Annotated in this window: 56 protein-coding genes and 1 tRNA gene (2 of these 57 cut by a window edge); 36 read left to right on the forward strand and 21 right to left on the reverse strand. The window is 68.1% G+C overall.

Going from position 1 to position 57,043, the window contains the following annotated elements:
* The 3 genes from ABTV10_RS01525 to ABTV10_RS01535 all read right to left on the reverse strand — a co-directional run.
* A protein-coding gene (locus ABTV10_RS01525) for a DNA cytosine methyltransferase (RefSeq protein ID WP_499032073.1) crosses the window boundary here: on the reverse strand, positions 1-503 show its 5' end (the start). It extends 661 nt beyond the left edge of the window; the window shows 503 of its 1,164 coding nt (coding positions 1-503); its start codon is at positions 501-503; its stop codon lies beyond the left edge, outside the window.
* Positions 504-588: 85 nt separating this feature from the next.
* Positions 589-990, reverse strand: a complete 402-nt coding sequence (locus ABTV10_RS01530; RefSeq protein ID WP_499032074.1) for a hypothetical protein — start codon at positions 988-990, stop codon at positions 589-591.
* Positions 991-1,008: 18 nt separating this feature from the next.
* Positions 1,009-3,504 carry an ATP-dependent Clp protease ATP-binding subunit gene (locus ABTV10_RS01535; protein ID WP_499032075.1) on the reverse strand — a complete coding sequence of 832 codons (2,496 nt, stop codon included), beginning with the start codon at positions 3,502-3,504 and terminating at the stop codon, positions 1,009-1,011.
* 164 nt (positions 3,505-3,668) lie between these two features.
* On the opposite strand from ABTV10_RS01535, the gene ABTV10_RS01540 reads away from it, so the two are divergent.
* Both ABTV10_RS01540 and ABTV10_RS01545 read left to right on the forward strand, forming a co-directional pair.
* Entirely contained in the window at positions 3,669-4,769 is a 1,101-nt protein-coding gene (locus ABTV10_RS01540; RefSeq protein WP_499032077.1) for a hypothetical protein, read from the forward strand.
* Positions 4,770-4,797: 28 nt separating this feature from the next.
* A complete protein-coding gene (locus ABTV10_RS01545) occupies positions 4,798-5,382 on the forward strand; it encodes a putative glycolipid-binding domain-containing protein (RefSeq protein ID WP_499032078.1) in 585 nt (194 codons plus the stop codon).
* A gap of 6 nt (positions 5,383-5,388) precedes the next feature.
* On the opposite strand, the gene ABTV10_RS01550 is transcribed toward ABTV10_RS01545, so the two are convergent.
* Positions 5,389-6,726: an amidase gene (locus ABTV10_RS01550; RefSeq protein ID WP_499032080.1), complete on the reverse strand. Its 1,338-nt coding sequence runs from the start codon at positions 6,724-6,726 to the stop codon at positions 5,389-5,391.
* Positions 6,723-7,670, reverse strand: coding sequence for a prephenate dehydrogenase (locus ABTV10_RS01555; RefSeq protein ID WP_499032081.1), 948 nt, complete (start codon positions 7,668-7,670; stop codon positions 6,723-6,725). The genes ABTV10_RS01550 and ABTV10_RS01555 overlap by 4 nt, the downstream gene beginning before the upstream one ends.
* Positions 7,671-7,737: 67 nt before the next feature.
* Between ABTV10_RS01555 and ABTV10_RS01560 the strand changes: the two genes are divergently transcribed.
* From ABTV10_RS01560 to ABTV10_RS01630, 15 genes are all read left to right on the forward strand, one after another.
* Entirely contained in the window at positions 7,738-8,277 is a 540-nt protein-coding gene (locus ABTV10_RS01560; protein WP_499032082.1) for a tRNA adenosine deaminase-associated protein, read from the forward strand.
* 16 nt (positions 8,278-8,293) lie between these two features.
* Positions 8,294-8,752 carry a nucleoside deaminase gene (locus ABTV10_RS01565; protein WP_499032084.1) on the forward strand — a complete coding sequence of 153 codons (459 nt, stop codon included), beginning with the start codon at positions 8,294-8,296 and terminating at the stop codon, positions 8,750-8,752.
* A gap of 149 nt (positions 8,753-8,901) precedes the next feature.
* Positions 8,902-9,099, forward strand: coding sequence for a CsbD family protein (locus ABTV10_RS01570; RefSeq protein WP_433609226.1), 198 nt, complete (start codon positions 8,902-8,904; stop codon positions 9,097-9,099).
* A 51-nt stretch (positions 9,100-9,150) separates the two neighbouring features.
* A tRNA-Ser gene (locus ABTV10_RS01575) sits at positions 9,151-9,241 on the forward strand.
* Between the two features lie 424 nt (positions 9,242-9,665).
* Positions 9,666-9,803, forward strand: coding sequence for a hypothetical protein (locus tag ABTV10_RS01580; RefSeq protein ID WP_280761834.1), 138 nt, complete (start codon positions 9,666-9,668; stop codon positions 9,801-9,803).
* Between the two features lie 335 nt (positions 9,804-10,138).
* The gene (locus ABTV10_RS01585; RefSeq protein WP_499032086.1) at positions 10,139-10,546 is read left to right on the forward strand and encodes a YciI family protein; all 408 of its coding nucleotides are present in this window, start codon (positions 10,139-10,141) and stop codon (positions 10,544-10,546) included.
* A gap of 4 nt (positions 10,547-10,550) precedes the next feature.
* Complete coding sequence (locus tag ABTV10_RS01590) at positions 10,551-11,696, forward strand: RNA polymerase sigma factor (protein WP_499032087.1); 1,146 nt, start codon at positions 10,551-10,553, stop codon at positions 11,694-11,696.
* A gap of 51 nt (positions 11,697-11,747) precedes the next feature.
* Positions 11,748-12,293 (forward strand): hypothetical protein, encoded by a 546-nt coding sequence (locus ABTV10_RS01595; RefSeq protein ID WP_499032088.1) that lies wholly within the window; start codon positions 11,748-11,750, stop codon positions 12,291-12,293.
* Positions 12,294-12,379: 86 nt separating this feature from the next.
* A complete protein-coding gene (locus ABTV10_RS01600) occupies positions 12,380-13,114 on the forward strand; it encodes an MBL fold metallo-hydrolase (RefSeq protein WP_499032090.1) in 735 nt (244 codons plus the stop codon).
* 77 nt (positions 13,115-13,191) lie between these two features.
* Positions 13,192-13,608, forward strand: coding sequence for a heme-binding protein (locus ABTV10_RS01605; protein ID WP_499032091.1), 417 nt, complete (start codon positions 13,192-13,194; stop codon positions 13,606-13,608).
* A gap of 146 nt (positions 13,609-13,754) precedes the next feature.
* Positions 13,755-14,087 (forward strand): histone-like nucleoid-structuring protein Lsr2, encoded by a 333-nt coding sequence (locus ABTV10_RS01610; protein WP_499032092.1) that lies wholly within the window; start codon positions 13,755-13,757, stop codon positions 14,085-14,087.
* Positions 14,088-14,089: 2 nt separating this feature from the next.
* Positions 14,090-14,947 (forward strand): hypothetical protein, encoded by an 858-nt coding sequence (locus ABTV10_RS01615; protein WP_499032094.1) that lies wholly within the window; start codon positions 14,090-14,092, stop codon positions 14,945-14,947.
* A 144-nt stretch (positions 14,948-15,091) separates the two neighbouring features.
* On the forward strand, positions 15,092-15,550 hold the full coding sequence (locus ABTV10_RS01620; protein WP_499032096.1) for a MarR family winged helix-turn-helix transcriptional regulator: 459 nt from the start codon (positions 15,092-15,094) through the stop codon (positions 15,548-15,550).
* Positions 15,547-16,878, forward strand: a complete 1,332-nt coding sequence (locus ABTV10_RS01625; protein ID WP_499032097.1) for an MFS transporter — start codon at positions 15,547-15,549, stop codon at positions 16,876-16,878. Before ABTV10_RS01620 ends, ABTV10_RS01625 begins: the two co-directional genes overlap by 4 nt.
* A gap of 33 nt (positions 16,879-16,911) precedes the next feature.
* A complete protein-coding gene (locus ABTV10_RS01630; RefSeq protein ID WP_499032098.1) occupies positions 16,912-17,964 on the forward strand; it encodes a DNA polymerase III subunit beta family protein in 1,053 nt (350 codons plus the stop codon).
* 217 nt (positions 17,965-18,181) lie between these two features.
* On the opposite strand, the gene fumC is transcribed toward ABTV10_RS01630, so the two are convergent.
* The 4 genes from fumC to mdlC form a co-directional block, all read right to left on the reverse strand.
* Positions 18,182-19,630, reverse strand: coding sequence for a class II fumarate hydratase (gene fumC, locus ABTV10_RS01635; protein ID WP_433609250.1), 1,449 nt, complete (start codon positions 19,628-19,630; stop codon positions 18,182-18,184).
* Positions 19,630-21,051: an NAD-dependent malic enzyme gene (locus ABTV10_RS01640; protein WP_499035112.1), complete on the reverse strand. Its 1,422-nt coding sequence runs from the start codon at positions 21,049-21,051 to the stop codon at positions 19,630-19,632. The genes fumC and ABTV10_RS01640 overlap by 1 nt, the downstream gene beginning before the upstream one ends.
* Positions 21,052-21,054: 3 nt before the next feature.
* Positions 21,055-21,282 carry a hypothetical protein gene (locus ABTV10_RS01645; protein ID WP_499032099.1) on the reverse strand — a complete coding sequence of 76 codons (228 nt, stop codon included), beginning with the start codon at positions 21,280-21,282 and terminating at the stop codon, positions 21,055-21,057.
* Positions 21,283-21,440: 158 nt separating this feature from the next.
* Positions 21,441-23,060 (reverse strand): benzoylformate decarboxylase, encoded by a 1,620-nt coding sequence (gene mdlC / locus ABTV10_RS01650; protein WP_499032100.1) that lies wholly within the window; start codon positions 23,058-23,060, stop codon positions 21,441-21,443.
* 253 nt (positions 23,061-23,313) lie between these two features.
* Here mdlC and ABTV10_RS01655 point away from each other — a divergent pair, with 253 nt between their 5' ends.
* Positions 23,314-24,000, forward strand: coding sequence for a YceI family protein (locus ABTV10_RS01655; RefSeq protein WP_499032101.1), 687 nt, complete (start codon positions 23,314-23,316; stop codon positions 23,998-24,000).
* Here ABTV10_RS01655 and ABTV10_RS01660 read toward each other — a convergent pair.
* Positions 23,932-24,894 (reverse strand): sterol desaturase family protein, encoded by a 963-nt coding sequence (locus ABTV10_RS01660; RefSeq protein WP_499032103.1) that lies wholly within the window; start codon positions 24,892-24,894, stop codon positions 23,932-23,934. The genes ABTV10_RS01655 and ABTV10_RS01660 overlap by 69 nt on opposite strands.
* Before the next feature lie 147 nt (positions 24,895-25,041).
* Here ABTV10_RS01660 and ABTV10_RS01665 point away from each other — a divergent pair, with 147 nt between their 5' ends.
* The 8 genes from ABTV10_RS01665 (at position 25,042) to ABTV10_RS01700 (ending at position 32,509) form a co-directional block, all read left to right on the forward strand.
* Positions 25,042-25,497 carry an RrF2 family transcriptional regulator gene (locus ABTV10_RS01665; protein WP_499032104.1) on the forward strand — a complete coding sequence of 152 codons (456 nt, stop codon included), beginning with the start codon at positions 25,042-25,044 and terminating at the stop codon, positions 25,495-25,497.
* A gap of 182 nt (positions 25,498-25,679) precedes the next feature.
* The gene (locus tag ABTV10_RS01670; RefSeq protein WP_433609262.1) at positions 25,680-26,471 is read left to right on the forward strand and encodes an alkaline phosphatase family protein; all 792 of its coding nucleotides are present in this window, start codon (positions 25,680-25,682) and stop codon (positions 26,469-26,471) included.
* A 151-nt stretch (positions 26,472-26,622) separates the two neighbouring features.
* A complete protein-coding gene (locus ABTV10_RS01675; protein ID WP_499032106.1) occupies positions 26,623-27,306 on the forward strand; it encodes a phosphonatase-like hydrolase in 684 nt (227 codons plus the stop codon).
* Positions 27,307-27,335: 29 nt separating this feature from the next.
* Positions 27,336-28,469 carry a TIGR03364 family FAD-dependent oxidoreductase gene (locus ABTV10_RS01680; RefSeq protein WP_433609266.1) on the forward strand — a complete coding sequence of 378 codons (1,134 nt, stop codon included), beginning with the start codon at positions 27,336-27,338 and terminating at the stop codon, positions 28,467-28,469.
* A gap of 41 nt (positions 28,470-28,510) precedes the next feature.
* Entirely contained in the window at positions 28,511-29,641 is a 1,131-nt protein-coding gene (locus tag ABTV10_RS01685; RefSeq protein ID WP_433609268.1) for an ABC transporter substrate-binding protein, read from the forward strand.
* A complete protein-coding gene (locus ABTV10_RS01690; RefSeq protein WP_433609270.1) occupies positions 29,638-30,516 on the forward strand; it encodes an ABC transporter permease in 879 nt (292 codons plus the stop codon). The genes ABTV10_RS01685 and ABTV10_RS01690 overlap by 4 nt, the downstream gene beginning before the upstream one ends.
* Positions 30,504-31,430 (forward strand): ABC transporter permease, encoded by a 927-nt coding sequence (locus ABTV10_RS01695; protein ID WP_499032109.1) that lies wholly within the window; start codon positions 30,504-30,506, stop codon positions 31,428-31,430. Before ABTV10_RS01690 ends, ABTV10_RS01695 begins: the two co-directional genes overlap by 13 nt.
* On the forward strand, positions 31,427-32,509 hold the full coding sequence (locus ABTV10_RS01700) for an ABC transporter ATP-binding protein (RefSeq protein ID WP_499032110.1): 1,083 nt from the start codon (positions 31,427-31,429) through the stop codon (positions 32,507-32,509). The genes ABTV10_RS01695 and ABTV10_RS01700 overlap by 4 nt, the downstream gene beginning before the upstream one ends.
* 153 nt (positions 32,510-32,662) lie before the next feature.
* On the opposite strand, the gene ABTV10_RS01705 is transcribed toward ABTV10_RS01700, so the two are convergent.
* From ABTV10_RS01705 to ABTV10_RS01740, 8 genes are read right to left on the reverse strand one after another with little or no spacing between them, the layout of a single operon-like run.
* Positions 32,663-33,862 (reverse strand): cytochrome P450, encoded by a 1,200-nt coding sequence (locus tag ABTV10_RS01705; RefSeq protein WP_499032111.1) that lies wholly within the window; start codon positions 33,860-33,862, stop codon positions 32,663-32,665.
* A gap of 22 nt (positions 33,863-33,884) precedes the next feature.
* Entirely contained in the window at positions 33,885-34,862 is a 978-nt protein-coding gene (locus tag ABTV10_RS01710; RefSeq protein WP_499032113.1) for a PDR/VanB family oxidoreductase, read from the reverse strand.
* Positions 34,863-34,873: 11 nt separating this feature from the next.
* Positions 34,874-36,868 carry a flavin-containing monooxygenase gene (locus ABTV10_RS01715; RefSeq protein WP_499032114.1) on the reverse strand — a complete coding sequence of 665 codons (1,995 nt, stop codon included), beginning with the start codon at positions 36,866-36,868 and terminating at the stop codon, positions 34,874-34,876.
* On the reverse strand, positions 36,865-37,695 hold the full coding sequence (locus ABTV10_RS01720; RefSeq protein WP_127917084.1) for an alpha/beta fold hydrolase: 831 nt from the start codon (positions 37,693-37,695) through the stop codon (positions 36,865-36,867). The genes ABTV10_RS01715 and ABTV10_RS01720 overlap by 4 nt, the downstream gene beginning before the upstream one ends.
* A gap of 47 nt (positions 37,696-37,742) precedes the next feature.
* Complete coding sequence (locus ABTV10_RS01725; protein ID WP_499032115.1) at positions 37,743-38,432, reverse strand: SDR family NAD(P)-dependent oxidoreductase; 690 nt, start codon at positions 38,430-38,432, stop codon at positions 37,743-37,745.
* 11 nt (positions 38,433-38,443) lie between these two features.
* Positions 38,444-39,208 carry an alpha/beta fold hydrolase gene (locus tag ABTV10_RS01730; protein WP_499032117.1) on the reverse strand — a complete coding sequence of 255 codons (765 nt, stop codon included), beginning with the start codon at positions 39,206-39,208 and terminating at the stop codon, positions 38,444-38,446.
* Positions 39,209-39,251: 43 nt separating this feature from the next.
* The gene (locus ABTV10_RS01735; RefSeq protein ID WP_499032118.1) at positions 39,252-39,449 is read right to left on the reverse strand and encodes a tautomerase family protein; all 198 of its coding nucleotides are present in this window, start codon (positions 39,447-39,449) and stop codon (positions 39,252-39,254) included.
* A 50-nt stretch (positions 39,450-39,499) separates the two neighbouring features.
* Positions 39,500-40,861, reverse strand: coding sequence for an MFS transporter (locus tag ABTV10_RS01740; RefSeq protein WP_499032120.1), 1,362 nt, complete (start codon positions 40,859-40,861; stop codon positions 39,500-39,502).
* 133 nt (positions 40,862-40,994) lie between these two features.
* Between ABTV10_RS01740 and ABTV10_RS01745 the strand changes: the two genes are divergently transcribed.
* Complete coding sequence (locus ABTV10_RS01745) at positions 40,995-41,768, forward strand: IclR family transcriptional regulator (RefSeq protein WP_499032121.1); 774 nt, start codon at positions 40,995-40,997, stop codon at positions 41,766-41,768.
* Positions 41,769-41,863: 95 nt separating this feature from the next.
* On the forward strand, positions 41,864-42,736 hold the full coding sequence (locus ABTV10_RS01750; protein WP_499032123.1) for an SDR family NAD(P)-dependent oxidoreductase: 873 nt from the start codon (positions 41,864-41,866) through the stop codon (positions 42,734-42,736).
* Positions 42,737-42,935: 199 nt separating this feature from the next.
* Here the strand turns inward: ABTV10_RS01750 and ABTV10_RS01755 are convergent, their stop codons facing one another.
* Positions 42,936-43,721 (reverse strand): class I SAM-dependent methyltransferase, encoded by a 786-nt coding sequence (locus ABTV10_RS01755; protein ID WP_499032125.1) that lies wholly within the window; start codon positions 43,719-43,721, stop codon positions 42,936-42,938.
* Positions 43,722-43,852: 131 nt separating this feature from the next.
* Here ABTV10_RS01755 and ABTV10_RS01760 point away from each other — a divergent pair, with 131 nt between their 5' ends.
* From ABTV10_RS01760 to ABTV10_RS01780, 5 genes are all read left to right on the forward strand, one after another.
* The gene (locus tag ABTV10_RS01760; protein ID WP_433609278.1) at positions 43,853-44,452 is read left to right on the forward strand and encodes a TetR/AcrR family transcriptional regulator; all 600 of its coding nucleotides are present in this window, start codon (positions 43,853-43,855) and stop codon (positions 44,450-44,452) included.
* A 29-nt stretch (positions 44,453-44,481) separates the two neighbouring features.
* Positions 44,482-46,815 (forward strand): MMPL family transporter, encoded by a 2,334-nt coding sequence (locus ABTV10_RS01765; RefSeq protein WP_499032126.1) that lies wholly within the window; start codon positions 44,482-44,484, stop codon positions 46,813-46,815.
* Positions 46,816-46,915: 100 nt separating this feature from the next.
* Positions 46,916-48,649 (forward strand): ABC transporter ATP-binding protein, encoded by a 1,734-nt coding sequence (locus ABTV10_RS01770; RefSeq protein ID WP_499032127.1) that lies wholly within the window; start codon positions 46,916-46,918, stop codon positions 48,647-48,649.
* Entirely contained in the window at positions 48,646-50,574 is a 1,929-nt protein-coding gene (locus ABTV10_RS01775; RefSeq protein WP_499032129.1) for an ABC transporter ATP-binding protein, read from the forward strand. Before ABTV10_RS01770 ends, ABTV10_RS01775 begins: the two co-directional genes overlap by 4 nt.
* A 1-nt stretch (position 50,575) precedes the next feature.
* A complete protein-coding gene (locus tag ABTV10_RS01780; RefSeq protein WP_499032131.1) occupies positions 50,576-51,739 on the forward strand; it encodes an acyl-CoA dehydrogenase family protein in 1,164 nt (387 codons plus the stop codon).
* 17 nt (positions 51,740-51,756) lie between these two features.
* Here ABTV10_RS01780 and ABTV10_RS01785 read toward each other — a convergent pair whose 3' ends face one another.
* Positions 51,757-52,923, reverse strand: a complete 1,167-nt coding sequence (locus ABTV10_RS01785; protein ID WP_433609286.1) for a low temperature requirement protein A — start codon at positions 52,921-52,923, stop codon at positions 51,757-51,759.
* An 89-nt stretch (positions 52,924-53,012) separates the two neighbouring features.
* On the opposite strand from ABTV10_RS01785, the gene ABTV10_RS01790 reads away from it, so the two are divergent.
* Entirely contained in the window at positions 53,013-53,474 is a 462-nt protein-coding gene (locus tag ABTV10_RS01790) for a PPOX class F420-dependent oxidoreductase (RefSeq protein ID WP_499032132.1), read from the forward strand.
* Between the two features lie 49 nt (positions 53,475-53,523).
* On the opposite strand, the gene ABTV10_RS01795 is transcribed toward ABTV10_RS01790, so the two are convergent.
* Positions 53,524-54,702, reverse strand: coding sequence for an acyl-CoA dehydrogenase family protein (locus ABTV10_RS01795; protein WP_499032134.1), 1,179 nt, complete (start codon positions 54,700-54,702; stop codon positions 53,524-53,526).
* 364 nt (positions 54,703-55,066) lie between these two features.
* Here ABTV10_RS01795 and ABTV10_RS01800 point away from each other — a divergent pair, with 364 nt between their 5' ends.
* A complete protein-coding gene (locus ABTV10_RS01800; RefSeq protein WP_499032135.1) occupies positions 55,067-55,915 on the forward strand; it encodes a class I SAM-dependent methyltransferase in 849 nt (282 codons plus the stop codon).
* A gap of 43 nt (positions 55,916-55,958) precedes the next feature.
* Positions 55,959-57,043, forward strand: partial view of a tRNA guanosine(34) transglycosylase Tgt gene (gene tgt, locus ABTV10_RS01805; RefSeq protein ID WP_433609294.1) — the 5' portion only. It continues 181 nt past the right edge of the window; 1,085 of the gene's 1,266 nt are visible here — the first part of the coding sequence; its start codon is at positions 55,959-55,961; its stop codon lies beyond the right edge, outside the window.

The following is a 57,043-nucleotide window of genomic DNA, read 5'->3' on the forward strand; positions in this document are numbered from 1 at the left end:
TCGGTGCGTGACGCGAGCATCAGCACCCGCTGGCGGCGCTGCGGCAGGCCGAACGCCCGGGCGTCCACCACCCGGTACGCCCACGTGTAGCCGAGATCCTCGAGCGCGTCGGTGATGTGCCGCATCGCGGCGCCGCGGCCCAGCTGCAGCATGAACGGGACGTTCTCGATCAGCAGCCAGCGCGGCCCCTTCTTGCGCTTGACCAGACGGAACACCTCGTCGACCAGGCCCGAACGGGCGCCGGTGATGCCCGCGGTGCGCCCGGCCTGGGACAGGTCCTGACACGGGAAGCCCGCCGCGACCAGCTCGGTGCGCTGCGGCAGCGAGCGCAGCCGGGTGACGTCGCCGTGCAGCTCGACGCCCGCGAACCGGGTCCGGAGCACCTGCTGCGCGCCCGGGTCGATCTCACACAGCAGCTCGGTCTCCCAGCCGTGGCCGCGCAGGCCCAACTCCACCCCGCCGATGCCGGCGAACAGCCCCACCATGTTCCCGGTCGACGTCACGGCACCCTTCCTCACGCACAAATACCAGGAGCACGTTACTCGAGATCTCCGACGGGTCCGAGTCACACCGCCGGCTGCCGACTCGTCAGCCCTGTGACCCGGTTCGCCCGGGGCGGAACAGCAAGGTCTCGACCACGGCGTGGCGCGGCCCGGTCGGGCGTGCGATCTGTTCGAGGAGGCCGACGAGGCTGTCGGCGACGGTGGTCGTCGCCTCGAACTCCGGTTCCACGCCGTGGACGATCGCGCCGTCGAGTCCGATCGCCAGGTAGGCGTAGCCGTCGCCGACGGACTGCAGGATCGGGCAGTGGCGCCGCCAGAACTCGGAGACCGCCGCCGCATCGTCGTCGCTCATCGCCGCGTCGCGACCGATGGTCTCGAACTCGTTCCATGCGAATGCGGTGTCCGCCGCATCCGTGTAGTCGTCGAGAGCCAGGAACCAGACGGTGTCGTCCGGGCACGACAACCGCGAGAACGACGACGCCCACACGTGCTGGGATACTCCGCGTCAGGTGTCGGACCCGCCGCCCGATGCCGACGTGGCCCCCGCGTCCGTCGGCAGCGATCCCTCCGCGCCGTTGCGGTGCACGACGCCGAGTTCGAGGCCGCCGTTCGCCGACACCCGGACGATGTCGTCGGGTTCGAGCTCGCCCGACAGCAGCAGTCCGGCGAGCCGGTTGTCGAGTTCCTTCTGCACGGTGCGGCGCAGCGGTCGTGCGCCGAACTCCGGCTGGTAGCCCTTCTCGGCGAGCCAGTCGACGGCCTCCTCGGTGATGTCCAGCTCGACGTGCTGGGCGTGCAGTTGCCGGCGGGTGCCGTCGAGGATGAGTTCGATGATCTGCCGCAGCTCCGTCTGGTCGAGCCGGTGGAAGACGATCGTCTCGTCGATGCGGTTGAGGAACTCGGGCCGGAAGTGCGCCCGCAGCCGCTCCATCAGCGTCGGCACCAGCTCGTCGATGTCCTCGGCCCCGGTGCCGAGGATCAGGTCGGAGCCGATGTTGCTGGTGAGGATCACGATGGTGTTCTTGAAGTCGACGGTGCGACCCTGCGCGTCGGTGACGCGGCCGTCGTCGAGCAGCTGCAGCAGCACGTTGAACACGTCCGGATGCGCCTTCTCGACCTCATCGAACAGCACCACCGAGTACGGCTGGCGCCGCACCTTGTCGGTGAGCTGCCCGGCCTCCTCGTAGCCGACGTAACCGGGTGGGGCGCCGACGAGCCGGGAGACGGTGTGCTTCTCCTGGAACTCGCTCATGTCGAAGCGGATCATCCGGTTCTCGTCGCCGAACACGGCCTCCGCCAACGCCTTCGCGGTCTCCGTCTTCCCGACACCGGTGGGTCCGAGGAACAGGAAGGAGCCGATGGGGCGGTTCGGGTCGGACAGTCCGGCCCGCGACCGGCGCACCGCCTCCGCGACCGCGCTGACGGCCTCGGTCTGCCCGATCACGCGGGCGTGCAGGACGTCCTCGAGCTTCATGAGCCGCTCACGTTCCTCGGACGTCAAGTCCGCCACCGGGATTCCGGTCTGCCGCGACACCACGTGCGCGATGTCCTCGACGGTCACCTCCGGGGTGGATTCATCGGCAGCAGCACCCAGACGCTCTTGGGCCTCGGCGATCCGACGCTTGAGGTCGTTGGCGCGCTCGTAGTCCTCCTGCCCGACGGCGGAATCCTTCTCCCGCTTGAGCCGGGCGATCTCCTCCTCCGCGGAGCGGGTGTCGACGTCGGGGGTGCGCGTGCGCAACCGCACGCGGGCACCGGCCTGGTCGACGAGGTCGATCGCCTTGTCGGGCATGAAACGGTCGGTGATGTACCGATCGGACAGCTCGGCGGCGGCGACGAGCGCTTCGTCGGTGTAGTGCACCTGATGGTGGGCCTCGTAGCTGTCGACCAGGCCGCGCAGGATCTCGATGGTGTCGTCGACCGACGGCTCCGCAACCAGCACCGGTTGGAAGCGGCGCTCGAGGGCTGCGTCCTTCTCGATGTGCTTGCGGTACTCGTCGATCGTGGTGGCCCCGATCGCGTGCAGTTCGCCTCGGGCCAGCGCCGGCTTGAGCAGATTGCCGGCGTCCATCGCGCCCTCCCCGCCGGCGCCGGCACCCACGATGGTGTGCAGTTCGTCGATGAACAGGACGAGTTCGTCGGAGTGCGCCTTCACCTCGTCGAGGATCTTCGTCAGCCGCTCCTCGAACTCGCCGCGGTACTTGGTGCCGGCGACCAGCGAGCCGACGTCCAGCGCGACGACGCGGCGGTCGGCGAGCGTCGACGGGACGTCACCATTGACGATCCGCTGCGCGAGGCCCTCGACGATCGCGGTCTTGCCGACGCCCGGATCGCCGATCAGGACGGGGTTGTTCTTGCGGCGGCGGGAGAGGATCTCGATGGTCTGCTCGACCTCCTTGGCGCGGCCGACGACCGGGTCGATGTTGCCGGACCGGGCCTCGGCCGTGAGGTCGCGTCCGTACTCGTCGAGCGTCGGGGTGGAACTCGGTGGCGCCGACGTCTTCTCGCCCTCGATCGTGGCCCCCAGCAGGGCCTTGCCGGCCGGGCTCTCGGAGTTCGCGGCGATGCCGATCAGGATGTGCTCGGGACCGATGTAACTGCTGCCGGCTTCGCTGGCCTGCTGCTGCGCGGTCCGCAGCGCGAGCTTCGCGGCCGGGCTCAGGCTGGGGGAGCCGACCCCGGTCTTCGGGGTGCCGTGCCGGTCGAGGTGCGCGGCCATCTTCGAGGCCAGCTCGTCCGGATCCAGGTTGATGCTGCTGAGTACCCCTCGCGTGGGATCGTGCTGCGCCGCAGCGTAGAGCAGGTGCTCGGGGGTGATCTCGCTGTTGCCCCACTCGGTCGCCGCGTCGCGCGCCGTGGCGATCAGTCGGCGGGCGTCGTCGTTGAGGAGCCGTCCGAGGTCGACCCGCTGGACCGGGGGCTGGGACGACAACCCCGATCCGAAGAACCTGGCGAAAATGTCATCGAAGGGACTGTCCATGCGACCCCAACCTTCGGTCATGCCCTATCCTCCAAATCTCTGAATTCAGCAATCTGGTTCGGACTCGTCCGCACTGCTCGGTCGGACCTCACTCAACCTTGCGACCGTCGCGGGGGAAAGTAAAGAGTCTTCGGACCCGCGTCGCCGCGCGTGTCGTCGACGACCATCGAAAGGGTTTGTGCCGCATGATGACCGCGTCTGCGCCCGCCGAACACACGGTCGGATCCGGAAAGTCGAGGCTGCTGCGTGACGCCCACGCCGGCGCCTTCGTCGAGGCCTTCGTCGTCATCGGGATTCTCACGATCCTGGTCACCCGCGCCTACCTGGCCGCCACCGGGTATCCGCAGATCGGTGGCTCGACCCTGCACATCGCGCACGCGCTGTGGGGCGGGCTGGGGATGGTCGCCGCGCTGGTGGTCGTCTTTTCGTTCCTCGGCGACCTGCCACGGATCGTGGCCGTGGTCGCCGGCGGTATCGGATTCGGCCTCTTCCTCGACGAGGTCGGCAAATTCGTGACCCAGACGAACGACTACTTTTTTCAGCCGGCCGTGGCGATCATGTACGTCGTCATCGTCGCGCTGCTGCTGCTCAACCGCTGGTTGAACGACGTCCGGCAGCAGACCACCGCCGAGGCCCTCGTGAACGCCGCGAGCACCGCCGCCGACGGACTGATCCACGGTCTCGCCGAACCCCGGCGGGCGGAGGCGCAGCGCCAACTACGCCGGGCCGCGGCCGACGGGGTCGACCCCGCCGCCATCGCGTGCGTCGAGGACCTGCTGGCCCGGTGCGCGCCCCGATCCGTCGGGCGATCCGACGCCCTGCTGGCACGGCTGCGCGGACCGCTGCCGCGGGCGCTCGACGGCACCCGTGCCCTGTGGATCGCCGCGATCGCGCTCGCGCTCTTCTCCACCGCCGGGGTGGTGAACGCGGTGGTCACGTTGTCGGAGGACCTCTCCGGCGGCACCGGCACCGACATCACCACGATCGGTCAGATGTGCGGATCGGTCGTCGCGTTCTCGCTGTGCTGGATCGCGATCTCCCAACTGCGTACCGGCCGGATCTGGCCGGTACGCCTGCTCCGCGCCGCCGCGCTGGTGACGATCCTGCTCACCGAGATCTTCAACTTCGTCGCCGAGGAGTTCGGGGCGCTCATCAACGTCGCCGTCGGCCTGACCGCGCTGGTGGTGTTCTCGCGGCGCATCACGGTGCTCGAGCGCGGCGAGCACTCGACGAATCACCGGAACGGCGACCCGCGCGAAGCGGTCCCGTCCGCACAGCCCACCTGATGGCCGTTCGTCGCATAACGTAGACACCGTGAGCATTTCGAGCACCGCGTCGTCCTGGCCTGCTGTTCTGACGTGGCGAGCCCACTCGGCGCCGCGCATGGAGTCCGTACGCGTTCAGGTGAGCGGAAACCGGATCAAGGCGACCGGGCGCATCATCGGCGGCGAGTGCCCGGAGCACCCCGCCTTCAGCGCGTCCTACGACCTCGTCACCGACGAGAACGGCGTCACCCGGCGGCTGTCGCTGCGCACCGCGCTGGCGTCGGGGGAGCGGCAGATGTCGATCAGCCGCGACGAGGAGGGTGCGTGGATGGTCGAGACCGGCACCACCCACCTGCGGTCCGGGTTCGCCGGCGCGAAGGACGTCGACGTCGTGCTCAGCCCGTTCTTCAACGCGCTGCCGATCCGGCGGTTCGGCATGCAGCACGAGTCCGAGGACATCCAGGTGCCCGTCGTGTACGTCAACCTGCCCGACCTCGCCGTGCAGGAGGCATCGCTGACGTACAGCAGCGGCGCCGACGGCATCCACGTGCTCTCGCCGGTGTCATCGTCGTCCGTCACCGTCGACGAGGACGGATTCGTGCTCGACTACCCGGGGCTGGCCGAGCGGATCTGAGGCAACTCAGCTGACGGCCAGCGCGCAGGCGAGCGCGACCGATTCGGCCGGATGCGACCCGTGCCCGCCCGCGGTGGTCGGCAGCCCGATCACCTGGACCCCGACGGGACCGCCGTCGTCGACCGTCACGGGCACCGAGATCGCCGGGATGCCGAGCGCGTTGAACGGAATGCACATCCGCAGCAACGGCGTTCGGGCCACCGCCGGATCCGGCGACAGCGCATCCGCCCTCGTGACCGAACGCAGGGGAGTGGTCGCGGTGACGAGCGCGTCCAGGCCCAGCTCGCCGCGCAGCCGCGAGAGCGCCTGGCGGCGAAGACGTTCGACGGTGCGGACGGCGTGGACGTACTCGACGGCCGGCCGGTCCCGCTGCGCCGTCAGCAGCGCGGCGGTCGCCGGCTGGTAGCGCTCGGGCGTCGACTCGAACCACTGCCGGTGCGTCTCGTAGGCCTCCGAGCCGGTGACGACCGGGTAGGCGGCCAGCAGTTGCTCCGTCTCGGGAAGTTCGACGTCGACCACCTCGGCGCCCGCGTCGCCGAGAGCGCGGACGGCGGTGTCGACGGCCGCCGCGATCGCAGGGTCGGCGACGTCCCAGTTGATGCCGCGCAACCGCCCCACCCGCAGGCCCGCGACCGGGGTGCGGACGTGCGCGATGCCGGGGATCGCGCCCCACGCCAGCGACACGTCGACCACGTCGGAGGCCAGCAGGCCCACGTGGTCGAACGTCGTCGACAGCGGGAACACCCCCGCCGTCGACAGCGCGTCGAAGCTCGGCTTCATCCCGACGATGCCGCACAGCGACGCCGGAGTGCGCGTGCTGCAGCCGGTGTCGGTGCCCACCGCGAGCGGCACCACGCCCTTGGCGACCAGCGCGGCCGATCCCGACGACGAGCCGCCGGTGACCCGCGTCGGATCGTGCGGATGCAGGGCCGGGCCGGACGCGTTGACCGCGCCCGTCGGACCGTAGGCGAACTCGTGCAGGTGCGCCTTGGCGACGACGATCGCCCCGGCCTCGCGCAGCCGCGCGACGATGCGGGCGTCGGCGGTGGCGGGCGGGGCGTCCGCGAGCACCGCGCTGCCGCAGCGGGTCGGCATCCCGGCGACGTCGATGTTGTCCTTCACCGCCACCGCGACCCCGTGCAGCGGGCCGATCCAGTCGCCGGCCGCGATCGCCGCGTCGGCGCGGGCCGCGGCCTCGAGTGCGGCGGCGTCGTCGCGGGCGGCCACCAGGTTCTCCCACGGTGTCCCCGACAGGCGGTCCAGGGCGTCGAGCGTCGCGCGCACGTGCTCGGTCGACGTCGTCTCGCGCTTGGCCAGCTGCTGGGCGATATCGCGCAGGGTCACGGGCGCAGCACCCCGCCGCGGCGTCCGGCGTCACGCATCCGTTCGAGCCAGTTCGCGGAGCCGGGTTCGATGCCGGTGATGCTCCAGCGTTCACGGTTCTCGTAGCGGAGGCGGGCGTCGTGGCCGGGTTCGACGAGCCCGGCGAGCGTGCCCCCGTCGGACAGCTCGGCGCGGGCCCGGTTCAGGACATCCAGGGTCTCGTCCAGCGCCGTCAGCAGTGCGTCGCGGTTGCCCTCGCACATCGCCCGGACCAGGCCGGGCGCGCTGCCCGCGACGCGGGTGCCGTCGCGGAACGAGCCGGCCGCCAGCCCCAGCGCCAGGTCGCCGCCCGCGGCCCCGGACAGCGCCAGCGCCTCGGCGAGCACGTGCGGCAGGTGCGAGACGCGGGCCACGGCGGCGTCGTGTTCGACGGACTCGGCGGGCACCACCACCGAACCGCAGTCCAGCGCCAGCCGCGCCACCTGCGACCAGATCTGCGGGTCGATGCCGTCGTCGGCGCTCACCACCCACACCGCGTCCCGGAACAGGTCGGCGTCGCCGGCCTCCCACCCCGACTGCGACGTCCCGGCCATCGGATGGCCGCCCACGAACCGGTCCTGCAGCCCGTGCCGGGCGACGGCCGCGACCACCTCGGCCTTGACGCTGACCACGTCGGTGATCGGGCAGCCGGGGGCGTGCTCGGCGATCGCCGCGAGCGTCGCGTCCACGGCCGGCATCGGCACCGCGACCACGAGCAGGGCGCGGGCGTCGGCGGCGCGGCGCAGCACCGCCACCAGGTCGGTGTCGGCGTCGAAACCGTCGGCGCGGGCGGCGTCCACCGCCCCGGCGGAGCGGTTCCACCCCCACCCGTCCCGGCCCGCAACAACCGCAGCGCGAAGCAGGGATCCGCCGATCAGGCCCAGGCCGAGAACACAGACGGGAGGTGCGGAAACGGAGACAGACACTCGAACAGGTTGGCACATTTGCCTGTGGACTTCGTATGGAGGCGCCGCGGGGGCTACCGTTGCGCGCATGGGTGCACAGCGCGCGGACAACAACAGCGCCTCCGCGGGATCGATGGAGGATCTGGTCGGTTTCGGCATCGCCGTCGTCCGGGAGGAAGGACGCTGGCAATGCACCCCGCTGACCGGTGGCGTCCTGACGAGCCTGCGGACCGCCGAGAAGGAACTGCTCGAGCTCCGCAGCTCCGGTGCGGTGTTCGGCCTGCTCGACGTCGACGAGGAGTTCTTCGTCATCGTCCGGCCCGCGCCGACCGGCACCCGCCTGCTGATCTCCGACGCGACCGCGGCCATCGACTACGACATCGCGGCCGACGTCCTCGAGTCGCTCAACATCGAGATCCCCGACATCGATCCCGACGAGCTCGACGACATCGAGCCGTGGGAGGAGGGCGATCTGGGTGTCCTGTCGGATCTGGGCCTGCCGGACGCCGTGCTGGGTGTGATCCTCGCCGAGACCGATCTGTACCCGGACGAGCAGCTCACGATGATCGCGCAGCGGTGCGGCTTCGAGTCGGAGCTGTCGACCGCGCTCGACAAGCTCCCGCGCTGACCCCAGGCGGCGGAGCGTGACCCTGCACGACGACGAGCGGATGATCCGTGCCGCCCTGGACGCGGCCGCGGCGGCGTCGGACCTCGACGTGCCCGTCGGTGCGGTGGTGTTCGACGCGGACGGCGTGGAGTTGGCGCGCGCCGCGAACGCCCGCGAGGCCGCCGGCGATCCCACCGCGCACGCCGAGATCCTGGCGCTGCGCGAGGCTGCCCGGATCCACGGCGACGGCTGGCGGCTCGAGGGCGCGACGCTGGCGGTGACGCTGGAGCCGTGCACGATGTGTGCCGGCGCGCTGGTGCTCGCCCGCGTCAGGCGCGTCGTGTTCGGGGCGTGGGAACCCAAGACCGGTGCGGTCGGTTCACTGTGGGACGTGGTCCGCGACCGACGCCTCACCCACCGGCCCGAGGTGCGTGCCGGCGTCCTCGAACCCGAGTGCGCGGGGCTGCTCGAGAAGTTTTTCGAGGATCAGCGTTGACGCTCTGACCAGCACGGATGTGCTCCCGACTCGCTCGTTCGGGCGGGTGGTTCCCGGCGGCATCTTTCGAATCGTGCTGTGGTGGGTACAGGTCCTCGTGTGGCACCGGAACCGCCACGATGGTTCGAGCAGATTCACGGAGGTGACTCGTGGGAATCGGAGACAAGGCCAAGAACAAGGCGCAGGACGTCGGCGGCAAGGCCAAGGAGGCCACCGGTAAGGCGACCGGCGACGACGAACTGAAGGAAGAGGGCAAGGGCGACCAGATCAAATCCGCCGCGAAGGACGTGGGCGAGAAGGTCAAGGACGCCGCGTCCACAACGAAGGACAAACTCACCGGAAAGTAGCTCTGACCAGCCGATTTCAGGCTGAGCGCCGACTCCGGTACAGTTCTCGGCGGTGGCGTGTCCGAGCGGCCGAAGGTGCAGCACTCGAAATGCTGTGTACGGTAACCCCGTACCGAGGGTTCAAATCCCTCCGCCACCGCCAAGAGCCCCTCACCTGCGTGCAGGTGGGGGGCTTCTTTGTGTCTCGGTCCCCGTAGTTCGAGTGCCGCCCTCGCCGGCCCAACCCCTGAACGGGAGTTCACGGCACGCGTGCGGGCACTTATCGTGTCGTGAACTCCCGTTCGGCGCTTGCGGGCGCGTTGTGGGCGAGCATCCGCTGTCGGTTCCGATCTGCGAGTCCCAGAAATTCGATCGATCAGAATATTGCAAGATGCGCATTAGTGCGTGCAATTCTCGAAAAATCGAGGACCCATTCTTCCATGCCATTATCCGCATGTGTTGCAGATCACGGCGCGGGGTATTGAAGTTCGTGTTGCGCGACTTCTAGGGTGCATTCGGACGAAATGCGAAAGCGCGTTTCTTTGTAAGCCGTGGCATTGCGCCACGCTCGACGAGAAGGACATTCCGTGGATTTCGATCAGATCATCTCCCTGCTCACGGCTCTGGGCGACTTCGGCAACCTGCTCACCGGTGTGGGCGACGCGCTCAACGGCATCGTTGCCTTCGGCGGCTCCGTCTCGCAGGCGGCAGGGGCCCTGTCGTAGTGGCTTGATCTTTCTGTATGTGTGGCGGGCACCCGGGCGGTGTCCGCCACACGCGTTTACGCCCGGAGTGCGTACCTCGGAACGGGAGCCTTCCGTTTCCGGCGCGCGCGGAACGGCATTTCGGGGCGCATTCTTTGGCCACGTTCGGTGTCTGACGAGTTCGACGACGGGCGGCGTCGGGCGCGCGCGGGTGTCTCGAAGTCGCGCTCCGTCTCTCACGTGGGCGGGGTGGGCGACCGAAAAAACTTCGCCCGGCGATGTCGAGAACCCGTGGCTGGCTCCGTCCCTGCAGTGAATGCGACCAGAATGGGTCGCACGACACGAGGAGAGACACGATGGCCAAGTACCTGTTGCTCAAGCACTACCGCGGCGCCCCGGCGGCGGTCAACGACGTGCCGATGGACCGGTGGACGCCGGAGGAGATCTCGGCCCACATGCAGTACATGCAGGACTTCGCGGCGCGGCTCGAGGGGACCGGCGAGTTCGTCGACGGTCAGGCGCTCTCGCCCGAGGGGATGTGGGTCCGGTACGACGGCGAGGGTCGCCCGCCGGTCACCGACGGCCCGTTCGCCGAGACCAAGGACCTCATCGCCGGCTGGATGGTGATCGACGTGGACAGCCGCGAGCGCGCCGTCGAACTGGCCGGGGAGCTGTCGGCCGCGCCTGGGGCCGGCGGCAAGCCGATCCACGAGTGGCTCGAGGTGCGCCCGTTCCTGGCGCCGCCGCCCACGATCGCGGAGTGACCTGGTGAACGAGGTCCTCCTCCGGAGCCTCACACCGAGCGTGCTCGGGATCCTCGTCCGCCGCGGAGCCGACTTCGCGGCGGCCGAGGATGCCGTGCAGGACGCGCTGGTCGAGGCGGTCCGCGTCTGGCCGGCCGACCCGCCGCGCGATCCGAAGGGCTGGCTGGTCACCGTGGCCTGGCGCCGGTTCCTGGACGCGACCCGGGCGGACGCGGCCCGCCGCCGGCGGGAGGACGCGGTCGACGAGCAGCCGGCACCCGGGCCCGCTTCGGACGTGGACGACACGCTCCAGCTCTATTTCCTGTGCGCCCACCCGTCGTTGACGCCGTCGTCGGCGGTCGCGCTCACGCTGCGCGCCGTCGGCGGGCTGACCACCCGCCAGATCGCCCAGGCCTACCTGGTGCCGGAGGCGACCATGGCGCAGCGCATCAGCCGGGCCAAGCGCACGGTCTCCGGCGTCCGGTTCGACCAGCCGGGCGACGTCGCCACCGTGCTGCGCGTCCTCTACCTGGTCTTCAACGAGGGCTACTCCGGCGACGTCGACCTCGCTGCCGAGGCCATCCGGCTCACCCGGCAGCTCGCGGCGACGATCGATCACCCCGAGGTGGCGGGGCTGCTCGCGCTCATGCTGCTCCACCACGCCCGGCGCGCCGCGCGGACCGCGCCCGACGGCCGCCTGGTGCCGCTGGCCGAGCAGGACCGCGGCCGGTGGGACACCGCGTCGATCGCCGAGGGCGTCGAGATCCTGCAGGCGGCCCTCGCCCGCGACCGGCTGGGCGAGTTCCAGGCCCAGGCCGCCATCGCGGCACTTCACGCCGACGCGCCGACGGCCGCGGAGACCGACTGGGTGCAGATCGTCGAGTGGTACGACGAGCTGGTGCGCCTGACCGACAGCCCGGTCGTCCGGCTCAACCGCGCGGTGGCCGTCGGCGAGGCCGACGGACCGCAGGCCGGTCTCGCGGAGCTGGCGGCGTTGCCCGACTCGCTGCCCCGTCACGCCGCGGTGGCGGCGTACCTGCACGAGCGCGCCGGTGACGTGGCAACGGCGGCACGGCTGTACGTGGAGGCGGCGGACGCGGCGACGAACGTCGCCGAGCGGGACCACCTGACGTGCCAGGCCGCGCGACTCAATGCCCTCCGGTGTCGCTGACGGAGTGCGCTCGCCGACTGTGTGTCCGCCCCCGCGGATAGGCTGCCGACCGTGCAGACTCTCTTCATCGACGACCCCGAGCAGGGAATCGCGCCCGCGACAAGTCATCCCGCGTTCGTCACCCTCGCGCCCGAGTCGTTCTACGACCAGGGTGAGCACTTCGCGCCGTTCGGCAACGACTCCGGGTACGACGCACTGCGCGAACTCGAGGACTGGTACGTCGCCGGCGGCCGGGACGACGCGCTGCCCGCGTTCGTGGACGGGCTCATCGCCTCCTGGGATTTCGGCGTGCCCGCCGACGTGTGGACGGCGGGCCGGGAGACCGTCCACGCCCGCCTGCGCGACGATTCGCTCGACGAGGTGACGCTCAGCGCCGAGGCCCAGGCCCAGTTGGCGATCGTGCTCGGCCAGTTGAAGATCCGCGGTGGTCTGACGCCCGCGGCGCGGATGCTCGGGACGGGGGTCGTCGACGTCCTGCTGGCACTCGCCGACCACGGTCGGGTCGCGCACCCGGACTGGCCGCACGCCGACCGGAATCTCGCGGCGATCGCGGCGGCCGCCGACGTCGTCGACAAGGCCCCGACCCTGCAGGGCTGACGCCCACCCGTTCGCTGTCGTCGAAACATGTTCGCCGAGAACGAAACCGGAGGACACCGCGCCGGTCGCCGGAATAACGTCGCGGTATGCCTGGTCCGGACCTGCAACAGCTGACGCCGTCCCTGCACCGTCTCCGTATTCCCACGGGGCCCGCGCACCTGCTGAACTGCTACCTCTGGCTCGAACCGGACGGCGTGACGCTCGTCGACACCGGCTGGCCGGACAGCGCCGACCTGATCGCGGCGGCGCTGACGGCGCTGGGCCGGGAGCGGACCGACGTGCGGCGGATCGTGCTCACGCACTTCCACGAGGACCACACCGGATCCGCGGCGGAGATCGCCGGGTGGTCGACCGTGGAGGTGATCGCCGGCGCGGACGACGCGCCCTACGTGACCGGCGCACAGCGCGGTCCGCTTCCCCGGCTGACGGATCTCGAGAAGACGATCCACGCCGAGATCGACGAACCGTCCCACGGCCCTCCGTGCCGGGTCGACCGGCAGGTGCGCGACGGCGACGTCCTCGATTTCGCGGGCGGGGCACGCGTCATCGGTGCCCCCGGCCACACCCCCGGGAGCATCGCCCTGTATCTGCCCGATGCCGACGCGGTCCTCACCGGCGACGCGGTGGCCGAGTTCAACGGTGAGGTGATCGTCGGCGTCTTCGACACCGATCGGGAGGCGGCGACCCGGTCCCTGGCGAAGATCGCCGCGACGCGGGCGGAGATCGCGGGCTTCGGCCACGGTGAGACGGTGCTCGAGGGCGCTCATGAGCGGATCGCGACCGCCGCCGATCCGTTCGCGCCGTCCGCCGAGGCGCTCTGAGCGCGACGGCGGAGCGTCGAGTAGTCATATTGGTGGCTGTTCGGGACGGGACCGGCGCCAGAGGGAGGAAATTCGGAATGGCAGGCAATCAGGCGCGGTTCGATCTGGCGGCGGCCCGGGAGGCGGCGGACGCGGCGCTCGACGCCGCGCGACGCGACGGCAACCGGGTGAGCGTGACGGTGGTGGACGCACAGGGGCACGATCTGCTGGTGGTCCGCGACGACGGCGCCGCGTGGTTCACGCCCGGCGTGGCGCGGGCCAAGGCCGCGACGGCCGCGCTGATCGGGATCCCCACGACCGCCTACTCGGGACTGGCCGATGCGCATCCCGCGCTGGTCGACCTGATCGACGGCCAGGTCCGGCAGTCGCTGACGACCCTGCCCGGCGGCCTGCCGGTGGTCGTCGGTGGTCAGGTTGTCGGCGGCATCGGTGTCAGCGGCGCGCAGCCGGAACAGGACGTCGAGTACGCGCAGGCGGGCGTCGCCGCCCGCTGACCGTCGTCCGTGGATCAGCGAGCGATCGGTCTCGCTAGGCGGCCCGTTACGCCCCGACGTGAAAAACCTCGATCCGCGTCGGATTGTGCATGGTGTTGTCCCGTAGGCTTCCGATGCAGCTGGTTGACAAACCTCGGGAGTGATACGTGGCACAGAAGGTAATTGTCGAGCTCATCGATGATCTTGATGGTGAGCCCATCGACTTCGGCGGCGAAACGATCAGCTTCGCGGTCAATGGCGTCGAGTACACGATCGACCTCAATGACAAGAACGCCACCGAGTTTCACCGCAAGCTCGACTACTACATCCGGCACGCGACCAAGGTCGGTGGCCGTCAGGCTCCCCGTGTCGCGAAGCCGTCGGTCGACGGCCCGAGCACCCCGGAGATCCGCGAGTGGGCCACCCGTAACGGCTACACCGTCTCGACGCGGGGCCGCATCGCGGCTGACATCGTCAAGGCGTACACGGCCGCGCACTAGCCATGGCAACCGTCAGTAAACGCACGAAGAACGAGGCGGTGCCCGAAGCCGTCACCGAGGCGGCGTCCGAGGACGTCGCGTCGGACGTCGCCGCCGAGGAGCTCCCCACCGACGCGGACGCGGACGCCGACGACGACGCCCAGGGCTCGGAGGTCTCCTTCTCTCACGGCGATCCGATCCGGGTGTTCCTGTACGACATCCCCAACGACGGCGGCGAGTGGACCGCGCGCTACGAGTACGGGATCAAGCGGATCCGCGCCAAGAAGGTGAGCCCGGCGGTCTACCTCGACCTGCTGCACCGCGTGTTCCCCAAGCACGAGGTCCTGGTCAAGGGCGAACTGCTCAGCGTCAAGAGTCGTCCGCACCCCGAGGATCCGAAGGTGCTCACCGAGGTGGCGCTGCTGGTCTACCTCGCCACCGAGGTCGCGCTGTTCAAGGCATTCCTCGACTGGGCCGGCCGGGACATCAGCTCGATCCGGATCACGCACGACAAGCTCGACGACGTGGCCCGCCGGATCCACAACGATCTGTACCGGATCCACCTGTTCAAGCAGCGCCTGGTCACGGCGGGCATCGAGGATCCGGCCGAACTCGACGACGACGTCATGCGGCCGGTCGAGGTGATCAAGAGCGAGATCGACGCCATCCAGGACCTGCGGATCTCGGTCAAGCGGTACCGCGACCGAGTGGTGCAGGCCAAGCGGGAACGCGTGGTCAAGGAGAGCCAGAACCTCGTCGGCAACATCGAGATGGCCACCTGGGACTCGGTGCAGCGCCGCGAGGAGATGGTCGTGATGCGCGAGTGGGTGGACAACCAGCAGCGCGTCCTGCCGATCGTCAAGACGTCCAAGCAGGCCTGACACGCCCGTCGACCGAACCGAACAACCAAACCGAGCACAGGGCCCCTCCCCGAACCGATCGGGGAGGGGCCCTGTCGCTTGTTGGGGAGATACCGAACCCGACGGGTGTATGCTTGCCGATAAGCAACAAAATTGGAGGTGGACGTGACGAGCCTCTTCGACGACGACGAGGTGTCCCGGCTGCGGGTCGCGCTCGGTCGCATTGCCCGGCAGGTCGACCGGCAGACATCGGGCGGCGAGCTGACCAAGACGCAGTTCTCGATCCTCACCACGGCGGTGCGGCGCGGGCCGATCCGGGCCAGCGAGATGGCCGAGATCGAGACCCTCAACCCGACGATGCTGTCGCGGATGATCGGCAAGCTGGAGGCCGCGGGCCTGCTCCAGCGCTCGGCACATCCCGACGACGGGCGAGCGGTCGTCGTGGCAGCGACCCCCGAGGGGATCGCGTTGCACGCCCGGTTGCGTGACAAGCGGACCCGGCTGTTCGCCGAGTATCTCGGACAGCTTCCCGAGACCGAGACCCAGGACCTGCTCGCCGCCCTCCCGGCCCTCGAGGCCCTCGGCGAACGGATGTGTCAGGCCCGGTCCGCGGACCGCTCATGACGGCCGCGGGCAGACTCGGGCGGCAGACCTTCGCCGCGCTCGCCAACCGCAACTTCCGCCGCTTCATCAGCGGTCAGGCCGTCTCGCTCATCGGCACCTGGATGCAGCTCGTCGCCCAGTCGTGGCTCGTCCTCGAACTCACCGGGTCGGGCACCGCGATCGGTGTCGTCGTGGCGTTGCAGACCCTCCCGATCCTGTTGCTCGGACCGTACGGCGGCGTGATCGCCGACCGGACGGACAAGCGTCGCTTGATGATCGGGTTGCAGTCCCTGATGGGTGTGCAGGCCCTGGTCCTCGGCGTGCTGACGATCACCGGCACGGTCGAGCTGTGGCACGTCTACGTGCTGGCCCTGCTGCTCGGCCTCAACCAGTGCTTCGAAAACCCTGCGCGGCAATCGTTCCTGCTCGAGATGGTGGGCCCGCAGGACCTGCGCAACGCGGTGAGTCTGCAGTCCACGCTGGTGAGCGCGGCGCGCATCGTCGGGCCGGCGGTCGCGGGCCTCACGATCGCGGCGGGCGGCCTGGGCGTGTGCTTCCTGCTCAACGCCGCCAGCTTCGTCGCGGTGATCGCCTCGCTGCTGCGGCTGAATGTCGCTGCGCTGCACCGTTCCCCTCCGGCGGAACGGGCGCGCGGACAGCTGCGGGAGGGCCTCCGGTACGTGCGCGGCAACCGCAACCTGGCAGTGCCGCTGCTGATGATGGCGTTCATCGGCTGCCTGGCGTTCGAGTTCCAGGTGGTGCTGCCGATCGTCGCCGACCAGACCTTCGGCGCCGGCTCCGAGGCCTACGGATTCATGACGGCGGCGATGGGCATCGGCGCGGTGTGCGGCGGCCTGCTGGTCGCCACGTGGGGTCGCACCGGCACGCGGGTGCTGATCGTGGCCGCGGCGGCGTTCGGTTTCGCGCTCGTCGCGGCGGCCGCCGCACCGAACCTCGCCCTCGAACTGGTCGCGCTGGTGCTCGTGGGTGCGGTGAGCATCGCGTTCAACTCGACCACCAACAGCACCCTTCAGTTGGAGTCCGAACCGCAGATGCGCGGGCGCGTCATGGCGTTGTGGTCCACCGCGTTCCAGGGCTCGACCGCGATCGGCGGCCCGATCGCCGGCTGGGTCAGTCAGGAGTGGGGTGGCCGCGCCGGCCTGCTGCTCGGCGCGATCACGTGCCTCGTCGTGGCGGTGGTCGCCTGGGTCGTCATCGGCCGCGGCACGGACGTCGCCGCGCAGACCGACCCGATCACCGAGGATCCCGAGGAACTCGCGGTGGATAACCCGGCGGTGTCGGAGGATCCCGCGGTCACCGACGCGGACGCGCGCAGCAAGGCGGCTTGACCTTCGACCTGGTCGAGACTTCATGATGGCCGCGTGAACGCATCCGAAACCGACGACCTCATCACGATCGGCGTATTCGCCCGGGCCAGTGGCCTGACCCCGAGCGCGCTGCGGTTCTACGACGACTGCGGCTTGCTCGCGCCGGCGTACATCGACCCGGCGACCGGGTACCGGTACTACGCCGGCGACCAGCGCGAGCGCGCGTCGCTGCTCCGCCGACTGCGGGAGATCGCCGTCCCGCTCGAGGCGGTGACGCGGATTCTCTCCGCCGACGCGGACGAGGCGGTCCGTCTCCTGGACGAGCACGTCCGACTGCTCCGGGAGCGCGCCGACACCGCGGCCGCCCTCGCCGCGTCGCTCGGGACGGTCCTGACGGCGGGGGAGTCCGGACACCGCGTCACGCTGTCGGGAATCACATTGGCGGACGCCGTCGACCAGGTGGTGCCCGCGGCGGCGACCGACCACCGGTTCCCGATCCTGACCGGGGTCCTGATCGAGGTGGGTGACGGCGCGGTGGTGCTGACCGCGACCGACCGCTATCGGCTGACCACCCGCAGCCTCGCCGCACCCGTATCCGGCGCAGCGTGGGCCGTCGTGGTCCCCGCGCGCGACCTCGCCGCGCTCACCCGATGGTTGCGCGACCGCCCGCAGGTCGCGCTGCGCCGTGCCCCCGACGGTGTCGTCGTCGCGGCCGACAGCGACGAGAGGCGTCTCGCGGCGATCGACGACGGGTTCCCCGACTACCGAGCGATGCTCGCCGCGCTGCCCGCAGCCGCCACGCGCGCAATCGTGTCCCGGGACGCGTTGCTCGCGGTCGTCGAGGACGCGTCCGATGCGCGCGTCCACTGCACGATCCGCGCCGATGGCGTGAGAGTGCTTACCGCCGAACGTGAATGGCGGCTCACCGCCAACGTCACCGGGCCCGCGATCGAGATGCACTTCGCGTCCGGCACACTGCGCGCCGCGTTGGCGACCGCCGTGGGACCCGACGTCATGCTCGACATCTCGCGCGCCGACATGCCCGTCGTCATCCGCTCCGCCACCGCCGGCGACCTCACCACGCTCGCCATGCCCATCGCCCCTTAACCTTCACCGGACAGGAGAACTGCGATGGCCACAGATGCCACGATGGATTCGATCACTCGCGCTGTGTTGTGACCCACCAGGCAGCAACACCGCCGGCGCGGGCGGGGCGGTGCTGGTTCCGGCTCGATGCCGGTGTTCCTCGTGGCGCCCCGCCCGCGCGGTACTGGACGGATTCGGGAGGTTCATCCTCTCGTTTCGAAGAGTGGCCAATGTCCTATCAGGGCATGCCGACCATTTGCCGCGGGTCCACAACCTTGTCGAACTCGGCGGCGTCGATGTAGCCGGTCGCCAGGGCCGCCTCGCGCAGCGTGGTGCCCTCGTCGTTGGCCTTGTGGGCGATCGCCGACGCCTTGTCGTAGCCGATGACCGGCGACAACGCGGTGACCAGCATCAGCGAGTTGCCAACGTACTTGTCGATCTGGTCGCGGTTCAGCTCGGCACCCTCGATGCAGAACTCGCGGAACTTCACCGCGGCGTCGCCCAGGATCCGCGCCGAGTGCAGCACATTGTTGACGATGATCGGGCGCATGGCGTTGAGCTCGAAGTTGCCCTGCGTCCCGGCAAGCGCCACCGCCGAATCCTCCGCCAGCACCTGGATGCAGACCATCACCAGCGCCTCGCACTGCGTCGGGTTGACCTTGCCGGGCATGATCGAGCTGCCGGGCTCGTTCGCAGGCAGCACCAGCTCGCCGATCCCGCACCGGGGTCCCGACGACAGCCAGCGGATATCGTTGGCGATCTTCATCAGCGGCACCGCCAGCGCCCGCAGCCCCGAGCTGGCTCCGACCATCGCGTCCAACCCGCCCTGGGCCGAGAACTTGTTCTCTGCCGTCCGGAATGCGTAGCCCGTGAGCTCGGCGATCTTCGCGGCCACCTCGGAGTCGAAGCCGGGCGGCGCGTTGAGGCCGGTGCCGACGGCGGTCCCGCCCATGGCGAGCTCGTAGAGCCCCTCCATGTCGGCCTTCAGGCGCTCGAGTCCCTGCCGGATCTGCATCGCATAACCGGACCACTCCTGTCCGACGGTCAGTGGGGTCGCGTCCTCGAGATGGGTGCGACCGATCTTCACTACCTCTCGCCACTGGTCGGCCTTCGACTCGAAGGCCTCGAGTAGAGACTCGAGCGCGGGGATGAGCCGCTCGTTGAGTTCCTTGACGACGGCGATGTGCATTGCCGTCGGGAAGGTGTCGTTGGAGGACTGCCCCATGTTGACGTGGTCGTTCGGGTGCACAGGCGTCTTAGCCCCCAGCTCGCCGCCCACCAATTGGATGGAGCGGTTGCTGATCACCTCGTTGACGTTCATGTTCGACTGTGTGCCGGAGCCGGTCTGCCACACATACAGGGGGAAGCTGTCGTCGAGGGCGCCGGAGATCACCTCGTCGGCGACCTGCGCGATCAGGGTGGACTTCCACTCCGGCAGCCTTCCGGCAGCGCCGTTGACCAGTGCAGCCGCCTTCTTCACGTAGCCGTAGGCGTGGTAGACCTCGTGCGGCATCCGATCGTTGCCGATGGAGAAGTGGACCAGGGAGCGCTGGGTTTGCGCGCCCCAGTACCGGTCGGCGGGGACGTCGATGCCGCCCATGGAGTCGGTCTCGTGCCGGGTGCCGCCGGCCTGCAGGCCGATCGGCAGGTCGAGGATCTCGGGCGAGTTGGTCGCGGGCGCGCCCATCAGGCATCACCGTCACGGTAGACCGGCTGCCACATCGCGTCCTCGACGGCCTGGACCACGTTGGCAACGGGTTTGGTGGCAACGCCCTCGGCGACGGCCTGCTTGGCCACCGCCACCGCGACGGTCGCCAACGAGGCGCGCAGGTTGTCGACCGGAGGCAGCAGCGAGGCGCCGCGGGCGCTGGGGTCGACCTGGCCGGCGACGGCCTCGGCGGCGGCGAGCAGCATGCCGTCGGTGACCTGGGTGGCGCCGGAGACGATGGTGCCCAACCCCAGGCCGGGGTAGAGCAAGGCGTTGTTGGCCTCGCCGATCGCGTAGTCCACACCCTCGAAGGGGACCGGGTCAGCCGGGATGCCGGTGGCGACCAGGGCGTTGCCCTTCGACCACGCGATGGCATCGACGGGCATGACCTCGATGCGCTCGGTCGGGTTCGACAGCGGAAGCAGGATCGGGCGCTCGACGTTGGCGCACAGCGCCTCCACCACGTCGCGGGTGAACGCGTTGTGCGCGGTCGAGGTCCCGATCAGAATCGTGGGCTCGGCCTCCTTCACGACGGTGAGTAGGTCGATCTTGCCGCCTATGGTGCGTGCCCAACCGGCCACCTCGGTGACCGGCCGCGCATATGGCGCCTGGTAGTTCGGGAGGTCGGCCATGTCGTCGGTGACCAAGCCGTTGATGTCGACCAGCCACACCCGAGACCGGGCGTCCGCGAGACTGAGGCCCTCGCGAACCATCGCGGCGGCGATCTGGTCGGCCATGCCCGTGCCGGCGGTGCCTGCCCCGAATACCACGAGACGCTGCTCGGCGAAGCTCTGCTTGGTCACCTTCAGGCCGGAGAACACCGAGGCCATCACAATCGCACCGGTGCCCTGATTGTCATCGTTGAAGATGCGGTACTTGTCGCGGTTCTTCTCGAGGATCCGACGCGCGTTGGACGGACCGAAATCCTCGAAGTGCAGCAGCGCGTGTGGGAACAGGTCGGCGGCCGTCTCCAGGTAGAGGTCGACGAAGGCGTCGTAGCGGTCGCCGGTCACCCGGGCGTGCCTGTTTCCCAGGTACGCCGGGCTGTTCAGCAATGTCTCGTTGTCGGTGCCGACGTCCAGATGCACCGCCAATACGCGCGCCGGATCGATTCCGGCCGCCGCGGTGTATACGGCCAGCTTGCCGACGGAGATCTCGCTGCCGTTCACCCCCCAGTCGCCGATACCGAGGATCTCCTGCGCGTCCGTGACCACGATCAAGTCGATGTCGTCCGGTCCGAAGCCCAGGGTCTCGAACGACGGTCGGACGTCCTGGGGCCGGTCAACAGAAAGGTAGACGGCCCTCGACTGACGGTAGTCTTGGCTCCAGTTCTTGATCGCGTCGCCGACCACGGGATCGTAGATTATCGGCAGCGTCTCGGAGAGGTGGTCGAGAATGATTCGCTAGTAGAGAACCTCGTTACGGTTGTGTAGCGCGCTCAGGTAGTCGTACTTCTCGAGATCGGTCTCGAAAGAATGCAGCTGGGTGTAGGCGCGCGCAGCTTGCTCATCAAGGGTCTCCACCGCCGCGGGGAGACGTCCGATCAGCGCGAGCTTCTCACGCTGCTGATATGTGAAGGCGGTACCCCTGTTTCGCAACGGATCGGTGAGCACATCAGGCTTCTTCGACACGATTCCTCCTGGAGGGTTCGGATGAGACGATTCGGTGAACAATCGGCACCGGCTCGGCGCGTACCACCTCGAATGTCGAAGTGGCCGTGGGTCGCCGCTCACGGCGGCGCGTCGTAGTGGATCGGGTTCGGGTAGTCGATCGAGGAGTCCGGACCGGGCTACAGCAGTGGCGGGACCGTCGCCGCGATCGGAACCTCCAGGACCGTGGGGCCGGAGCGTGCGAGTGCAGCCTTGACCGCGACCTGTACCTCGGTCGCGTTGGCCGCCCGCTCGCCCGCACATCCGTATCCCTCACCGAGGGAGACGAAGTCGAGGGACGGAATGTCGAGTCCCGGCACTCCCGGCGTCTCCTCCAACTCGGCGAACGCCTTGAGGATGGCGTACTCCGCGTTTCGTGGAACCACGTAGAGGATCGGCAGTTCGTGGGCGGCGGCGGTCCACAACGCCTGAAGGGCGTACTGGAAGGAGCCGTCGCCGATCATCACCACCACCGGGCGGTTGCGGCCGGAATCGCGTTCCGCGAGTGCGACACCCACGCTGGCCGGCAGGGTCCAGCCGAGGCTGCCGCTCGCCGCAGTGTAGAACGAGTCGGGCTTCACGATCGGCCACGCGGTGTGCAGTTCCGCGAGGTTCGACGGCGACTCCTCCATCAGGACGGTGTCGTCGGGGGCGACGGATCGGATGGCCTCGAACAGTTCGAGCGCGGTCAGCACGTCGCCTGACGGCGCGACGAGCGCCGCCGGGTGCGGGGCCATGCGGTGCGGATTCATATCGACGGGACCGCTCGGCGCCTTCTCCTCGACCCGCTCGAGGAGGCCCTCGAGGGCCAGGACCGCGTCGCACAGCAGGCTGTCGCCGACCGGAGCCTTTCCCGCCTCGGTCGGGTCGTCGGTGACGTGCAGCAGCGACATCCCCTGCGGCAGGTAATCGCCCGGAACATACGGGTAGTAGCGGAACACCGGTGCCCCGATGACGATTCCGACGTCGTGGCCCGCCAGCCGCTCCGACAGGGGCCCGATGGCGAACGGTAGGCCGCCCCGGTACTGGGGGTGGTTCTCGGGGAACGGCGGGCGCTCCGAGGACGGCGCAGCCCACACCGGTGCACCGAGCTTCTCCGCCAGCGCCACCGCCTGCGCCCAACCGTCACCGCGGGCGATCGAGGAGCCGTAGATGAGCACCGGGTTCTTCGCGGCGGACAGGCGACGGGCGAACTCCTCGAGCCGATCCGGATCCGGTCCGATCCGCGTCGCTACAGAACGAACCACCGGGGTGCTCGCCGCGGGCTTGTCCCAGTCGTCCAGCGGGATCGACAGGAAGACCGGACCGGCCGGCGGCTGCATCGCCATCGCGTAGGCGCGCATGAACGCCGCGGGCACGTCCTCGGCGCGCACCGGCTGGTAGCTCCACTTGGCCCAGGGCTTCGTCAGCATTTCGGGCTCGACGTTCGTCAGCCACGGCTCCATCAGGAGCATTTCCCGGGTCTGGTTTCCGGCGGTCACGATGAGAGGTGTGCGATTGAGCGCCGCAGTCATGATGTTGCTCATCGTGTTCGAGATTCCCGCCGACGTGTGCACGTTGACCAGCGCGGGGGAGCGGGTCGCCTGCGCGTAGCCGTCGGCGATGGCGATGGCCGAGGCCTCCTGCAACGCCAGGACGTACCTGAAGTCGCTCGGCAGGTCCTTCAGGAATGTCTCCTCGGTCGATCCGGGATTTCCGAACACCGTGGTAATTCCGAGTTTTCGCAGAAGATCGAACGTGACGTCGCGAATCGTTTCCATTGAGATCTGTCCTCCCCGTGACCGCCCCTCGGCGGGGTTCGGTGATGTCCGGCTTGGTCTTTATGGGTTTTCGATCTGCAGTGCCTGTCGGTCTTGTCGAGTGAATCATGTCCGGAGTGTTCCGATTCGGGAGTCGACGGATGATTCGACGGGTGATTTCGATGGGGCAAAGGTGCGGGATTCTGGATACGAGACCACACCGGGCGGCGACGTAGCTGTGGCGCCTGCCCCGGCGTGCTCATACGCTGTGCCGGTGAAGAAATGGTGGCTCATCGGTGGTGCGGTCGTCGTGGTGCTGCTCGCGGCCGTGCTCGCGGGACCGTGGATCTACGGCGAGTTCATCGCCGAGGACGACGCCCCGGCGGCGAGCGTCTCGACCCAGGGCGCCCGGCCCGCGTCGGGGTCGGTGGACGGGCAGTGGATCGTGTCGGGCGGAGAGGGCGCCAACGAGACCGCCGCCGGATACACCGTGTCCGAGATCCTCAACGGCGCGCGGGTGACCGTCGTCGGGACCACCGATCAGGTCACCGGGGCCGTCAGCATCTCGGATCAGAAGATGACGGCCGCCGAGGTGGTGGTGCAGGTCGCCGACATCGCCACCGACAACTCGGGCCGCGACGGCCAGTTTCGCGGCAACGTCATGAACGCCGCCGCGTACCCCACGGCCACGTTCACGCTCGCCGCTCCGGTCGACCTCGCCTCGCTGCCTGCCGACGGAACGGCCGCGACGGTGCCGGTGACGGGGACACTCACGCTCAGGGGCCAGGCCCGTCCCGTGACAGTGGACGTGAAGGTGCTGCACTCCGGTGACACGCTCGTCGCGTCGGGCAATATCCCGGTCACCTGGTCGGACTACGGAATCACCCCGCCGTCACTGGGATTCGTGACCGTCGACGACCACGGTACGGTCGACTTCCTGGTGAGCCTGGCGCACGCCTGACGGCGCCCACCCTGGCGGCCCGAATACGTAGCCGAGCCGCTCCCGCCACGTCGACGCGGCGCGGACGTCACGTCCGATCGCGGCGTACTCGTGGGTCTGCAGTCTCCAGATGTCGTAGGTGCCCACCGGCGTGGTCAAACCGTAGGTGGGTCGCTGTTTCTCGGCCCGGAACGTGCCGAAGAGTCGGTCCCACACGATGAGGATGCCGCCGTAGTTGCGGTCCAGATACTCGGGATCGCAGCCGTGATGGACCCGGTGATGCGATGGGGTGTTGAACACGAACTCGATCGGTCGCGGCAGCTTGTCGATCCGCTCGGTGTGCACGAAGAACTGGTACACCAGGTTCACCGAGAATCCGACGAAGATCATCCACGGCGGAATGCCGATCAGCGGCAATGGGATCCACATCAGGATCTCGCCGCTGTTGTTCCACTTCTGCCGCAGGGCGGTCGAGAAGTTGAAGTACTCGCTCGAGTGGTGCGCCTGGTGTGTGGCCCAGATCAGCCGGATCCGGTGGGCCATCCGGTGATACGTGTAGTACAGCAGGTCGATGCCGACCAGCAGGATCACCCACGTGTACCACTCGTCCGCGGGTAGGTGCCACGGCGCGAGGTACACCCAGATCGCGGAGTAGCCGGTCAGCGCCAGGAACTTCCAGAACGCGGTGGTCGCGATCGACACCAGGCCCATCGAGATCGACGCGCGCGCGTCCCGGAACTCGTAGCCGGCCCTCGGCGGGTGGGCGCGCCCGTCCCGGATGTCCGTCTCCTCGAGCTTGCGGGCGGCGAACCACTCGAGCCCGAGGAACACGAGGAACGCCGGTATCGCCAGGGTGACGGGATCACCGAGCGGTTCGAGCAGCGATCCCCACGCTGCGGTGAGGGTCTCCCACATGTCTCCTCCGAGCTCTCGGGTGCACCGGATGACCGTCGAGGCACCTGACCGAGAATCTACTCGGCGGAGTGACGCGGGTCACGTGCGGTTCGGTGGTGGGTAACGTCGTCGTCGACGAGACGGTGACGGATACGGTGAGGGGGCGGCGTGCACATCACGGCGCGGGTCGATTGTGCGGTGCGTGCACTGGTGGAACTGGCGGCCGCGGGCCCCGACCTCGTCAAGGCGGACGCGCTGTCCACCGCGCAGTCCATTCCGTACAAGTTCCTCGAATCCGTCCTCGCCGACCTGCGCCGCGGTGGGCTCGTGAGCAGCAGGCGCGGACCCGACGGCGGCTACCGGCTCACCCGCCCCGCCGCCGAGATCGCCGTCGCCGACGTCATCCGCACCCTCGAAGGCCCGCTCGCGTCCGTGCGCGGGGAACGGCCCGAGGACGTCACGTACGACGGGCCCGCCGAATCCCTGCAGCGGGTGTGGATCGCCGTCCGCGTCAACCTGCGCTCCGTGCTCGAGGGCGTCACCATCGCCGACATCGCCACCGACGTGTTGCCCGACTTCGTCTCCGAACTGACCGCTGACCCGGGGGCGTGGCGGCGGCGTTAGGTAGCGCCACTGACCGTTGTCCAACGGATGTTCACCACCGGGCCACTCCGGCGTACAGGCCCCGACAACGGTGACTGCGAGTCTCGGCATGCCCGATTCGGGCGATTCCTCATGCCCCGGTGCGACGTGTCTCCGGGGTTCTGTCTATCGGATGCGGTGGTGTCGTGCGTCGTAAGGTGTGTTTGTTCGGAGTCGACGGGGTGCGCGGGGACATCGCGCTCGAGGAGCGCGGTATGCCGTGGCTCGCCGAGCTCGCCGCCGCGGGCCGTCGGCACCAGATGCGGATCGAACCCCCGACCATGTCGGGGCCGAGTTGGTCGACGATCTTGACCGGAGCTTCGTACACGGAGCATGGGGTGCTCGACAACAGCTTCGTCGGGAAGCGTCTGGCCGCGCACCCGGACCTGTTGAGCCGCGCGTTCTACGCCGACCAGTCGACGACCACCTTTGCCGCCGCGAGCTGGCCGCCGCTCGTCGACGCTGGAGGGCTGGGACCGGTGGTTCACGAGCGCCGCGAGCAGGCGGTCGCTGGGCTGCATCGCGTCGTGGTCCGCGACGGGGAGACCAATGGGTACCCGGAGGCCGACGCCCAGATCATGGGTCAGGCTCGATGGATGCTCGTCAACGAGGGGTCGGACGTCAATTTCATCTACTTCTGCTCCGCCGACGACGCCGGCCATCTCCACGGCGCCCGGTCCGACGAGTACGACAAGGCCCTCGCGTACGTGGACTCCCACCTACGGACCCTGACCGAGTGCATCGCGGCGAGGGCCGAATCCCTGGACGAGGACTGGCTCGTGGTCGTCACCACCGACCACGGCCATCTCGATTCCGGTGGGCACGGCGGCGACAGTGACGAGGAACGACTGTCCTTCGTCGTCACCTACCGGTTCGGTGGCCCCGACGTCGAGTGGCCGGACCGCATCGAACCCACCGAACTCACTCCGCTGATCCTCGCATACCTGAAATCGTAGATTTTGCACCCGGTTTCGCCCCATGTTCACCTCGCGGTCGCCGAAGCTCCACGGAGAGGGACCATTCGGTCCACCTCCGGCCCTTAGCTTTTCTCGCGTACCGCGAAAAGCCTGTTCCCCAGGCTTCTTTCCTCGAACTTCAGGAGTTCCCTTGCTCTCGCTCGTTGCTCTCGACATGGCCGGCACCACCATCGACGAGGGCGGTGCCGTGTACGCATCGTTGAAGAAGACCGTCGAGGCCGCGATCGGGACAACGCTCAGCGAAGAGCAGTTGCGGTCGGCGATGGGTGCGAACAAGCGGGACGCCATCCGGGCCTTCCTCGACGAGTTCGGCATGGACTCCTCGGCGGAGGCCGTCGAGCGGATGTACCAGGACTTCCGGGCCGAGATGGTGTCGGCGTACGAGGCCCATCCGCCGAAGGCGCTTCCCGGCGTCGAGGAGGCGTTGACGCGCCTGCGCGCCAACGGCATCCGCGTCGCGCTCACCACCGGTTTCAGTCGCTCCATCGTGGCGCTGATCCTCGAGAATCTCGGTTGGACGGTCGGCGAGGGGCCGGAGCACACCGTTGACCTCGTGGTGACCGCCGACGACGTCGTTGCCGGCCGGCCTGCCCCGGACCTGGTTCAGCACGCGATGAAGGTCTTCGGTATCGACGATCCGCAGCAGGTGCTGTCGGCGGGCGACACCGAGCTGGATCTGCTCTCGGGCACCAATGCCGGCGCCCGCTACGTCGTGGCGGTGAGCACCGGTGCGCAGCCGGTCGAACTGCTGCGAACCTTCCCGCACACCGACGTCTGCGATGTGCAGGACCTGCCCGCGCTCCTGGGCGTGTAGTCCCACCGGATCCAGGGCTGAGAAGAATTATGTCTCAAGCACTCTCACGAGAGTACGACCTCGCCGTGGTCGGCTCCGGTATCGTCGGCCTCGCTCACGCGGCGCTCGCGGTGGACCGCGGGATGAGCGTGGTGGTCGTCGAACGGCACGACCGGCCGGTTGGTGCATCGATCCGCAACTTCGGTCACGTGGGCATCACCGCGCAGAGCGACCAGGGTCTGGCGTTCGCGAAGGCCGGGCGCAGGCACTGGCTGGACTTCGGTAGCCGCGCAGGGTTCTGGGTAGGGGAGCTGGGCACGCTCGTGGTGGCCCGAGCCGACGACGAAGTGGAGCTGTTGCGGGAGTTCGCCTCCCAACGGGACGGCGATGTCGAGCTGCTCGACCCGGCCGGCGTCTCCCGGCACGCCTCGATCAAGGATCCGGCGCTGCTGGGCGGCGCCATCTTCACCGAGGACGTGCGCATCAACTCGCCCGAGGCCATCCCCGCACTCGCCGCGTACCTGGCCGAGCAGGGGGTCGACTTCCGCTACCGGACCAATGTCACGGGGGTCGACGAGGGCGTCGTGCACACCAGTCGCGGCGAGATCCGCGCCGTCGAGATCGTGGTTGCCGTCGGACACGACACCGACATGCTCAGCCCGGCCACCGCCGAGGACATCGACCTGCAGCGCTGTTCCCTGCACATGCTCGAGCTCGACTGCCCTGCCGGCTCGCACTTCGACCCGGTGCTGCTCACCGGGCTGTCCGTCCTGCGTTACAAGGGGCTGAGCGGATGTGCTGCGGCGCAGGAGGTCCGAGCGCGGATCGAACGCACCACGCCGGACCTGTTCGAGCTCCTGGTCAACCTCAAGATGTCGCAGCGCCCCAACGGCCGGCTCGTCGTCGGTGACACCCACGTGTACGGGCACACCCACGATCCGTTCCGGGACGAGGCCGTCGACGACGTACTGCTGCGCGAGTTCCGCAAGCTCCTCGGCGCCGAGCTGACCGTGCGCCGACGCTGGACCGGCGAGTACGCCTCGTCTACAAAGGCGGACTTCCTGATTGCGGAGCCCACCCCAGGGGTCCGCTACGTCAGCGTCACCAACGGCACGGGTATGACCACAGCGTTCGGCCTCGCCGAACATGTGCTCGATTCCGGCCGTGTCCCCGTCGCGGTCTGATGATCGCGTGCCCGACGTCATTCGAAGATGAGAGAAGAACAATGAAGTACCCGAGGTCACTCCTCGTCGGACTCGCTGCGGCGGTGGCCCTCTCCGTGGCCGGCTGCTCCACTTCCTCCGACGACTCGTCGAACGTCTGGCGTACCGCTGAGTCGGCGGAAGCCGGTGGTGGCATGGACGCCCTCATCGAGGCGGCCCAGGCCGAGGGCACCCTGAATGTCATGGGCCTGTACCCCACCTGGGCCAACTACGGTGAGTTGATCGACGCCTTCTCGGCGAAGTACGGCATCGAGGTCGTCAACGACACCTCGCAGGGCACCAGCCAGGATCAGGTCAACGCCATCGAACAGCGTGTCGGACAGGATCGTTCGCTCGACTACCTCGACACCGGCATCCCGTTCGCCGACGCGGCCGCCGCCAAGGGACTGCTGGCCACCTACACCCCGGTCGGCGCGGCCGAACTGCCCGACTCCATGCATCACGAGAGCCGGCAGTGGACCAGCCAGTACGGCGGCTACATGAGCATCGGCTGTGACGCCTCCCGGGTGAAGAACTGCCCCACCACGTTCGCCGCGCTCGCCGACCCGCAGTACCGCGGTCAGGTGGCCGCGCTCGAGGACCCGCAGACCGGCAACATGCAGTTCAATGCGGTCTGGGCGATGTCGCTCGCAAACGGCGGATCCCTCGACGACATCACTCCCGGTATCGAGTTCATCGGTTCGCTCGTGCGGAACGGCAACCAGACCCCGGTGACACCGAACACCGGCACGATCGAGCGTGGCGAGACCCCGATCGTGGTGGCGTGGGACTACACCAACATCGCCTCCGCGGAGGAATTGAAGGCCGCCGGTATCCCGTTCGAGGTCCACGTGCCGACCGATGCCCTGTGGTCGGAGTACTACGCTGCCTCGATCAATGCTGACGCCCCGAACCCCGCCGCCGCGCGGTTGTGGATGGAGTTCATCTTCAGCGACGAGGGGCAGAACATCTTCCTCGCCGGCAAGACCCGCCCGGCCCGGATGGACGAGATGCGGGCGTCGGGCACCCTGGATACGGCCGCGGAGGCGGCACTCCCGCCGGTGACCGGGACCGCTGTGCTGGCGTCCGACGCCCAGCGCGAGGCCGCCCGAAAGGACCTGAGCGCCAACTGGGACAAGATGGTCAACCGATGAGTCTGCAGCCTCGGGTGGGCCGGCTTCCGGCCGCACTGCAGGGGATATCCGGCCTGATCCCCTTCCTCGCGTTCTCCGCCGTCTTCCTGGGGCTGCCCCTCGTCGGCCTCGTCGTCTCGGCCTTCCTGATCACCGACCCCGACAATCCGAGGTCGAAAGTCTTCTCGCTGGCCAACTTTCGGGCAAGCTTTACCGGATCTGCCGCCGACGCGATGCTCACGAGCTTTGGCGTCAGCCTGGTCGCCGCCGCCATCGCCACGGTCATCGGGGTGCTGCTCACCCAGGCGATCGTGTACACCGGTTCCGATCGCCTGCAGAAGGTGACGACCGTGCTCGCGAGCGTGCTCGCCAATTCCGGCGGCGTCAGTTTGGCGTTCTCGTTCATCGTCGTGCTGGGCACCACCGGTGTCGTCACCAACCTGTTCGACCTGAACGAGACGTCCTTCAGCCTCTACAGCGCGACCGGGCTGGTGCTGATGTACCAATACTTTCTGATCCCGACGATGGTCATGGTCAGCTACCCGACGATGGCTGCGTTGCGGCAGGAGTGGAAGGATGCCGCCGCCGCTCTCGGGGCGACGCCGTGGCAGTTCTGGCGCACGGTCGGTGTCCCCATCGTGCTGCCGGCGGTCACCAGTGGGTTCGTGCTGCTTTTCGGGGCCTCGCTGGCCACCCACGTCTCGGCCGCGGCCCTGGTCGGAGGCGCCGACTTCTCGCTGATCACCCTCAAGATCGCCGGCGCCCTGTCCGGTGGCAACGCCGTGGGACTCGAGAACGTGGCGATGGCGATGAGTGTGAACCTGGTGCTGATCGCGGCGGTGACGCTGCTGGTGTACCTGCCGTTGCAACGAAGGAGTCGGGCATGGCTGTCGTAGACGAGCGCCCCGTGCAGGCGCCCGTGGTGGTTCCGCCGGTCACCGATCCTGTTCCGGATCCGACCGACGCGCCCTCCTCGGGGCGGCGGAGACCGTCGCGGATTCCGCGGGTGGCGGCGTGGGGACTGATCGGACTGGTCGCGCTCTACCTGGCGGTGCCGATGATCGCCTCGATGCACTACAGCGTCTGGATGCCGAACCGGGGCTGGACCTTCGCCGCGTACGCCGACGCCTTCTCCTCGAGCGGAGTGATGAAGGCGCTGGTGTTCTCGGTGGGACTGTCGCTGGTCGCGGTGGCCGGCTTGGTCGGGCTACTGGTGCCGACAATGGTTTACGTCCAGTTGCGGGCGCCCCGGTTCCGCACCCTGGTCGAGGTGATCTGCACTCTGCCGCTCGTGATCCCGGGCATCGCGTTGGTCGCGGGGATCACCGCGACGCTCAAGTTCGGCGCGAGTTTCGGCCGCGGATCCGTCCCGGCCGCCATCAGCCAGTTCCTGCAGAACCCCACCTTCCCGATCGTGCTGGTCGGCAGCTACATCGTGGTGCTGTTGCCCTTCACGTACCGGGTTCTCGACGCCGCCCTGACGGCGGTCCCGCTGCGTACCCTGATGGAGGGCGCACGCAGCCTCGGCGCCCCGACGCGGACCGCGCTGGTCACCGTTCTGCTGCCGAACATCATTCCGGCCCTGTGGTTCTGCCTGTTCTTCGGGCTGTCCGCAGGTCTGGCGGAGTACACCATCTCTGCCACCCTGGGTTACCACACCCTGTCCGTCGAGCTGCTGACGCTGGCCGGCAACAACTTCCGCAGCTCCATCTCGCTGTCACTGCTCGTCACCCTGCTCAGCTGGGCCTTGATGATCGTCGTCATGCTCAGTGCAACTCGCGCCACGAAAGCCAGGAAGGTACAGCCGTGAGAAACCCCTTCAGCCCGCGTTCCGGCTCCGAGGTCGAATATCTGGATGTCACCAAGCGATTCGGTGACAACACCGTTCTCGACAGCCTCGATCTCCGGATCGAGCCGGGCGAGTTCGTCGCGCTCCTCGGTCCGTCGGGCTGTGGGAAGACCACGGCGCTGCGCATCCTCGCGGGTTTCGAGACGCCGTCGACCGGGACCGTGCAGGTGGCGGGCAAGCCGGTGACCGGCGTTCCGGCACATCGCCGCGGCATCGGGATGGTATTCCAGTCGTACAGTCTGTTCCCGCACCTGACGGTCGCGCAGAACGTCGCGTACGGGCTGTCGCTGCGGAAGGCGTCCCGTGCCGAGAAGACCGCCCGGGTGCGCGAGCTGCTCGACATCATCGGCATGTCCGGATTCGGCGATCGTTATCCCGCGCAGCTCTCCGGTGGCCAGCAGCAGCGGGTGGCGCTGGCCCGGGCGCTGGCCACGAGTCCGGGCATCCTGCTGCTCGACGAGCCGCTCTCCGCGCTCGACGCCCAGGTGCGGGCGTCGCTGCGCGACGAGATCCGGCAGATCCAGCTGCGCCTCGGGGTGACGGTGCTCTTCGTGACCCACGACCAGGAGGAAGCGCTGGCGATGGCCGACCGGGTGGCCGTGATGCGCGCCGGACGGATCGAGCAGATCGCCTCCCCCGCAACGCTGTACAACGATCCGGCGAACGAGTTCGTCGCCACGTTCGTCGGAACGACCAATGTGCTGGAGATTCCGCGGGGTGCCCCCGTCCCGAGTCTGTGGCAACCGCACCGCCTGCACGCACCCGACAGACTGTTCGTCCGTCCCGAGGCCCTCAGCTGTGAGCCCAGCGTGTCCGGTGCCGGCGAGGTGGTGGGGCACCTGTTCATGGGATCGACCACGCGCGTCACCGTCCGGACGGACGTCGATGAGCGCCCGGTGCTCATCGATCTGCCCTCGCACCTGGCCACCGAGACTCCGGTGGGTCAGCGCGTCGACATTCGGCTCCGCAGGCGCCCCGCACTGCGGGAGGATGCGGCGGGGAATCCGGTCGCCGTGCCGGAGCTGTCGGCGGTGGGCTAGGCCGATTGGTCGCGTCGGCGCTTCCCCTGGCCGGATCGCGTCTGCGATCGACCTCCCCGCTGCTCCGTGCCGGACGGGGGTGGTGCTGCCAGACTGCATGTCTGCTGGCCATGCTGTCCGGTCCGGAGCTGCGGCTGTAGAGGGGCGACTGGATCAGGCGGATAGCCGCACCGGAAGGGTCTTCCAGACTTGCAATGTGTTGTTCACTCCCCGCTCGGGAGTGCCGGCCAATTCGATCGATTTCACCTTCGCGGCCAGGACGGTCAGGAGAGCTTCGGCCTCGAGCCGTGCGACATGCTGGCCCACGCACTGGTGAAGACCCATCCCGAAACCGATGTGGCCGGAGGGGTCGCGCGTGAGGGTGAAGCGATCCCCGTCCTCCCATCGCCGCGGGTCCGAGTTGCCGGCGCCGATCACGAGCATGATCTTGCTGTGCTTTCCCAGTTCGACGCCTTCGAGTTCGACGGCCTCCGCCGTCGTGTGGAAGACGAACTGGAGTGGTGATGCCCAGCGGACGGCCTCGTCGAAGGCTCGACGAACCAGCTGGGGATCGCTGCGTAGTCGTTGCCATTCGTCCGGATGTGTCGCGAAGGCGTGCAGGATCGCAGCGACACCGTGGACCGTCGTGTCGATGCCGGCTGACAGGAGCGAGCGAACGACGAGCGGCGCCTGGTCCGCCGTCAGTTCTCCGCGGTCGGATGCCTCCCAGATCCGGGCACCGAACCCGTCGGGGCTCAGACGCTCGCGCTGGCACAGAGTGGTGACCCATTGCGACAGCTCGGACAGCCGCGCGGCTCCGCGATGGAAGTGCTCGTTCTGCGGGCCGAAGGCGTTGAAGACCAGGTCGCCGTACGCGAGGAGGTTGTCCCGGTTCTCGGGGGGAAGACCGACGGCGTCGGGGAAGACCTTCAGCGGAAAGGCGGAAGCCAGGTCCGTCATGGCGTCGATCTCCGGGCCGCGCGCGAGAACCCGATCGACGACCTCTTCGGCCTCCTCGGTCCAGTGCTCACGCAGCCGCCGCAGCGCCCTCATGCCGAGGACTTCGGTGAGCACCCTTCGGGGAGCGTCGTGCTCGGGAGGATCGGTCTCCGTCGGATTCGCCTTCGGCCGCCAGGGCACCTCGGTGTGAAAGTTGGAGAGGCCCACCCCGGCGCCCACCTGGTAGTGGGGCCAGTCGGCGAACACCTCCCGGATCGTGTCGTAGCGTCCGGTTGCGTAGACGCCGTAGGCGTTGAGGTAGACGACCGGCGCTGTCTCCCGGATCTCCTGCTGTACCCGTGATCGGTCGAGGAGGTGCTCGAGCGCGTAGGGGTCGATATCCAGTTCTGTAACGGGTGCAAGCTGTGCTGGCATCACATGGTCCGATCTACTGTGGTTACAAGTCGAGGACGAGGCGCTCGGTCTGCGCTCGCGAGACGCACGAGATCATGCAGTCGCCCGCTTGTCGGTCTACTTCGCTGAGCACGCTGTCGCGGTGATCGGGCACTCCGTCGACCACGGTGACCTCGCAGGTTCCGCACGTTCCCTGGCGGCAGGACGAGAGGATTCCGATTCCCGCGTCGGCGAGTGCGTCGAGAGCGGTCACCCCGGGCGGGACATCGATGTCGGTGCCCGATCGCAGGAGTCGGAGTGTGAACGGTCGGTCCTGTGACGATTCTGTTGCCGATGCCGTGAACCGCTCCGTGTGCAGTGTGTACGGCGGCAGGTGCCGGCAGGCAGCTTCGACTGCCTCCAGTAATCCCGTTGGCCCGCAGCAGTACACCTTGGTTCCGGGTTCCACATCGGCCAGGGCCGCGTCGAGATCGAGCAGACCGACCTCGTCCTGCGGCGCACAGTGCACGTGGTCGCCGAACCTTTCGAGATCGTCGAGGAATGCCATCGACTGCCGACTCCGGCCGCCGTACACCAGGCGCCACGGCCGCTCGGTCCGCACCGCCTGCTCGATCATCGGGATCATCGGCGTTATGCCGATGCCGCCGGCGATGAACACGTAGCGGTCTGCGGGAACCAAGGGGAACTGATTCCTCGGTCCACCGAAGCCGAGCACGTCGCCCTCGCGGAGGTTTTCGTGAATCCACCGCGATCCACCGCGTCCGTTCGCCTCGTTCAGAACAGCGACCCGGTAGCGGTAGGTGTCCCAGCGATCCCCACAGAGAGAGTATTGGCGCGACATCCCGTTGGGAAGGATCAGATCGATATGCGACCCGGGTGTCCATGGTGCAAGGCGCTGGCCGCGAGGATCGGCCAGCGTCAGCGCCACGACATCGGCGGAAACCTGATCGCGGGATTCCACGCGCAACGTGGCCGGCATCGGACCGGTCCGCAGGGCCGTACTGTTGTCCGCACTGCTCATGTTTGCCGTGGTCATCGGAACTCGCCCGTGAGGTCGAACGCAGACATGTCGGGGGTCCTCGTCCGTTGGTAGAACTCGAGCAGCGAGAACGGCCAGACCTGGGTGGCACGGCCGAATCGGTTGCGGTACCAGGTATGGACGTCGGCGACGCCCCACGCGCGGAGGCGATTTCCCGCGTCCACCCGTGCGCAGAATTCTTCCATCGCGTCGACATGCGGCTCGATGGTCTTCTTTCGCGCACGCAGGAGTTCACTGAGACACTCGACTGTGTATTCGGCTGCGCACTCGGCCATGTACAGGGAGCTGCCGTTGACGACGACGCCGGTGTTGGGCCCCATGAGCATGAAGAGGTTCGGGAAGGACGGGACTGTGACACCCATGTAGGCCTTGGCGTCGCCGGCCCACGACTCGTGGAGGTTCTTACCGTTGCGTCCGGTGATGATGATCGGTTCCAGGTAGTCGGAAGCGCGGAATCCGGTTGCGAAGACGATGACGTCGACCTCGTGCAGGACGCCGTCGGCAGTGCGAATCCCCGTCGGGGTGATGGCCTCGATGCCGTCGGTGACGAGATCGACATGCGATTGCATGAGGGTTGCGCTCCACGCACCGTTGTCGCGGAGCATCCGCTTGGCGCCCGGCGGGTAGCTGGGGGTCATCTTCTCCAGCAGGTCGGGATGACCCTCGAGCTGCCTGCCGAGATGAGCCAGCAGCTGCCGCCGTAGCTCCGCATTCTTCGCCGAGGTGCTCTCCTTCTCCGTCCACTCCGGATCGGCCTCGACGAACGGCAGACGTCCTTCGGCGGCAATCCAGAACTGCCAGAAGCGAAACCACCGGCCGTAGTGCGGGACGTGACGCAGCAGCCAGGCCATACCGGCGGGGATATCCGCAAGGTAGGTGGGTGTGGGAAGCATCCACGGTGCGTTGCGCTGGAAGACACTCAGGTGCGTCACTGTGTCCGCGATCGAGGGAACGATCTGGTACGCGCTCGCGCCGGTACCGACCACTGCCACCCGCAGCCCACTCAGATCCACCGATGTGTCCCACTGCGACGAGTGAAACCAGCGTCCGGCGTAGGAGTCGAGTCCAGGGATCTCAGGGATGTTCGGCCGATTGAGCTGTCCGACAGCGGTAATGACCGCATTCACCTGCCGGGTTCGGCGAGTGCCGTCCACCGACTCGGTGGTGACGGTCCAGGTTCCGCTGCCGTCGTCGAACGACAGCGAAGTCACTTCGGTCCCGAACTCGATGTTGGGTCGCAGGTCGAAGTTGGTCGCCACGTCCTGCAGGTAGTTCTCGATCTCGTCGCGGACCGAGAACTGCTGTGGCCAATCAGCTTTCTGTGCGAACGAGTAGCTGTAGGCGAAGTTCGGGGTGTCGAGTCGGCAACCGGGGTAGACGTTCTCCCACCAGGTTCCGCCGACCTCGGTGTTCTTCTCGAAGATCGTGTAGTCGATCCCGGCCTGCTGCAATCGGTGTGCGGCGGCCATCCCTGAGATTCCGGCGCCGATGATCGCGACGCTGAAGTCGATGTCGGGGGCAACCTCCGACTTCTTCCAGGCCGGGGCGCCGTAGTCGTTCGGGATGCCCAGTTCGTGGCGCAGCAGTGGCAGGTAGTCGTCGCTGGCATCCTTGGTCAGAAAGCGCATGATGCGTGCGAGGAATTCCTCGGACGGCGGCGCCGCCGGGGCGGAGCCTCGATCACGAAAGGCCTTGAGGGCGTCGACGGCGACCTTGCGGGCGAGCTGTTGGGCCTCGACGGACATCCCTCCTTGTGGCGCGATCACCGAGTCCATCGGCGGCAGCGGCGGCCGGAGTTCGTCGGCAAGCAGCGACGGGTCGGCGTTTGCCAGCGCCAGGGCGGCGAGCAGAGCCGGCAGCTCCGCGTCCTGCACCGCCTGCTCGAGGAAGTCGTCGTCCTCGACGATCGGCAGGCAAGCGTCGTAGTGGCCGTGCTGAGCGACTTCGGGCGGGTGCACCTCGTTCGCGGCGAGTGTCGTGGGGGTCATGCCAGAGCTCCAGTGAGAAAGTTGACGATGAGGCTAGCGGTCTCCGCCGGCGCGTCGATGTTGGGCTCGTGCGCGTAGTCGATCTCGACCGCGTGGGCGTTCGGGGTGAGGTCCGCAAGCTTCTTCGACCACCCCGACTCGAGGAGCTCGTCCCGAGTGCCCTCGATGAGAAGCACGGGGATCTGTGTCCCTGCCCAGAGCTCGAGGAACGGGTCGGCGTTCTGGCCTCGCTCGACGGCAGGGTTGCTCAGTCGAGGCGCGGTCATCGCTTCCCAGTGCCCCGGAATGAGGCTGTTCTCGAACCGCTGTCGGATGTGCTCGTCCATTCCGTCCAGGCTGCGCACCATGTATCCGGTCATTCGGGCGGCATCCTCGAGGCTGGGCGTGTAGTCCGCCAGGGCGGCGATGCCCTCGGGCAGCCGGTACGGCCCGCCCGTGCCGGAGATGCTCACCGCGCGGTCGACCGGCCACGGGTCGGTCGGGTCGGAGACCGCGCGCATGACCATCGATCCACCGAAGGAGGCTCCGACGAAGTGCGCCCGCTCGACGCCGAGTTCCCGGCAGAAGGCCGCGATGTGCTTGACGCGGGGCGCGTACGGCGGCCGGTCGAGGAAGACAGCCTTGTCCGTGCCACCCCACCCGAGCAGGTCAGGGGCGAGAACGTGGAAACGATCGGTGAGGTGCGGGATCATCTCGGACCAACACAGTTCGGCGGTGGACCCGAAACCACCGTCGTGGACGAGGACGATCGTGTCCTTGTCGGGCGTACCGGCCTCGATGTAGGTGGTGTGGAACCCGTCGGCGATGAGCGACTTCTTTTCGTACATGGTTGGTTTCCGTTCTCTGACAAAGATCGAGAGTGTGCAGGGGGCTGTCAGTTCTTGACCGAGCCGCCGTCGACGCAGAGGGTCTGGCCGGTGACGAAGGCGGCGCCCGGGCCGAGCAGGAACTTCACCGGGCCGACGATGTCCTCCGGGTAGGCCCGTCGCTTGAGCGCGCGGCTGGCGATGTTGCTCTCTTCGGTGTGGGCCATGTCCGCGATCATGGGAGTGGCGGTGATGCCCGGGCTGACGACGTTGACCGTGATCTCGTCGTCGCCGAGCTCGTCTGCCAGGCAACGGGCGAAGCCGATGACGCCGGCCTTCGATGCGACGTAGGCGAAGAGGTTTCGAGGACCCTTGAAGACGGTGCCGGAGGCGAAGAGCACGATCCGCGATCCCCGCGGCATCAGCGGTACCACCGCCTGGGTGAGGGCGATCGTTCCCTCGAGGTTCGTACGCAGGATTCGCTGCCAAACCTCGCGGTGGGTGTCGCGGAAAGACGACCACTGTCCCATGGCGGCGCAGTGAACGAGGTTGTTCACCTCTTGCCCAGCAAGGGATTCGAGCACTGTGGAAATACCTTCCTCGGTGCTCAGGTCGGCTCTGACATAGAGGTCGGCGAACTCCTCTGCGGGCGGTTGTGCGATGTCGATGACGATCGTGCGATGCCCGTCGTTGCGCAGTTCGTCGGCGACGGCCCGGCCGATGCCGCTGGCGCCCCCGGTGATGATCGTTGTGGTCATGCGCATGCTTTCTAGTCGATGGTGGCGCGGTCGTCGACACGCGCGAGGAACGAAGCGATCACCGCGTTGAAGTGGGCGGGGTTCTCGATGCACGACAGGTGGCCGGCGCCGGGAACGACTTCGTGCCGCGCGTGGTGGAGGCCACCGACGATCTCGGCCGTACGTTCACTCGGAATCTTGGCGTCGAGTTCGCCTGTGACGACGAGCGAGGGGCAGGTGATCGCGCCCAGCAGCGGAACGACGTCGGCGCGGAACGTCGCCGTCGCGGACGCGAGGTAGTCGTCGGCAGTCATTGTGGAGATCGCGTCGTAGAGAGCCGCGTAGTCGGAGGTGTCGAGTGGTTGCGTCAGTGTCTGGTCGAGGTATTCCTTTGCGAAGGCGGCCATGCCGTCGCGGGTGATCGACTCCTCGAAGCCGCCGATGCGGGCGTCGGCGACCTCGATCGGGAGTCGCGCGAACGAGTTGGCGATAGTGACGCTACGGACCAATTCGGGGTGCTTCGCGGCAACGGCGATGGCCTGCAGCCCTCCCATGGACAACCCGATCAGGTGGACGGGGCCGTGTTCCTCGATCGCTCCGTGGAGGTCGTCGGTCCAGGCGTCGATGCTCACCGCGCCGGTCCGCGGCGACTTGCCGTGTCCGCGGCTGTCCGGCGCAGATACCTCGTAATGCGTTGTCAGGAAATCGACTTGATGACGCCAGAGTCGGTGATCCGTGCCGAGGCTGTGCAGCAGCACAACGGTCGGTCGTTCCGAGTGGGGCGCGGTGAGTTCCACGAGTTCTATTCCGTCCTTTCCTGGTGCAGCAGAACGGTGCTCGTCAAGACTGTGCGTGGCGCTTGGACAGGCTTTCGCCCCCGACGGCCCAGCGGTCCTTGGGGACCTGCTGGACAAGCACGTGGACGGCCGCGGGATTCGACTTGGTGACCGACGTGTAGACGTCGGTCAAGCCCTCCATCAGGGCCTCGACCTGCTCGGCAGTCAGTGGGCTGGCGTGGTTGACGTTGATGATAGGCATGTCGTGCTCCTGCACTTGGAAGGTGACGGTGGTGATGAAATCGGGGGGTGTCAGGCGCGGTCGCCGGTCACGACCGCGGCGGCTTCGGACGATTGGGCGTCATCCTGTTCGCCGAGGCCGAGGTGTCGGGTCTCGCGCACACTCAGTGCCGCCACGAGGAAGACAACCGCGGCGACCGTGATGGCGATGGCAAGTCGGACGGGGATGTCGCTGACGCTCGGACTGACGGCCGTCACGATCGCGGGCATGACTCCACCGATCGCGAAGCCGATGTTCCAGCTCAGCCCGGTGCCCGTCGCCCGAATCTCGGTGGGGAAGCGCTCGTTGAGGAAGATCAGCACCGGCGCGGAGCCTGCCATGACGATCACGGCCATCGCTGTCGAGATGACGGTGACCAGCGCGAGCGAGCCCGAATTCAGCGACGAGAGCCACAGGTAGAGCAGGGGGAGGAGCACCACGTTGGGCACGCCGAACCACAGGAAGACAGCGCGCCGGCCGATTCGGTCACTGAGGTGCCCGCCCAGGGCTCCGCCCACGATGACGCCCACATTGGCGATGATCAGAATCATGGCCGAGGTCGTCTTGGCGATACCCAGGTTCGCGCCGAAGAAGGTCGGGAAGAATCCAACCGTGAGGTAGTACGCGGTTGCTCCGCCTGCGGCGAGGGCGATGTTGAGCAGCGTCGTCTTGCGGTAGCGAGATCCGAAGATGACTCGAAGGGGCGACTTCCGGGCCGTCGGCGCCGCCGATTTCCCCTGCCACAAGGGCGATTCCTCGGTGCGCCGGTAGATGTAGAAGCTGAACGCCGCAGTCAGAAGGCCGGTGAAGAACATCACGCGCCATCCGTACACGGCGAAGTCCTCGCTGGGGACAACGGCCGAAACGATGAAGTACACGAGGGACGCGACCACGGCACCGGCACCGGCGCCGCCGCCGGCGACCAGGCCCGACATCAGTCCACGGTGTTCGGCTGCGACAGTTTCGGTTCCGAGTGTGTGCGTCGACGCGACAACGCCGCCGACGAACACTCCCTGCACGACGCGCAAGGCGAGGAAGAGGATCGGCGCAGCGAATCCGATGGTCGCGTACGTCGGAACCGCTCCCATGAATGCTGTCGACAACCCGACACCCAGAATCGCGAACATCATCGCCTGTTTGCGACCGTTGCGATCGGCGTAGGCGCCGAACAGCGCAGAACCGAGAGGGCGGAAGAGGAGCGTTACTGCGAACGACGCGTAGACGAACGTCAATTGGAGCGTTGCGTTGTGTGCAGGGAACAGAAGCGGCCCGATTGTAGGGGCGAGGTAGAGGATGATCGTCAGATCGTAGAGATCCATCGCCCATCCGGTGATCGAAGCAATCCCCGCAGAGCGAACCTGCTTTCTGCGGGCACTGTCCTGGGAATTCTCCAAAGCTGTCTCCTGACCGAGTGGCCGTCACGGCTGTGACGTGATCTGCACCATAGGCAGTGGATTCCTGAATGCTCAACGGGTGTTCCTCATAGCGAAACGAATCTTCCGAGATTGGTTCCGTTATGGTGATTCTATGGTCGAATCGCGCGCATCGGACACGCTCGGCTCCGTCAATCGGGCGCTCTCGCTTCTGGAGCTCCTCGCGGAGAACAACGGACTCACTGTCACGCAACTGGCGGACCGCCTGGGGGTCGGTAAGACGACGGCATTTCGCCTGGCGAAGACTCTCGTCGAGCGTGGATGGGTCGAGAAGGACGACGAACTGAGGTATCGACTCGGGCCGGGGTTGTTGAGTCTCGCGCCGGGTCTGCAAGTCGGACAGGATATTCGGAGTAGGCTGCGGCCCATCATGGCCGAGCTTCACGACGAGACGCAGGAGACGATTCATCTCACCGTGCTCCAGGGGCGGCATGTCATCTATGTCGAACAGCTCGTCTCGCCCAAGCCGGTCCACTCCGTGAGTACGCTCGGCAGCAGATCGCCCGCGCACTGCGTGTCGCCGGGGCTTGCGCAACTGGCAGCCCTGCCCGACGACGCGATCGACTGGGTCCTCGCCGGTCCGCTGCGTCGGTACACCGAGCGGTCGTTGACCGATCCTGCAGACGTTCGCAAGGAACTGCAGCACGTCAGGTCGACCGGGTATGCGGTGAACCGCGGGGGCTTTCGCGCGGAGGTGGGCGGGGTGGGGGTGGCCGTTCTGGACGATCGAGGCAAGCCGATAGCGGCTCTGTCGGTCTGCATGCCCATCTACCGCATGCAGACAACGGATTTGGAAGCGGTTGGTGCACAGCTTATTTCCGCGGCTACCGATGCTCATCGCGTACTCAAGGTTTCCCAGCTCTCGTAGGCTTCGAAGGTGTCGAGGGGGTGCGTTCCGCATATCGGAATCCAATTTTCCGCCGGTAGGAGCTATCGGGGTGGAGGTCTTGTTAGCCTTCGGTCATGTCGGACATGCGCGAAAGTTACAGTGCTGCAATCGGGCTGGGGATCGATAGTTCGACTGCAGGTCGGTTCGAGGGGGTGCACGGGGGAATCCTGCACGGTTCGGACGGCGTCGCGGGGCGCAGGTTCCTGGTCACGGGGGCTGCGTCCGGGATCGGCCGCGAGACCGCAATCCTGTTAGGCGCCCGAGGTGCACGGGTGGTCGTCGCTGATCGTGACTTCGAGCGAGTCTCCACGGTCGCCGGCGACATCGATGCCGCCGGGGGGCAAGCAGCCGCACTCGTCGCGGACATCTCCGACGAGGCGGAGGTCGAGCGCATGATCTCCGAGGCGGTGTCGGCTTTCGGTGGTCTCGACGGAGCTTTCAACAACGCGGGAATTGCGGCCGCGGGGGCGTACTCGTTCGGTACTGCGCTGGCAAATACGAACGTCGCAGACTTCCGCGCACTCGTCGACGTCAACCTGGTGGGCATGTTTCTGTGCCTCAAGCACGAACTGCGGTATCTGAGTGGGGGCGCGTCGATCGTGAACAACGCCTCGGCGGCCGGGTTGATCGGGGTATCCAACGGTGCCGCGTACGTCGCCTCCAAGCACGGAGCAGTAGGGCTTACGAAAGCCGCGGCGTTGGAGGGTGCAAGCATGGGGATTCGTGTGAACGCCACCTGCCCAGGGTTTGTCGAAACTCCGATGCTCCTCGAGAACGCAACCGACGAAGGCAAGCGTGCACGCCAGGCGATGACTCCCATGGGCCGTCTGGGCGATGCGGCGGAGATCGCCCAACTCGTCGCGTGGCTACTCTCGCCTGCGTCGTCGTACATGACGGGGGCATGCATCCCGGTGGACGGCGGTCTCGGTATCGGAGGCAATCGCTAGGGCCTGACGTCGAGTTCCCGCGCGGATGTGATTACTCGAGAGCGCCATTCGCTATCCCGCGGGCGGTCGGTCTTCCCGGCGACCGCAGTTCGCGGCGGCCATGCGGCGGTGCGGCGGTGCCGAAACTGCTCGACTCGGTTGATGAAAATTGGCTGTTGCGAAGTGCCTTCGCAGGTTCCAGTGCGAGTGAGCTAGTTGCCTACCGGCCTGCTCGTGGAGTGAGCGCCGCCCGCATCTGCATGTACCGGAAGAGTCCCGGGCGATCCGAGACGGTCTCGTATGCGCGCACCCAGTCGTCGACGAAGCGTGGCCGGTCGGCGCGGGAGAGGCGGCCGGTCCAGGCGCCGGATCCGGCGGTGCACCACGCCGCGAATGCGTCCCGACTCCCGAAGTCCCAACTCTCGTCGTGGACGGACAGGTCGGTGACCGTCAGTCCCGCCGATGCCGCGAGGTCGCGGTAGGCGTCCGGATCGACGTGGACGAACGGTGCCTCGAATCCGGCGAACCGATCGGCCCAGCGCGGTGAGCGGGCGACGGCCATCGCGACGGACTCGACACTCGGGCGTTCGCCGGCGCACACCACCTGGACGAGCACCCGTCCGCCCGGTCGGGTCACGTCCGCGATCGCCGCGAGCGCCTGCCGCTGCTGAGGGATCCAGTGCAGGGCGTTGAACGTGACGACGACGTCGAACCGGCCCCGCAGCGGCAGGTGGCGGGCGTCGGCGGTGAGGAACCAGACCCGCCCGCTTCCCCTCGAGCCCGCTGAACCGGCGGCTTTCGTGATCATCCGCGGGGACGCGTCGACGCCGACCGCGTATCCGGCGGTCAGTCGCGCGGCCAGCAGGCGCGTCACGTATCCGTCGCCGCAGCCGACGTCGAGTAGGTGGTCGGTGGGGTGCAGGTCCAGGCCGGCCACAGCGCGGGTGGCCATCGCTCGCTGCAGGTCGCTCACCTGTGCGTAGCGCTCGCCGTCCCAGTCGGGCATCGCCTCAGGGTAAGCCCGCGAGCGGGCTCGGGTGACGCCTATCACGCAAATGTGTTTTGTGTGCCCGATTCCACAAAAATGCACTTACCTGCAACATTGCAGAGCTCTGCAAATTCGGTACTTTCGATGAAGTGAGTGAAGTACTCGGCCTGCGGGACCGAAAGAAGGTGGCGACGCGCATCGCGCTCAGTGAGGCCGCCGCCCGCCTCGCGAAGGAGCGGGGGATCGAACTCGTCACCGCCGACATGATCGCCGCCGAGGCCGGTGTGTCCACCCGCACGTTCCACAACTACTTCTCGTGCAAGGAAGAAGCCGTCCTGCACCACCTCGAGGCGCAAGTGCTCGAGTGGGCCGACTGGCTGCGCGAGCGGCCTGCCGACGAGCCGATCCTCGATTCGCTCGAGTACATCGTCGTGCGGGCAACCACCGAGTCCGAACACCAACTCGAGGAGATGAAGGCGCTCGCCGATCTCATCGACTCGAGCCCGACGCTGCTGGCCAAGAAGATGGAGCTGCATCTGCGGCTCACGCCCATGCTCGACGAGGTCATCGCCGAGCGGACCGGCGCCTCCGGTCTCTACCCCAGCCTGCTGCAGGTGGTGGTCGGCGCCGCGTGCAAGGCATCGCTCGACCTGTGGATGAGCGGTCGGTCGTCGGCCGCGAACCCCGAACAACTCGTCCACGAGGCCTTCGACCACCTGCGGTCCGGCCTCGCCGTACCCCCGCGCTAGAACCCGCACCCGATCACGAAGGAGCCACAGTGGCCACCTATCTCTACCGGATCGGTCGATTCGCCTACCGGCGAAAAGGCACGGTCCTGTCCATCTGGCTGGCGATCCTGGTCCTGATGGGCGTCGGCGCGGCCACGCTGTCGGGTCCGACCAAGGACTCGTTCTCCATTCCGGGCACCCCGGCGCAGCAGGCGCAGGACCTGATGGCCGAGCGTTTCGGTGACCAGGGCAGCGGGATGGACTCGCTGTCGGCGCGCTACGTGTTCGCCGCGCCGGACGGGCAGACGCTCGACACCCCGGAGAACCAGGCCGCTATGGACGCCGTCATCGCGAAGGTGCGCGGCATCGACAAGGTCAGTGCGTCCGCCAAGGCGGAGCCGGGCACGCCGGGCGCGCTCACCGATCCGGTGGTCGCGGACGCCGGGCTGCAGCAGATGGCCGCCGCGTCGGCGGCGCAGCAGGGCATCCCCGAGGACGTCGCGCTCGCCAACGCGAAGGCGCTGTCGCCGCTGAGCGCCGACCGCACCGTCGGCTACATCCAGGTCCCGTTCGACGGCGAGTTCAGCGACATGGACCAGGCGACGCGCGACCAGATCAAGGCCGCTGCCGACGTCGGCCGGGACGCAGGTCTCGACGTCCAGATCAGCGGCTCGGCCGCGACCGAGGCGGAGATGCCGGGCGGCATCACCGAACTCATCGGCATCGCCGTCGCCGCCGTCGTCCTCGTGATCACGTTCGGCTCGCTCGTCGCCGCGGGGCTGCCGCTCATCACGGCGATCATCGGCATCATGATCGGCAGCCTCGGGATCACCGTCGCGACCGGCTTCATGGACCTCGGTTCGATGACCCCGACGCTCGCGGTCATGATCGGCCTGGCCGTCGCGATCGACTACTCGCTGTTCATCGTCTCGCGCTTCAAACACGAACTGTCGCTCACCGACGACCGGTCCGAGGCCGCGGGTCGCGCGGTCGGCACCGCGGGTTCGGCGGTGGTGTTCGCCGGCCTGACGGTCATCATCGCGCTCGTCGCGCTGCGCGTCGTGGGCATCCCGTTCCTGTCCGACATGGGCGCGGCGGCCGCGTCGACGGTGTTCATCGCCGTCCTCATCGCGCTCACGCTGCTGCCCGCGATCCTCGGCCTGTTCGGCCGCAAGGCGTTCGCCGGCCGGATCCCCGGCCTGAGCCAGCGCGACGCCGAGGGCGACGACGGCAAGGTCACCTTCGCCCGCAGGTATGCCGGTGCGGTGGTCCGCCGTCCCGCGGTCGGCCTGATCGCCGGCGTGCTGATGCTCGGGGTGCTCGCGATCCCCGCGGCCAAGCTGGAGTTGGCGCTGCCCAACGAGGGCAGCGGCGACCCGACGACCAGTGCCCGCCAGGCGTACGACTTGGTGAACGAGGGCTTCGGGCCGGGCAAGAACGGTCCGCTGCTGGTCGTGGTGGACGCGCAGGACGCGACCGTCCCGAAGGAGGAGGCGTTCGGCGCCGTCGTCGCGAAGATCTCCGAGCAGCCCGACGTCGTCAACGCGCAGGTCGTCCCCGGCGGCGTCAACGAGGCCGGGGACACCGCGCAGGTCATGGTGACCCCGCGCAGCGGCCCGAGCGACCCATCGACGATGGATCTGGTCGCCGACATCCGCGCGGCCGAGGCCGACCTGCACGACTCGATCGGCGTCAACTACGGCGTCACCGGTCAGACGGCGCTCGAGGGCGACATCTCCGAGCGCCTGCTGGACGCGCTCGTGCCCTACCTCGCGGTGGTCGTCGGACTCGCGTTCGTGCTGCTGATGCTGGTGTTCCGTTCGATTCTGGTGCCGCTGACCGCGACCCTGGGCTTCCTGCTCAGCGTCGTCGCCACGTTCGGCGCCACCGTCGCGGTGTTCCAGGAGGGCTGGGGCGGTCTGGCCGCCAACCCGCAGCCGATCGTCAGTTTCATGCCGATCTTCCTGATCGGCGTGGTGTTCGGTCTCGCGATGGACTACCAGGTGTTCCTGGTGACCCGCATGCGCGAGGAGTACGTCCACGGGGCGTCCGCGAAGGACGCGGTGAAGATGGGCTTCAACCACGGTGCCCGCGTCGTGACGGCGGCGGCGATCATCATGATCTCCGTGTTCGCGGCCTTCATCGCGGAACCGAACTCGTTCATCAAGTCGATGGGCTTCGCGCTCGCGGCCGCCGTGTTCTTCGACGCGTTCGTCGTCCGCATGCTCGTCATCCCGTCGGTGATGGCGCTCATGGGCGACAAGGCGTGGTGGCTGCCGAAGTGGCTCGACAAGGTCCTGCCGAACGTCGACATCGAAGGCGAGAAGCTGGCCCGCGCGCTGCCGCGGGAGAAGCGCGAACTCGAGGACGCCACGGTCTCCTGAAAGACGCTGTGAACATTCGATGAAGAGGGAGGGATCGGACTCGAGCACTCGGGGCCGATCCCCCCTTTTTCGCCCTCCGGATTGGTAACCTTCGCAAACCATGCTGATCAGACTCCTCGGCACCTATCTGGGGCCATACAAGCGCGAACTCGCAGGTGTCGTCCTCCTCCAACTCGTCGCCACCGGCGCCGCGCTGTATCTCCCCAGCGTCAACGCCGACCTGATCGACAACGGAGTGGCTGCAGGCGACACCGGCTACATCATGTCGGCGGGCGGGAAGATGCTCCTCGTGACGGTGGTGCAGATCATCTGCTCCATCGGCTCGGTGTACTTCGGCGCGCGGGCGGCGATGGGCTTCGGCCGCGACGTGCGCCGCGCGGTCGTGAGCCGGGCGCGCAACTTCTCGTCCCGCGAGTTCGGCCGCTTCGGTGCGCCGTCGCTCATCACCCGCAGCACCAACGACGTCCAGCAGGTGCAGATGATGGTCGTGCTCAGCGCGACCATCCTGGTGATGGCCCCGATCATGTGCGTCGGCGGCGTCATCATGGCCGTGCGCGAGGACGCCGGACTGTCGTGGATCCTTGCGATCAGCGTCCCGCTCCTCGCGCTGACGATGATCGTGATGATCACCAAGCTGGTGCCGGCGTTCCGGACGATGCAGACCCGCATCGACGCGGTGAACCGGGTGCTGCGCGAGCAGATCACCGGCATCCGCGTGGTGCGCGCCTTCGTGCGGGAGCGCTCGGAGGCGGAGCGCTTCGACGAGGCCAACGGTGCGCTCACCGACACCGCGCTGCGCGTCGGCCGCATGACGGCACTGATGATCCCGATCGTGATGATGATCGCGAACCTCACCAGCGTCGCGGTCATCTGGTTCGGTGGCCACGAGATCGACAACGGCGGCATGGGCATCGGCTCGCTGACGGCGCTGCTCAGCTACATCATGCAGATCCTCATGTCGGTGATGATGGCGTCGATGATCGCGATGCTCGCCCCGCGTGCCGCGGTGTGTGCCGAGCGCATCACCGAGGTCCTCGACACCGAGCCGTCCGTCCTGCCGCCGGCCTCCCCGGTGACCGTGATGGACCACCCGGCGTTCGTCGAACTGCGCGACGCCGAGTTCCAGTACCCGGGTGCCGACGAGCCGGTGCTGCGGGGCATCAGCTTCACCGCCGAACCCGGCAAGACCACCGCGATCATCGGGGCCACCGGATCCGGCAAGACCACGCTGCTCGGCCTCATCCCGCGTCTGATCGACGTCACGTCCGGCGCGGTGACCGTGTCCGGGACCGACGTCCGTGAACTCGATCCCGAGCTGCTGCGCTCGCACATCGGACTGGTGCCGCAGAAGCCCTTCCTGTTCTCCGGCACCATCGCCAGCAATCTTCGCTACGGCAAGCCCGACGCCACCGACGACGAGCTGTGGCACGCGCTCGAGATCGCGCAGGCCGCCGACTTCGTCCGCGCGATGCCCGAGGGGCTCGAGACCGCGGTCGCGCAGGGCGGCACGACGGTGTCCGGCGGTCAGCGGCAGCGCCTCGCGATCGCGCGGGCGCTCGTGCGCCGCCCGTCCGTCTACCTGTTCGACGACTCGTTCTCGGCGCTCGACCTGAGCACCGACGCCCGGCTGCGTGCGGCGCTGCGGCCCGAGACCAAGGATGCCTGCGTGATCATCGTGGCCCAGCGCGTGTCGACGATCGTCGACGCCGACCAGATCATCGTCCTCGAGGAGGGTGCGACGGTCGGCATCGGCACGCACGAGCAGCTGCTCGAGACGTGTTCGACGTACGTCGAGATCGTCGAGTCCCAGCGTTCGGTCCAGGAGGCGCTGTGAGCACGTCGACCCAGTCCTCGCCCCCGATGCCGGGGGCTCCCGGGGCACCGGCCGCCAAGGCGGAGCACTTCGGCGCGTCGATGAAGCGCCTGCTCGGACGGCTGAGCCCGCACCGGGTGGCCGTTTCGTGTGTGCTGGTGCTCGCGGTGATCAGCGTGGTGCTGTCGGTGATCGGTCCGCGCCTGCTCGGACACGCCACCAACCTCATCTTCGACGGTGTCATCGGCCGGCAGCTCCCCGCGGGGCTCACCAAGGAGCAGGCCGTCGAGGGCCTGCGCGCGTCCGGCCAGGACCAGTTCGCCGACATGGTCTCGGGCATGGACCTCGTGCCCGGCGTCGGGATCGACTTCTCCGCGGTCGGCCGGGTCCTGGCGCTGGTGCTGGCGCTGTACATCGCGTCGTCGCTGGTGTCGTGGGCGGCCGCCTACCTGCTCAACAACATCGTGCAGGGCGTCGTGCGGGCGCTGCGCAACGAGGTCGAGCGCAAGCTCAACCGGCTCCCGCTTCGCTACTTCGACGCGAACTCGCGCGGTGACCTGCTCAGCCGCGTCACCAACGACATCGACAACGTGTCGCAGAGCCTGCAGCAGACGCTCAGCCAGCTGCTGATCTCGACGCTCACGGTGTTCGGCATCCTGGCGATGATGATCTCCATCTCGCCGCTGCTGGCGCTGATCGCGGTGCTCACGGTGCCGCTGTCCGCGATCGTCGCGGCCAAGATCGCCAAGCGCTCCAAGCCGCACTTCGCGTCGGTGTGGAAGACCACCGGCGAGCTCAACGGCCAGATCGAGGAGTCGCTCACCGGCCACGAACTGGTCACCGCCTACGGCCGCCACCGCGAGGTCGACGCCGCGTTCCAGGAGAAGAACGAGCAGCTGTACCAGTCGGGGTTCAAGGCGCAGTTCATCTCCGGCATGGTGATGCCGGCGATCATGTTCCTCGGCAACTTGAACTACGTCGCGATCGCCGTCATCGGCGGCATGCGGGTCGCGTCGGGCACGATGAGCCTGGGCGACGTGCAGGCGTTCATCCAGTACTCGCGTCAGTTCACGCAGCCGCTCACCCAGATCGGTTCGATGGTGAACCTGCTGCAGTCGGGCATCGCGTCGGCGGAGCGCGTGTTCGCGGTCCTCGACGAGGAGGAGGAATCCGCGGATCCGGATCCCGCCGCCAGCCCGGTGCTGTCGCGCGGTCGAGTCGAGTTCGAGGACGTCCGGTTCAGCTACGACAAGGAGACCCCGCTCATCGAGGGCCTGTCGCTGACGGCGGAGCCGGGGCAGATGGTCGCGATCGTGGGTCCCACGGGCGCCGGCAAGACGACGCTGGTGAACCTGATCATGCGGTTCTACGAGGTCGACGGCGGGCGCATCACGCTCGACGGCACCGACACCGCGCTGATGACGCGCGACGACCTGCGCTCGCGGATCGGCATGGTCCTGCAGGACACGTGGCTGTTCGGCGGCACCATCCGCGACAACATCGCGTACGGCCACCCGAACGCCACCGAGGAGCAGATCCGCGAGGCCGCCCGGATGAGCTACGTCGACCGGTTCGTGCACATGCTGCCCGACGGCTACGACACGGTCATCGACGAAGAGGGCAGCAACATCAGCGCCGGCGAGAAGCAGCTGATCACGATCGCCCGCGCGTTCATCTCGCAGCCGTCGATCCTCATCCTCGACGAGGCCACCAGCTCGGTCGACACCCGCACGGAGCTGCTGGTGCAGCAGGCCACGGCGGTGCTGCGCAGCGATCGCACGAGCTTCGTGATCGCCCACCGGCTGTCCACGATCCGCGACGCCGACCTGATCGTCGTTATGGAGGAGGGCCGGATCGTCGAGCAGGGCAGCCACGACGAGCTGCTCGAGCGGCGCGGCGCGTACTTCGACCTGTACAACAGCCAATTCGCGGGGGCGGTGGACTGACATGACCATGGAGCCGTTGGACCTGTTCGGGATCGACACCCTGCTCGACGAGCAGGAACGCGACATCCAGGGCACGGTCCGACGGCTCGTGGACCAGCGGCTGCGGCCACGCCTGCCCGAGTGGTTCGAGTCCGCGACGCTGCCGCGCGAGATCGCCCGCGACCTCGGCGGACTCGGCCTGTTCGGGATGCACCTGGAGGGCTACGGCTGTGCGGGCACCAACGCCGTCAGTTACGGGCTCGCGTGCCTCGAGCTCGAGGCTGGCGACAGCGGCCTGCGCAGCTTCGTGTCGGTGCAGGGCTCGCTGTCGATGTTCTCGATCCACCGGTACGGCTCGGAGGAACAGAAGCAGGAGTGGCTGCCGAGGCTCGCGACCGGTGAGGCGTTGGGCTGCTTCGGGCTCACCGAACCGGACTTCGGCTCCAACCCGGCCGGGATGCTCACCCGTGCCCGCCGCGACGGCGGCGACTGGATCCTCGACGGCACCAAGATGTGGATCACCAACGGCAGTCTCGCCGATGTCGCGACGGTGTGGGCGCAGACCGACGACGGGGTACGGGGCTTCCTCGTCCCCACTGACACACCGGGATTCACTGCGAACACCGTGCACGGGAAGCTGTCGATGCGGGCGTCGGTGACGTCGGAACTGGTGCTCGACGGTGTCCGGGTGCCGGCGTCGGCGCAGTTGCCCGAGGCCCGCGGTCTGAGCGCGCCGCTGTCGTGCCTCAATGAGGCCCGCTTCGGCATCGTGTTCGGAACCCTCGGCGCGGCCCGCGACAGCCTGGAGACGGCGATCGAATACGCCGGTACCCGTGAGGTGTTCGACCGGCCGCTCGCCGGATACCAGCTCACGCAGGAGAAGCTCGCCGACATGACCCTCGAGCTGGGCAAGGGCATGCTGCTGGCGATCCAGTTGGGCCGCATCAAGGACCGCGGCGAGATCACACCCGACCAGATCAGCGTCGGCAAGCTCAACAACGTCCGCGAGGCCATCAAGATCGCCCGCGAGTGTCGAACGATCCTCGGCGCCAACGGCATCACACTCGAGTACTCGCCGCTGCGGCACGCCAACAACCTCGAATCGGTGCTCACCTACGAGGGCACCAGCGAGATGCACCTGCTGTCGATCGGCCGGGCGCTCACGGGGCACGCGGCGTTTCGCTGACGCGGTCTGGTGCTGAGCTATCCCGGCGATCCCGCCTCTTCGTCGGCCGCGCGACGTCCGTCGGCGACCGCCACTGCGAGCACCACCGCCGTGGCGCTGACCGACGCGGCGTAGAGCGGGAGCGGCAGGGTGGCCGCGCCGAGGGCGACCAGCGCGATCATGGCGGCGGGCCGGGAGGGCGGCAGGTCGCCGAGCACCACCCGCATATACCAGGACTGCGCCGCGAAGAAGAGCAGCGGACCCCCGAACAGCAGCGCATTGGTGGTGAGGTCCGTTTTCTCGGACGGATGCGCGATCACGACTTCGTCGCCCACCGCGATGGCGAGCAGGCCCGCGACCATCACCATGAGCCCGTACAACGCATACCGGCTGATCTTCACCGCGTCGGATTCGACGGTGGCCTGTTGGCGTGCAACCCGTTCGGACCGCCGGAAGTACACCCACCACAACATGATCGTGCCGGTCAGTGCGACGGTACCGGCGAACAGCGTCATCGGTGCGAGCGGCGCGTGCGAGATCGCGAGCCCAGTGGTCAGGACGGTCTCGCCGAGCGCGATGATGAAGAACAGGCGCGTGCGCTCGAAGTAGTGTGCGGCCACGAAGGTGACACTCTCGGAGTGAATGCGCCTGTGCGGCAGGGGATGCGCCGTCAGCACTCCGACGACGTCGACCGCCGTGGCGATGCCCCACAGGACGAGTCGTGCGTCGTGCCCGACGGCGGCGCCGGCGATCCACAGCGGTGCCGTAGCCGCGAGCCATGTCAGTGTGCGCTGGAAGTGTCGATGCATCACCGGGTCGAGTCCGGCCGTCAGCAACCACGTCGTCCGGCCGATCTGGATGAACAGGTACGTCGCGGCGAAAAGCCAACCCCAGCTGTCGAATGCGGAAGGGATGGATGCATTCATGAACAGTCCGACCAGCATGCCGAGCAGCGTCGTCATCTGGACCGACGGTTGCGTGGGATCGGTGAGGGTGCCCGCCCACGTCGTGTACGCCCACGCCGCGAACACCGCGACGTAGAGCACGACGGTCTCGGCGAGCCCCGGCCAGGTGAGGTTTCCGAGCAGGTGCGTCGACAGCTGCCCGATGGCGAACACGTAGACGAGATCGGAGAAGAGTTCGAGAGGAGTGACCTCCCGTTGGTCGGGCCTTCTGCCGAATGACCGGCGTCTGCGAGTTGTCATCGAGCCCTCCAGCGATCGGCCGCCGACTTCGATTGTCGCGCCGATAGGCTGGAAAAGTACACGGACCGAGCCGATCAGGAGAGTGCACCATGGCCGTCGCCACCGCCGAACACGTCACCCGCGAACAATTGCTCGACTTCATCCGGTCCCGCTATCGCAGTGTTCTCATTACTCGCAAAAGATCAGGCGGGCTTCAGATTTCACCGGTCACTTCGGGCGTAGACGCGGAGGGTCGGATCGTGGTGTCGACGTATCCGCAGCGGGCCAAGGCCGTCAACGTGCGTCACGACCCGCAGGTGAGTGTGTGCGTGCTGTCCGACGAGTTCAACGGCGCATACGTGCAGGTGGACGGCACCGCCGAGGTGCTCGACATGCCCGAGGCGCTCGAACCGCTCGTCGAGTACTTCCGGTGCATCTCGGGCGAACACCCCGACTGGGACGAGTACCGGGATGCGATGCGCAAACAGAACAAGAGCTTGATCCGGATCACGATCGACGAGTGGGGTCCGATCGCCACGGGCGGCTTCCCGCCGAATCTGGCGCGCGACTGACCGGAGAGCGAGCGCGCCCGGCCCGCCGCGCGGGCCGGGCGACACGTCGTCAGATCATCGCGCGGTGGATGCCCTGTGGTTCGCCGCCGAGTTCGGTCAATGCGGAGGCGTAGAAGATCGACCCGGGCACGTGGATGGCGTGCGACAGGCCGGCGTGGGCGTCCCGCCAGAATCGCTGCATCGGTGTCTTCATCTGCAGTGCCCCGCCACCGGCCCGGGCGAAGACCTCGTCCACAGCGCGCACTGCGCGCCAGGCGGCCGCGGTCTGGGTGCGTCGGCCCACCGCCCGCTCCTCGAAGGTGACCTCCTGCCCCCGCTCGGTCATGTCCCAGAAGCGGTCCACGGTCGACAGGAGCGCGGCCCGGGACGCGGTGATCTCCGCGGCCGCCTCGCCGATCGCGAACAACACGTGCGGATCCTCCTTGGCGGCCGTGCCTGCGACCGTGGTCCGGGTGCGCTGCGCCGCCATGTGACACGCCAGCGCCCCTTCGGCCATGCCGATCAGCGACGACGTGATGCCGAGCGGAAAGATGCACGAGAATGGGAAGTTGTAGAGCGTCTCGGTGCGGCCGGCCTCCTTCGGTGCGGTGCCGTCGAACACCTTCGACGCGTCCAGCGTGCGGTGGGTCGGGATGAAGGCGTTTTCGACGATCAGATCCTTGCTGCCGGTGCCGCGCAGGCCGACGACGTCCCAGCTCTCGTGGTCGATCTCATAGTCGCTGCGGGGCAGCAGCACATGCAGGATCTGCGGCGGCATCAACCGGTTGCCGTCCCGATCGCCGACGGCCGCGCCGATCATGACCCACTGGCAGTGATCGGTGCCCGACGAGAAGGACCACCGTCCGTTGAGGATGTAGCCGCCGTCGGTCGGCACCGCCACACCCATCGGCGCGTACGGCGACGCCATCCACGTGTCGGGGTCCTTGCCCCACACCTCGTCCTGCGCCTTCGGGTCGAAGAACGCCAGTTCCCAGGAGTGGACGCCGACGATGCCGCCGACCCAGCCGGTGGCGCCGTCCATCGCGCCGATCGCCATCGCGGTCTCCGCGAACTCCAGGGGGTGCACCTCGAGGCCGCCGTGGCCCTTGGGCTGCAGCATGCGGACGACCCCGGCCTCCCGCAGCCGCTTGGCGTTGACGTCGGGCAGGCGCATCAGTGTGTCGCCCTCGGCGCCGTTGGCGCGGATCTCGTCCGCGTACTGCTCGATCCGATCCAGGACGTGTCCCATGGTTTCCTCGTCTCGGTCCGTGGTTGATTCCTGCAACTACATCTCGATACTAGAACGTGTTCATTCTTTTGGTCCGGGGAATCCGTCGAGTGGAATCCGATGGCGAGAACTGCGCACTGGCCTGAGGTTCTCGATCGAGATACGGCGTTTACCGTTTCGTTTGCTGAAGCATGGGGGCGTCGGCGATTCCCGGTTTGGGCCCGGGCATCGAGTGCATGCACGCCCGCGGGGCGATTTCGGGGGGCGCAACTGCAACGGGTTCTAGTCGCCTGAGCCCGGAAGCCGCCAGCGCGATCGGCCGAGGGGTGGTCGCCCACCCCTCGGGGGTCTTTCGATCGTTATCGGCTGGGCGCAGGCTCGAACCATGAGCGAATCACTTGTTGCGAAGGAAGCCGACCGCGTGCTCAAGGCCAAACATCGTGCGGTGTGGGCGTCGGGCGACTACCCGGCGGTCGCGGCGGACGTCATCCCGGACCTGGGCGCGGTCCTGGTCCGGGCGTCGGGCGTGCACAGCGGACAGCGGGTGCTCGACGTCGGCGCGGGCAGCGGCAACGCGGCCATCCCGGCGGCGCTGACCGGCGCCGACGTCGTCGCGTCGGATCTCACGCCCGAACTGTTCGACGCCGGACGGCGGCTCGCCGCCAAGCGCGGCGCCGAACTCGAATGGCAGGCCGCCGACGCGGAGGCGCTGCCGTTCGCCGACGGCGAGTTCGACGTCGTGCTGTCGTGCCTCGGCGTGATGTTCGCGCCGCATCACCAGAAGAGTGCCGACGAACTGGTCCGCGTGTGCAAGCCGGGCGGCACCATCGGGCTGCTCAGCTGGACGCCGGATGGCTTCATCGGCCGGATGTTCGCAGCGATGAAGCCGTACGCGCCGCCGCCCCCGCCCGGCGCCCAGCCGCCGCCGCTGTGGGGCGACGAAGCTCACGTCCGCGACCTGCTCGGGGACCGCGTCACCGATGTCGTCGCGCAGCGCGACACCGTCCGCGTGGATCATTTCGACGGCCCCGAGGCGTTCCGCGACTACTTCAAGTCCAACTACGGGCCGACGATCGCGGTGTACAAGGCGATATCCGGCGACGAGGACGGTGCCGCCAAGGTGGCGGCCCTCGACGCGGCGCTCGCCGACCTCGCCCGACAGTTCCGCGTCGGCGAGGGTCGCTTCGCGATGGACTGGGAGTACCTCCTGCTCACCGCCCACCGGGCGGTGTAGCCGGAGTCGGGGTCGTCGGCCCTGGTTGTGACACTATGGCCAGGTGAGTGACGTAGTGCCGACCCCGCCCAATCCGTTCTTCACGGTGGGCACCCGCCTGCCCGACCGGCTGGGCCGCACCGGCACCATCCACACACCGCACGGCGACATCCGGACGCCCGCGTTCATCGCGGTCGGCACGAAGGCGACGGTCAAGGCGGTGCTGCCGGAGTCGATGAGGGACCTCGGCGCGCAGGCCGTGCTCGCCAACGCGTACCACCTGTACCTGCAGCCGGGCCCGGACGTCGTCGACGAGGCCGGGGGACTGGGCAGGTTCATGAACTGGGACGGGCCCACCTTCACCGACAGCGGCGGCTTCCAGGTGATGTCGCTCGGTGTCGGGTTCAAGAAGGTCCTGGCGATGGAGGCCGTCGGCGTGCAGTCCGACGATGTCATCGCCGAAGGCAAGCAGCGCCTCGCGCACGTCGACGACGACGGCGTCACGTTCAAGTCGCACCTCGACGGTTCCCCGCACCGGTTCACCCCCGAGGTGTCGATGCAGATCCAGCACCAGTTGGGTGCCGACATCATGTTCGCGTTCGACGAGCTGACCACGCTGCTCAACACCCGCGGCTACCAGGAGCAGTCCGTCGAGCGGACGCAGGCGTGGGCGGTGCGCTGCATCGCCGAGCACGAGAAGCTCACCGCCGAGCGCGCACACCGGCCGTACCAGGCGCTGTTCGGTGTGGTGCAGGGCGCGCAGTACGAGGACCTGCGCCGGCAGGCCGCGCGGGGGCTCGAGTCCATCACCGGCGTGAGCGGCCGCGGATTCGACGGCTACGGCATCGGTGGTGCGCTCGAGAAGCAGAACCTCGGCACGATCGTGCGCTGGGTCAACGAGGAGCTGCCCGAGCACAAGCCGCGGCACATGCTCGGCATCAGCGAGCCCGACGACATGTTCGTCGCGATCGAGAACGGCGCCGACACGTTCGACTGCGTCAATCCGTCCCGGGTGGCCCGCAACGCGGCGATCTACCACCCGGACGGCCGTTTCAACATCAACACGGCGCGCTTCCGTCGGGACTTCACGCCGATCGACGACGAGTGCGACTGCTACACGTGCGCCAACTACACGCGCGCCTACATCCA

The sequence above is a fragment of the Paraburkholderia sp. RHO2 genome (assembly GCF_050955445.1).
GTDB classification, from domain to species: Bacteria; Actinomycetota; Actinomycetes; order Mycobacteriales; family Mycobacteriaceae; genus Prescottella; species Prescottella agglutinans_A.

What these genes read in the sequence shown, in the direction of transcription:
- ABTV10_RS01720 (WP_127917084.1), bottom strand. Translation starts at nt 37,695, where the DNA reads ATGTACGAAAAGAAGTCGCTCATCGCCGACGGGTTCCACACCACCTAC.
- ABTV10_RS01705 (WP_499032111.1), bottom strand. Translation starts at nt 33,862, where the DNA reads ATGCCAGCACAGCTTGCACCCGTTACAGAACTGGATATCGACCCCTAC.
- ABTV10_RS01615 (WP_499032094.1), top strand. Translation starts at nt 14,090, where the DNA reads ATGGCAACCGTCAGTAAACGCACGAAGAACGAGGCGGTGCCCGAAGCC.
- ABTV10_RS01750 (WP_499032123.1), top strand. Translation starts at nt 41,864, where the DNA reads ATGTCGGACATGCGCGAAAGTTACAGTGCTGCAATCGGGCTGGGGATC.
- ABTV10_RS01685 (WP_433609268.1), top strand. Translation starts at nt 28,511, where the DNA reads ATGAAGTACCCGAGGTCACTCCTCGTCGGACTCGCTGCGGCGGTGGCC.
- ABTV10_RS01690 (WP_433609270.1), top strand. Translation starts at nt 29,638, where the DNA reads ATGAGTCTGCAGCCTCGGGTGGGCCGGCTTCCGGCCGCACTGCAGGGG.
- ABTV10_RS01735 (WP_499032118.1), bottom strand. Translation starts at nt 39,449, where the DNA reads ATGCCTATCATCAACGTCAACCACGCCAGCCCACTGACTGCCGAGCAG.
- ABTV10_RS01710 (WP_499032113.1), bottom strand. Translation starts at nt 34,862, where the DNA reads ATGAGCAGTGCGGACAACAGTACGGCCCTGCGGACCGGTCCGATGCCG.
- ABTV10_RS01790 (WP_499032132.1), top strand. Translation starts at nt 53,013, where the DNA reads ATGGCCGTCGCCACCGCCGAACACGTCACCCGCGAACAATTGCTCGAC.
- ABTV10_RS01800 (WP_499032135.1), top strand. Translation starts at nt 55,067, where the DNA reads ATGAGCGAATCACTTGTTGCGAAGGAAGCCGACCGCGTGCTCAAGGCC.
- ABTV10_RS01715 (WP_499032114.1), bottom strand. Translation starts at nt 36,868, where the DNA reads ATGACCCCCACGACACTCGCCGCGAACGAGGTGCACCCGCCCGAAGTC.
- ABTV10_RS01755 (WP_499032125.1), bottom strand. Translation starts at nt 43,721, where the DNA reads ATGCCCGACTGGGACGGCGAGCGCTACGCACAGGTGAGCGACCTGCAG.
- ABTV10_RS01745 (WP_499032121.1), top strand. Translation starts at nt 40,995, where the DNA reads ATGGTCGAATCGCGCGCATCGGACACGCTCGGCTCCGTCAATCGGGCG.
- ABTV10_RS01785 (WP_433609286.1), bottom strand. Translation starts at nt 52,923, where the DNA reads ATGACAACTCGCAGACGCCGGTCATTCGGCAGAAGGCCCGACCAACGG.
- ABTV10_RS01795 (WP_499032134.1), bottom strand. Translation starts at nt 54,702, where the DNA reads ATGGGACACGTCCTGGATCGGATCGAGCAGTACGCGGACGAGATCCGC.
- ABTV10_RS01625 (WP_499032097.1), top strand. Translation starts at nt 15,547, where the DNA reads ATGACGGCCGCGGGCAGACTCGGGCGGCAGACCTTCGCCGCGCTCGCC.
- ABTV10_RS01695 (WP_499032109.1), top strand. Translation starts at nt 30,504, where the DNA reads ATGGCTGTCGTAGACGAGCGCCCCGTGCAGGCGCCCGTGGTGGTTCCG.
- ABTV10_RS01680 (WP_433609266.1), top strand. Translation starts at nt 27,336, where the DNA reads ATGTCTCAAGCACTCTCACGAGAGTACGACCTCGCCGTGGTCGGCTCC.
- ABTV10_RS01770 (WP_499032127.1), top strand. Translation starts at nt 46,916, where the DNA reads ATGCTGATCAGACTCCTCGGCACCTATCTGGGGCCATACAAGCGCGAA.
- ABTV10_RS01605 (WP_499032091.1), top strand. Translation starts at nt 13,192, where the DNA reads ATGGCAGGCAATCAGGCGCGGTTCGATCTGGCGGCGGCCCGGGAGGCG.
- ABTV10_RS01585 (WP_499032086.1), top strand. Translation starts at nt 10,139, where the DNA reads ATGGCCAAGTACCTGTTGCTCAAGCACTACCGCGGCGCCCCGGCGGCG.
- ABTV10_RS01535 (WP_499032075.1), bottom strand. Translation starts at nt 3,504, where the DNA reads ATGACCGAAGGTTGGGGTCGCATGGACAGTCCCTTCGATGACATTTTC.
- fumC (WP_433609250.1), bottom strand. Translation starts at nt 19,630, where the DNA reads ATGGGCGCGCCCGCGACCAACTCGCCCGAGATCCTCGACCTGCCGATC.
- ABTV10_RS01600 (WP_499032090.1), top strand. Translation starts at nt 12,380, where the DNA reads ATGCCTGGTCCGGACCTGCAACAGCTGACGCCGTCCCTGCACCGTCTC.
- ABTV10_RS01725 (WP_499032115.1), bottom strand. Translation starts at nt 38,432, where the DNA reads ATGACCACAACGATCATCACCGGGGGCGCCAGCGGCATCGGCCGGGCC.
- ABTV10_RS01540 (WP_499032077.1), top strand. Translation starts at nt 3,669, where the DNA reads ATGATGACCGCGTCTGCGCCCGCCGAACACACGGTCGGATCCGGAAAG.
- ABTV10_RS01560 (WP_499032082.1), top strand. Translation starts at nt 7,738, where the DNA reads ATGGGTGCACAGCGCGCGGACAACAACAGCGCCTCCGCGGGATCGATG.
- ABTV10_RS01660 (WP_499032103.1), bottom strand. Translation starts at nt 24,894, where the DNA reads ATGTGGGAGACCCTCACCGCAGCGTGGGGATCGCTGCTCGAACCGCTC.
- mdlC (WP_499032100.1), bottom strand. Translation starts at nt 23,060, where the DNA reads ATGGAAACGATTCGCGACGTCACGTTCGATCTTCTGCGAAAACTCGGA.
- ABTV10_RS01780 (WP_499032131.1), top strand. Translation starts at nt 50,576, where the DNA reads ATGACCATGGAGCCGTTGGACCTGTTCGGGATCGACACCCTGCTCGAC.